The sequence below is a fragment of the Bacteroides sp. 11BF genome (assembly GCF_019633765.1).
Classification (GTDB): domain Bacteria; phylum Bacteroidota; class Bacteroidia; order Bacteroidales; family Bacteroidaceae; genus Bacteroides; species Bacteroides hominis.
Window position 1 is genome coordinate 1 of record NZ_JAFKPJ010000011.1, and the last position, 57,671, is coordinate 57,671.

A 57,671-nucleotide genomic window follows, 5' to 3' on the forward strand; every position below is an offset into this window, starting at 1 on the left:
AAAACTGATACCCGTAAGTATCATTCCAACAATTATCTATGCGACTTCATGTCGCACCCACGGCGTATCCAAATGATGGATTGCGACACACCGTTTCTGCGCGTTCACACCCGTTCCGAGCATGGAAGTGGAACCGAACAGCACGCGCACCGTTCCGGCGTTCATGGCGTCTATCACCCCCTTGCGTGCCTTGTCGGTCTTGCACTCCTGAATGAAGCGCACCTCGCTTGCCGGGATGCCGTAGTCCTCCGTCAGCTTCCGCTTTATCTCGCTGTACACGTTCCATCCGTCGCCCGGCTGGTATGTTCCCAGATCCGAGAACACGAACTGCGTGCCTTTCTGCGCGTCGTATTTGTGGTAATACTCCGCAATCGTCTTGGCGCAGTGGGAAGCCTTGTTGTCGGGGTGGTCCTCATAATGCGGGTCTATCATGCGCATGTCGAGAGCCATCTTCCGCGCGTAATCGGTGGCGATAAGCATCTTCGCCTTCTCCTCCGTTTCCGACAGGGGCGGTCTGCCCAGCAGCGTGGCGTCACCCGTCTTGGCGAACTGCATCAGCTGTTTGATGAAATACTCTTGGTCGGGCGTGGGAGGTATGTGATGCAGTATCTCGTTCTTACGCGGACGATCCACACCCACGTCCTCCGCCGTGCGGTAATCGGTAATCTCGTTGTAGAAGGCGGCAAGCTCCGGCACTTTGATGAAATATCGGAAACGCTCCTTCTGAACCACATTGTTCGTCACGTTGAACTCGAAGTCGGTTGTCTTTTTGGCGAAAATTGCCGCCCATGCGTCGAAGCATCGGATATCCTGCCTTTCCAATTCCTTCGGACGCAGATACTTGAAGAGCAGGTACAATTCCGTCAGACTGTTGGAAATGGTTGTGCCGGACAGGAACGTAGCCCCCAAGTCCTTGTCCGTGCGCTCCTGTATAGTTCGTATGGCAAAAAGCATATTCAGGGCTTTCTGGCTTCCTTCCGAGTTTCCCAACCCCGCCACACGGTCATGCCGGGTGTTGAAAGTCAAGTTCTTGAATTGGTGGCTCTCGTCAATGAAGATGTGGTCGATGCCCATCTGCTTGAAGTCCACTACGTCATCCGTGCGGGATTTGATGGCGTGTTCCACTTTCTCCAACTTCGCCACAAGGTTGTGCTTGCGTTTCTCCAATCCTTTCAGCATCGCCCGCGACACGTTCTTGCCCTGCTGCCGCAGCACTTCAAGGTTTTCCTCCACCGTGTCAAGCTCCGCTTGCAGGATGCGCTGTTGCAACTCCGGCGACTGTGGTATCTTGCCGAACTGGTCGTGCGACATGATGACGCAATCGTAGTCGTTGTTCTTGATGTTGTTGAAAAAACGCACGCGGTTGGCAGTCGAGAAATCCTTTTCCGAAGCGTAGAGAATCCTCGCATTAGGATATGCCGCCTGATAAGTGGCTACTATCTCCGCCACGTTCGCCTTCAAGCCGATAATCATCGGCTTGTGCGCCAAGTTCAGACGCTTCATTTCATGCGCTGCAATACACATTATCAGTGTTTTACCTGTTCCAACTTCGTGGTCACAGATCCCGCCTCCGTTCTGTTTTATCATCCAGACGCAATCCTTCTGCGACGGATAAACGCTTTGAATACCCCGGCTTGCCAATCCTTTCAGATTGAGGTCGGGAAACGTCTGGTGCGAACCGTCATACTTCGGTCGCACGAAACAGTTGAACTTGCGGTTGTACATTGTCGTCAGCCGTTCCTTGAACTGCGGCGACTGCTCTTCCAGCCATTCCGAGAACCCGTTACGGATTTCGTCAATCTTGGCGTTGGCGAGCTGTATGCCCTCGCTGTCGCGCACCTTGATGTCATTGCCATGCTCATCCTTGCCGATGGACTTCATCATGTCGGGGCAGGTGTTGTGCAGGGCGTGTTTCAACAGGTGCATACCGTCATAGTTCCGGTAATAGCCCTTCACTAAAAACTCGTCCGTGATTTTCATGGTGCGGTAGCCGCACGCCACCGAATACTCGTCCATGCTTGCGGAGTAGGCGATTTTCACGTCCGTGTCGAAAAGATGGCTCATGTAGGCGGCGTACACGCCCGTCGGAATCCAGCGTTCCCCGAAATTGAAGTCGAGGTCCTCGAAGGCGATGCGCGGCGGCTCGGCTTCTTTCAGAGCCAACAACGCCTGCTTCACTTCCGGCATACGCCCGTTTTCTGGGTTGTCACCCATCCATGCCTTGATGCGCTCCGCCTTCTCTATCACGTTCCCGGCGATGAACCTGTCCTTTATCTCGTAACCGGTTACGAGCGGGTTGTAGAAGATGCGTCCTTTGAGGGCGTCAAGCAATCCCTCTTCCGTGCTGTCGGTTATCTCCCGCATATAGTCGAGATTGACCGTGCCGAACTTGTTGAGCGATGCGGAGAGTGCCTCTTCGGGAGAGCTTACGTTGGCATGGCTCTCCACCGAGAAGGAAACGGGACGCTCGAAGATGTCCGCCTTGACGAACCTGCCGTCTTCCGCACGTTCCAACGAAAGGATGTCGCGCCCGGCGGCATCCATCATCAACAGTTTCACGTTCTGCTTGGCATTGAGGTTGCCGTAGCGCATGACAAACTCATCGTAGCAGGTGTTCAACGCTATGCGTTGTGCAGACCCTTCATCGTGATACTCCGCCTCGTAGCGGTAAAGCCGCTCGTATGAATCACGGAGTGACACATACAACATCGCTTTCTCCTTCTGGTAGCCAGTCAGGTCAAGCGGTTGGAATGTCGCGCCGTAAGGCGTGAGGTCTTTCAAATAACCGAGATTGCGTGAAGCATCCAGTACCATAGAGCCGTCACGATAGTGCGGCTCCAGCATGCCGTTGAACGGACGGGGAGAAAGGTCGAGAGGTTCCTCCTCCGGTTTTTCCGCTTCCATTTCGGGGAAAAGGGAGGTTGCAGCCGTTTCCGTTGCGTGAGCGGCAGGAGTGGCGGCAACTTCCGGCTGCGTTTCGGGTTGCCGTGTTTCCTGCTCCGGTGCGGCTTTCACGTCCGGGACATGCTGCCGTTTCTCCTGATGCTGTGCCGCCAGCCTGCGAAGCTCCTTGCGTCGCTCCGGCGTGAGGTCCATCATCATTTCATAGAAGCCGTTGATGGGCGGGTTGGTATCCCAATCCAAAGTGGCGTAAATATCATCCGGATCGGCTTTGGCTGCGACACTCACCGGCTTTGTTTCTTGGCTGTCCCTGTTCTCCGTCGGTGGTGCGGCAGACGGCTGTGGCGGTGCGGTCGTAACCTTCGGCGTAACCTGCGCCTGCGGTTTGGGAGGCATACGTCTTGCCGGGCTTTCCTTTTTCGCCGTCTTTTTCTTCTTGGAGGGTGCTTCCTGCTTGCGTACCTCCTCGGTCATGCCCCAGAGGTCGAGCAGGGAGAGCTGCACGCCCTCCGAATAATCGGGACGGTGCGGCTCTATCTCCGGCTTTTCTTCCTCCGGCTGCGGTGTTACCGCTTCGGGCTTGGCTGCCATTTCATTACGTGGCTGTATCTCAGGAGTGACAACTGGTATGGAAATGGTTTCCGTAACCGTGCTTTTCCCCTGTGCCGGATGCAGGCTGTACATTTCATACAGTTCTTTGTCAAACTGATGCAACTCGATTTTCAGATGTTCCCGCAAGTCCTCCGCCATTTGCCCGATGCCGCCCCGGTGCAGGAGTTGATAGGCAGGTTTCCCGTAAGGGTCTGTGCCTCTGATTAAATCCGTATTGGAAAGAGAGCTGATGCTCCATACATACCCGTTCACCGAAGTGCCGATGGGCGTCTGTTCGGTCTGCATGAAAAGTTTCTCGTTGTAGTACAGTTCCCCGTTCTTTCCGCTGTTCTTTTGCAGGATAATCAGGTCGCTGCCCACCTCCGTACCCGCGTTGTCCGTGAAGAGATTGTTCGGCAGGCGTGCGACACCCACCAGATTGGCATTACGCATCATATACTCGCGTATGGGTGCGTTGGACGGTGCGTCCAGCACCCCCTGCGAGGTGATGAACGCCACGATGCCGCCCTCACGCACAGCGTCAAGGCTTTTCAGGAAGAAGTAGTTGTGTATTGCCTTCGGTGCGGAACGCCTTGCCGGGTCTTGGCTTCCTGTAAACTCCGGGTCGAACACAGCCACGTCGCCGAACGGGATGTTCGAGATGGCAAGGTCGAAATAATCCGTGAAGGGCTTCTCTATCTTCTCGAATCCCTGCACCCTTACCTTTTGGTCGGGATGCAGGTGTCCCAATATCTTGCCCGTCATCAGGTCTTTCTCGAAAGCCATGATGTCCGCGTCCGGCTTGTTTTCCAGCACGGCATCCACGAATGCGCCCACGCCCGCCGACGGCTCCAACACACGGTCGGGACGTATGCCGTGTTCATGCAGAGCCTCCGCAATCGTGCCGGTTATCTCCGGCGGTGTGTAGAATGCGGTCAGCACGGACTGCTTCATGGCATCCGCGTACCGCTTGTACTCCGTATCGTCCTTGCTGTTTTCACGCACCAGCCTGTGCAGTTCCACCGTAGGGGCAAACAGTTCGAGGTCCGATTTCGCCCAATGCACGGCATCCGTCAGTTCCTTTGCCGGGTTCAGTATGCACTTCAACCCGCCGAAACCGCAATACTTCCGAAGTATGGCTTGTTCCTCGGCGGTTGCCGTCCTCCGTTCCCTGTCAAGGATGAATGCCGTCCGTATCGCCTCGATGTTGTCCCGCAGCCGTTGTTTGCGGTTAAACGCCATATTCCCCGATATAAAGGACGACGGCTCCCGTCAGCTCCGTGTAGAGCAGGTCGTATTCGGGCGACAGGGCGAAGTTGTCGTCCGAAAGATCATAGGCGGAGAATACGTTGCCGACAGGCGGCAGCAGCTTTCGGATGAAGGCTTCGCGTTTCTTTTCCGGCACTTCGTCGGCAAACTCGTTTTCCACGACTTCGCGGAGGATGGCGTACTTGGAATAGCGAAGACCACGCAGGAGCGTGTCCATCGCCAACTCCTGCGCCCCCTCGGACGGATAGCCTTCGAGCCGCGCACGCTCATACGTTTCGGCGGCACGGTCGGCACGTTCCCGGATGAAGGCATCGTCGGAAGCCTGTTCAAACCTGTTCGTGCGGAGATAGTCCAGCAGGTACAGACCGTAATAGGAAAAGTCGGTCTGACCTTCGTTTTTCTTCTTGTTGTTCATTACTTTGGAATTTAGTGGGTTGATAATGATGGGGATAATCGTCTGAAAAGGAGAATGAAAAGGCACTCGGTATCCCTCCGAGTGCCACCACTAAATCCAAAGTATGAGTGTAATCCGGTATCGAAGAACAATTCATTACTCTGAACAAGTGGCAAAGTTAATACTATTTCTTCCGTCCTGAAAATTTCCTGCTCGTTTTCCTTTCGGGGAACACGAAAGTCGTGTTATAGTCCCCGTCAAAGGCGACTATGGCGTCGAAGCTCTTGCCCTGCTTGCTCTTGAAGCCTTTGAGCGGCTTCGTATGCCCATCGGTGAGCAGCTCTTTGATCTCGTCATCGGAAAGGGTGCGGTTCGCCTTCAGGCGGAACACGGGTAGCCCGCAGTCCGCGTTGTCGCAGCGGACGACCTTGCCGTAGAACTGCATACTGCCCGTTCCGCACTTGGGACACTTGCAGCCGGAATCCCTGCGGGCGAACAGCTTGTCGCACGAGAGCAGTTCGGAGGTAATCTCCTTTGTGTACGCCTCTATCTCCTTGCAGAAGGTGTCGGCGGGCAGCTCCCCGCGCTCGATGCGTGCCAGATTCTTCTCCCATTCGCCCGTCATGGCGACGTCGGCGATGCGCATCGTCTTCACGACAGAGTAAAGGGCAAGCCCTTTTTCTGTCGGCACAAGCGATTTCTTGCAGCGTTCCATGTAGCCGCGCTTGAAGAGCGTTTCGATGATGGCGGCACGGGTGGCGGGCGTGCCGATGCCGCAGTCCTTCAAAGCCTGACGGAGTGCGTCGTCCTCTATGTCCTTGCCCGCCGTTTCCATAGCCGAGAGCAAGGTTGCTTCGGTATGCAACGGCTTGGGTTTGGTCTTTCCCTCCGTGATGGAACAGCCTTTCAACGTCAGCGTGTCGCCTTCCCGCCAGCCGGGGATGGCGGTTTCTTCCTTGTCCTCCTCACCATATACGGCACGCCATCCGGCTTGCCTGATGACGCTGCCTTTCACCGTGAACTCCACTCCGGCACACTCCGCCGTGACGGTAGCGGTGTCCTTGACGCATTTCTCGGAGAACGCCTCGATCATGCGCCCGGCAACCATCTGATAGACGGTGTTGTCTTCTTTGGAGAGGAACAGCGGTTTCTCTCCCGTGACGAGCAGGGCGTGGTGGTCCGTCACCTTGCTACCGTCCACGCTTCTGCGTGTCGGGACGGCTTTCGGCTGCACCTTGCCTTTCCATTCGGGCAAAGCCCCGATGAAGGCGAGCAGCTTGGGGATTTCGGCGAACACGTCTTCGGGGATGTAGCGGCTTCCGGTTCTCGGATAGGTGATGAGCTTCTTCTCGTAGAGCTTCTGCGCGATTTCAAGCGTCTGTTCCGCCGTGAAGCCGTGCTTGGTGTTGGCTTCCTTCTGGAGCGTGGTCAGGTCGTACAGGAGCGGTGTTTCCTCCGTCTTCTCCTTGCGTTCGGCTTTCGTGACGGTGGCTGTGCCTGCCGACTTCACCTTATTATACAGTTCCGTCGCGGGCTCTTTCTCTTTCCATTTTTCGGAAGAGGAAAACTTCACAGTTCCTTCGTCGCAGCCGTCCGTTGCGATATGGAGCTGCCAGAAGGCTTCGGGCGTGAAGCGGCGGTTCTCCCAGTAGCGTGCGCACACCATCGCCAATGTAGGTGTCTGCACCCGCCCGACGGAGTAAGTGCCGTGTCCGGCGGCGATGGAGAGTGCCTGCGTGCCGTTGATGCCCACGAGCCAGTCCGATTCGCTCCGCGCTTTGGCGGCAAGATAGAGGTCGTCGTATTTGCCGCCCGCTTCAAGGTTGCGCAGTCCCTCGCGGATAGCCTTGTCGGTAAGCGAGCTTATCCAGAGGCGGACGAACGGGGTGGCGCATCCGGTGTAATGGTAGAGGTAGCGGAAAATAAGCTCACCCTCGCGTCCGGCATCGGTCGCCACGATGATCTGTTCACTTTCCTTGAATAGCCGGGTGACGGTCTTGATCTGCGTCACCACGCCGCTGTCGGGCTTGTAGCCCTTCTCCGTCTTTACCTGACGGGGGACGAGCGTGAAGGTGTCGGGGATGACGGGCAGGTTGTCACGGACGAAGCCGCGTATGCCGTAGCCGTCGGGCATGGCAAGCTGTACGAGATGTCCGAACGCCCAAGTCACGGCGTAGCCGCCTCCCTCGAAATATCCTTCCTCTCTCTTTGTCGCGCCCACGATACGGGCGATCTCACGTGCCACAGACGGCTTTTCTGCAATGATTGTCTTCATATTCTTCTGTCGTTTTGAATTTTACAAATGTTACTTCGGATTTAGTGGCGGACACCGGATTACATCTTCATGCCCTTATTGTTTCTTTTTTGCGGCTTCTCCTGCTGCTGTTGCTGCGCGGTGTCCTTCGGGGCGGTCTGTCCCTTCCGCAACGGCTCCTTCAGGTTCTTGGTAGCCTCGTTGGTCTTGCCCTCGCTGTTCACCGCCACCTGCGTGCGGCTCTCGTTGGAAGGCGCGACCTTCTGCGCGTTGTCGGGGTTGGTGTCGTAGCGGTACGGGCGTCCCTTCTCCGGGTTGAACTTGATGTACATCGTGGCGTGGAAGCCCTGCTTGTCGGTCACGTTCTCCAGTTTCACGGCTTTGCCCGCCACGTAGTCGGCTTTCTGCTGCTCGGTGAAGTCCACGCCGCTCCATTTGCTGATGGGGCGGATGCTGCCGTCGGCGTTCGTCCACGTGTTGCGGCGTTGCTCCTTGTTCGTGTTGGCTGTGTTTTCCGTACCTTGCGCCTGTTTCTCCTTATTTTCCTGTGTCTGGACGGCACGGGGCGACCTGCCGGTTCCCGGCACGAACTCCACGCCGCGCTGCTCCACGTTCACTTGCAGGGTGGTGACGAACTTCCTGCCGTCCTTGCGTTCGATGAGTTTGTCACGCACGGGCAGACCGGCACGCAGCATGTCCTGCTCCTGCTTGGTGATTTCCGTCTTGCCGATGCGTTCCGGTATGCGCACCTTGCTGGCCGAGACATCCGTGATTTCGTTCGTCTTGCGGTCGATGCTGACGAACGAGGGGATGATCTCGCCCGTTTCCCTGTCCACGAGGTCCACGACCCTGCCGAGGTTGCCCGTTTCGCGCAGGTTCTTCCGGTCATCGTCGGAGAACTTGTGTTCCTTGTAGTCGTCGAGCTTCTGCTCCTTGCGGATGAAGTGCGGCACAAGGCTGACGTTGCCCTCGCCGTCCTTCTTGAAGGAGAGGCGGGCGTCCAGTTCGAAAGCCTCTCCGCCGAAATTGGGCGACACCCTCACCAAGTCGGACTTGCCGTAGTTGAGCATCCTGTTAAGGTCGCCCGACTTTTCAAGGTCGTCGCGCTTCACGCCCCATTTCTCCTCCAACTTCTGCCAGTTGATCTTGCTCTCGTCGATGGGCTGGTAGCCCCGGTTGCCCTGCGTCTGCTGAGGACTTTCCTGATTCTGTTCGTTTTTCTGTTCCATTTCTTCCTGTTTTTTAGGTTCGTCATCTTGTTTCTGTTCCGGTTGTTCCTGTTTTTCGGCGGACTGCTCCTCCTGTACTTTCTTTTCGTAGCCGGAGGTGTCCACCTTGTGGGGCGCAAGCATCTCCTTGTTGCCGTCGGGATCTTTCAGCAAGTCCTTGATAACCTCCAGCAGTTTGTCGGCTTGGTCCGCCGCGACACGGTAGAAACCGAAGCGGCTGGGTTCCCTGCACTGCCGGAAGAAGTTCCTGAAGAAGTTGTCCAGCACGTCGCCGTGCCGGTCGAATTGCAGGAAACTCTGCGCGTTCTCCGCTTTCGCGGGGATACGCTTGGGGGAGCCGTCGGCGTTCAGCCCGGCTACCACGCTGATTTCGCCCGTCTTCTCGTCACGGACAACCAGCACGTCCTTTTCGTCTTTTTTCTTTGCCATCTGAAAAATGTTTTAATGGTTATTTTTGAAAGAAATTATGGATACGAGCCTTGTAGAAGGCTATGTCTTCCTTGCGGAAATCCTTTACATGTTCGGAGAGGAACGTCAGCACGTCCGCCTCGCTGTAATAGGTCTTTTTGCCGAGCGTCTTGTAGGGCAGCGCGCCGATGCTGCGGTAGCGTTGCAGGGTGCGCTTGCTGATCTGGAGCAGTATGCACAGGTCTTGGTTGTCGAAAAGCCTGATCCCGTCCATCGGGTTCGGGGCTTTGCCGGACGGCTGCATGGAGAGCAGCATCTCGTCCTGACGGTCGAGCCGTTCCATCACCTTCTGCATCCAGTTCTCGAAATTGTTGCGGGTAAGCAGTTCCATGTCTTACGTCCTCCTTCCTTTGGGTCTGCCGCCCGTGCGCAGCGTGTGGTTGCGTTTCAACTGTTCCGGTGTCGCGGCTTCGCCCGTAACGGTGCTGTCTTCGAGCAGGCGGTCGATTTCCGACTGCCGGTAGCGGCACTTGCCGCGCAGCACGACATAGGCGATGCGCTGTTCGCTGCGCATGCGCTGGAGGGTGCGGCAACTCACGTTCAGCAGGTGCGCCGCCTCGCGGGTGGTGAGCAACCTGTCGGGAGCTTCTTCCTTCCTACCGCCGGAAACGGCACGCACGTGTGCCGCTATCTCGGCTATCTGTTCCGTCAATGCGGTGAAGGCGGAACTTTCCATCGTTATCACTTTCATATTCAGTTCTTTCTTTTGGTTTATTTGCATGAACATAGGCTGCGCCTCGGCATACCGTTCAAGCGGGCTTGACGTTCTGCGCTCGGCTTGCGCTATGTTTCTGCGACAAAATTCGGCAATAAACCAAATGGGCTTTAACAGCTCACTACGTGGCTCACGTAAGATTTTTACGGATAATGGCTCCGTAACCCGGACAGACGGCGCAACAAGCTGCCTTTTAGCGGGAAACGGTACGTGTTCAAGGCGGCTTCGTTACCTTTGCGGCAAACTCTGAAATGTTTTGCTTATGGAAATAGTATCTATCGAGAAAAAGACCTTCGAGATGATGGTGGCGTCCTTCAACGCCCTCGCGGAGAAGGTAGCCGCCCTGAGGCGCAGGAGCGACGGCGGGCGGATGGAAAGGTGGCTCACGGGCGAGGAGGTCTGCGGGCAGTTGAGGATCAGCCCGCGCACGTTGCAGACTTTGCGTGACAGGCGGCTTATCGGCTACTCGCAGATAAACCGCAGGTTCTATTACAAGCCGGAGGAGGTCAAAAGGCTCATTCCGCTTGTCGGCACGCTCTATCCCGGCGGAAAATGATTTGATTTTTATTATTCACAACCCACTGAATCCGAAGTTATGATGAACGAGAACAATGAAGTGTTTACGATGGAGGACGAGCCGCTTGCCACCGTCGTGCAGAACATGCGCAAAGGCTCGAAATGGCTCTCCGCCTTTCTGGAAAGTTACCGCCCGCCGTTGGACGGGGAGCGTTACCTGACGGACAGGGAGGTGGCGGAACTGCTCCGTGTCAGCCGCCGCACCTTGCAGGAGTACCGCAACAACAGGGTGCTGCCCTTTATACTTTTGGGAGGGAAGGTGCTTTACCCCGAATCGGGGTTGCGTGAACTATTGGAGGCGAACTACCGCAAGCCGATGGAATAAGGCGGCTGCATGAAAAAAGGAAACGGGCAACTCCATACGGGCTGTCCGTTTCCTTTTTCTTTTTTCTTTTTATGCGTGTTTAGCAATACCCGGCTTTTCCGTTCTGTATGAACATCACGTATGCCTGCCGCTTTTCCTTCGAGAGTGCCTTGCCCACCAGCCACGTGCGGAACACGTGTGCATGGTAGGTGTTCAGCCGGAAGGCGATGGGGATGATGATTTCCAGCGAATACACGTCGGCTGAAAGCCCGTTTTCAAGCCGCATGTAGCGACACACCTCGTAGTCGTTCAGCACGTCCGGCTTGCGGACGGCTCTGATGGCGGCGTTCACTGCCGGGACGCCCGTGTGGAACAGTCCGGCGATTTCTGTGGAGGTCATCCATATCTCGTTACCGGTTACGCTGACCGCCTTGTCCTCTATGATGATTATGTCACGTTTCATGGCTTTTCTTTTTAGATGGTGCAACCTGCAAATTCCTCGATGCCGTTCAACCTTGCGGCAAGGTTCTCCATGTCTTGGTTGAGCTTTTCTTTGGTGATTTTCGCGTATATCTGCGTCGTTTTTATGCTCTTGTGTCCCAGCATGGAACTGACCGTTTCGATGGGTACGCCGTTGGAGAGGAACACCGTCGTGGCTGCCGTGTGTCGGCTCTGATGCCACGTGATGTGCTTGGTGATGCCGCAACGCTTGGCGACGGAACGGATTCCGGCAAGGCACGTGTTGTAGTGGGGAACGGGGAAAATCCTGCCGTTCCCGCACAGACCCCGGTATTTGTCGATGATGCGCTTTGCGATGTCGAGCAGGCGGATATTGGACACCACGCCCGTCTTCTGGCGGTTGATGTTTATCCACTCGTGTTCGTCGAAGTAGGTATGGATGTTCTCTTCCGTCAGGTTGCGCATGTCGGCGAACGACAGGCCCGTGAAGGCGCAGAACAGGTAGAGGTCGCGGTAAAGCTCCTGCTTGGCGTTTTTCAGCCTGCCCTCCATCAGCAGCCGGATTTCCTCTTTCGTCAGGAAACTGCGTGTCGTTTCCTCCTTCTTGATTTCATACTCCCGGAATGGGTCGCGTGTGAGCCACTCGTTGTTGATGGCGATGAACACCATCGTCCGCAAGGGGCAGACATACAGCCACACGGTGTTGGTGCAGCAGTGCTTGTCCGTGCGCAGGAACATCTCGAAGTCGGAGATGAAGGCGGGCGTAAGCTCTTTCAGCGCGATGTCCTTCACGCGGTAGCGGATGGTGAGGAACTCTTGCAGGTGCTTGTAAACGGTCCTGTACTTCAGGAGCGTGCCTTTGGCTTTCATGCCAGCATCCACCTGTTTCTCGTAGTCTTCGTTGTGCTGCCGGAACACCTGCATCAGCGTGTGATAGCGATGTTCCAGTCCGAGAAAGGCGTTCTTGACCTTCTCCGCCGTGACGAAGTTGTCACGCTCCATGATTTCCTGATAGTGTTTGTTGATGCGCACACGCATCTTGTCGAGCATGCGGTTCGTTTCGAGTGCCGCCGAGCTTCTGCCCGTGACACGTCCCCCTTTGGTGTCCCACAGCTTGGGATCGACGGTCAGTTTGCAGCTGAACTGCGTTTGGCTGCCGTCCACCGTAATGCGTCCCATGACGGGTACTGTCCCGTCCTTTTTCACTACCTGACGTTTGAGGTAGTAGATTACTGAAAATGTACTCTTCATCGTCCTTATTTTTTTAGGTTCAAAATTAGTTGGTGAAGAGTCCGTCGCCGGTACGCAAAACGGGGAGGAACGGCGCAATCTTTTTCCGTAACCGGATTTGTTGCGTGAGTTGTCAGTAACTCACTAATCCTTAACGCCTTGTTTCGTTATCCGTGTCCGTTTGTCGCCATTCCGTGCATGGTTACGGACAAGTAACGTAGCGGCGTCCTGATTTGGCTTCAGCGGTGATTGCGATGGCTTCACGAATAATCGGAAGCACGACTGAAACCCTTGTAACTCAATTCTATCACTATATCTTTCCGCATTTCTCTTTTTTGTAGTAACTTTGTAAATCAAAGAATCCGATATGAATCAGGAATTATTAAAGCGCACGCTAAAGAACCGCCGCATAGAGCTGACGGATCAGGAGAAAAAGGATTACTATCCTAAAGAGCCTCTTTTTATGCTTCTGTTTACTTCTGTCGCTTTACTGTTTTGCCTTCTGATGGCAAAGATTAAGGGTGAAACGATAGAACCGGAATCTATATGGTTTGTCGTATTGTTTCCGGTTGTTTTCGCTGCGGTTGGTTACATTACCTATCGGAATAAGAAGAACACGCTCAAACTGCATTACATCAGTACGGCACTCACCCCCCAAGAGCAGCAAAAAGTCCTGATACGGCTGGCTAAGGAAAATCAGTGGGAAATAATACTGTGCAACAAACAGCAATTCGTAGCCGATGACATTTGTATGCGCTGGCGTGTGCGTATAACCGTCATTTTCGGGAATCCGTATATGGCTTACAATAGCCGATGCAATCCCACTCGCCGTTGGCACGCTTCCGGTGGCAGGAATTGTGATAACCGGGAAGCAATCCGTCAAGCTATCGAAAAAGAATGGACAACCAAAAACAAGAACTAAAAGGTACGGTATAAACAACAATATGATAGAGTACATGAACATTCCGGCTTTGGTCTGTGTCTCCCTGTTGGGTGCGGGAGCCCTTGCCATGATAGTAGGCTCGCTATTGAAAATGCAATGGGCTACGGAGGGAAAAAAGACTTCGCTATTCACTTATCTTTTATGCCTGATTGCAATGGCAGGTTCCGGCTGGACATGGTATGATAGCATACACAAAGCCCGTGCGTTGGCGGAAGGCAACCGATACACTTTAGCCACTTATGAAAAAGTGTCGGGTGTCATTAAAGGGGGACATAAGGTACGCCAGTTCGGTTTTTATGTGGATGGGGTGAAATATAATACTACGACGACATACCCCAAATTCTTGGGTGTCAGCAATCCTTTGCGCATCATAGTGAGGTATGCCGTCAGCAACCCTGAATACAATAAGGCTTTTGGGGACGAGTTTGTCCCCACATGGGTACTGTCCCCACCGGAAAAAGGTTGGAAACAATACCCGCCTGCTATTCATTGGGAAGGTGCTGTGCTGGATTCTGTTTATATGCAATCATTACAAGGTAATAATTAATCCGATGACGGTAAGTGCCGTATATACGCAGTTGATATAAAATGCAGCCATCAACAGCCGGGGGATATATTCCGACTTCCTGAATAGAGAGGCAGGCTGGATGATTAGCAAAGTAAGAAAAAGAACAATGCTAAAGCCGACCTGACTCATCAGCAACCATTGCGGATATTCCGTAATGACAGCCGCAGACCATGCTTGGAGCAAAGGAGTTATATTTTGCAGAAATACGTGAGCCGCAAAATATCCCAAAGAAGAAACGGCTTCTTTCCTCTGCCGTAGAAGCGCATTGATAGTATAAACGCCTATTCCGGCTTGTCCCAGCAGTATGGATAACTGGAAAAAGTCGAAAATCCAATAGATGGGATTGCTGGTAGTGCCATCGTTGGCAAAATAATCATAGAAACAGAGTGAGAACACGCAACTTGTTGCTACCAATCCTGCACAGATAAATGAAATGATTCTTTTATTCATCCAGAAAATCATCATTACTTAAATAATACTCAATAGCCTTTATACAATCTTTGTATAATGTTTTGGGATTCAATTTATATTGAAAGCTCAATATATACTTAAATGTTTCAACATCGACCAACGAACTCATACCCAAATCGTATGCTTGTTTGGGGACTTCACCATCTTCTGTTTCCACATATTCATCCTCTTCTTCCGATTCAATGACTAAATATTTGTCATTCTCCAAGTTCTCTGTTTCAATAACACTTTTTGAGCAATAGATATAAGCGTCACATGGTAATGCTTTATAAGCATTGATTAAATCTCCGATAGTTCCAAATTCTTTCATATATACTAATATTAATACATTATTTTTTTTCTTTCAGATACTTTTCCAATGCAATATACACTTCTTTCCGGTAACTGACAAAAATAGTTTTATCTGTTTGGGACGAATTTTTCTTTTTCCCGTCATAGTGCGGAATATTGGATAAAAACAGGCTATACGAGAAAATTATGTTCTCCTCTATTTTACGGGAAGGTTTGAATGACTTGGCAGGTATATAAGAATAAATACCCTCTTTACAACGGTAGGGCTTATACATTTGCACAACTCCCCACGAGTTTATCTCATCCACCCGGATGCTTCTTTTCCCGAACAGGCTTCGTGCTTCTATTCTATCCTCACAAAGCAAAATCTTACTGGGTAGTGCCCAACAGATTAACAGGATAGACAAAGATATGGGCAACAGGAAAATAAAGAGGACTTTATTCTCACTTAAATTGGCTACACATAAAAAGTAGATCATAAATGCACTAAATATACTGCATATTACAACTCCTGCCCAAACAAACTTATTTGTAGGGTAAATCCAGAATGTCTTTTTCCCGGAATCCTTATCTCTCATTTTATCATTATTCTTTTATATTCTCCTTATGCCCTCTAAGGCACTATATCGTAAATGGTCTGATCGTTATTCTTGAAAATGGTTTGTTCAATCAATTTTCCGACATGAACGATGCTGTCAATATCCACATTGACTTTCAGGCTTAGAACCGGAGCATATTTCACATGATCGTAATCTATGGGCGTGTTGTTATAGGTCGTTTCGATAATTGGGTAATTATGCTCTTTGGCAAACTGCTTCAATGAATCCAGATAGGGAAGTTGGTCTTTGCTCATGGCTTCAAAATCAATGTAGAACTTTCCGTTATCCTGCATGAAATAGATACAATCCACACCATTGGCACAGATACCCGTAAAATCATATTCCGTTCGTCCTGCCTGTACGTTTTTCAGCACGCCCGGCAACTTATCCATTGTAATCTGTGCGGCTACCGGAATATAAGGATTTATACTCTCACTCTGCGTAGCTCGCTTGTTTCCATATCCACATCCCAGTAAACCCAGAATAGAGGCAAGTATTCCCATCGTTATTATTTTAAAGTGTTTCATATTCAAATTACTTTTATGATTTCATCCATTTCATTGAAATAGACTGCAAATATACGTTATGTGTTTCAATCCTATACTCTGATTTTTATCATATATATTCTGATAATGTCTGGTGGCTAATCGACCATCAGGTCGATTCATCCGCTTGTTTTCTGTATTATTTTATTTCTAAACAATATGTATGACACCAATAAACAAAGTAAAAATGGTATTGTAGTATCATACAAGCACATTGCACCAGAAAATAAAATCATCAAAATAGGAATAAGAAAAAATGATAGGGAACTATACAGTATGCTGTTTCTAACTCTTGCAAAGCAGTTCAAGAACAAAGTGATTGCTCCGGTAGATAATGCCAAAATTCCCAAAATTGACCAAGCCAATGCCATGCCTCTATAAGAAGCATCCATATCTGGTACAGGTTTTATATTTTGAGTCTTTAGCCAAAGAATACCCGTAGTACACAATAGGCTAATACATAATATTCCAAACCATATTTTCAATAATAGTTTGATTATATAGTATTTCTGTTTCATTTTTCGTTTATTTATTATCAAGTTAATGTCCGGTGGCAGCATTTTAATTCGAGCTATCTTTCATCATTATTCGTAGTTGTTTTTGCGTAGGTAATGTTTTCCATCCTTTATCTGGTGCTTTTAGAGTAAACCAAGATGGTACGCTGTCTAATATAAGATGTCGGTCGGGGGCTTTGGCTAAGAATGTTACAAAGTAACGGGTTCCGATTGGAGTGTTTTTACTCTCGGCAAATGATATAAAAAAACTTCCTTCATATAAAGTCTTATTATATATAAATTCATATTTTGCACTTTGCCCTCTATAAGCAGAACCGTATTTAATAAGAGTTACGATAGAATATATGCCATCCTTTTTTACATTGTTGTTTCTAATTGTTGAGACAGCATACAATAGAATGAATACTACAATAGGGATTATAAATTTTAAAATCTTGGTTTGCTTAATCATATTTATTGCTATTCTAAATACTTTCATTTTTTTACTCTGTTGATAATGGGATGCAGCTTGCCGCCGTTAGGTGGCACAGGTGCTTGTTATCAACTATATTACATCTCCAATTTCTAAAAAAATTATAGCCACCTATATCTTCTGCTTTGAAGAATATACCCTTACCTGCTTCACGAGGTATTATATTATCTCCTTTTAAAGTTTCAGCTCCAATAATTTCTTTTATACATTCTTTTCCTGTCAGTCCGCTAACACCAAATCGTAAAGTACTTTGCGGTAATGCTGGAATTTCTATATCTGTATCAATTCCAGTTAACTCTACATTTTCTTTAGGCAGCCATTTTAGCCTATTAAGATTTTTTACAATCAACTCTTTAGGATTCTTTTCAAAGTTGAGTTCTACTAACTTCAGACCCACAAAATGTTTCTGCAAATTATCCGCTATTTCTTTTTTGCAAATAGTATATGTGCTATATACAAAATCAGGTATTACGTTCCCTTTGGCTATCCAATCATCCCACATCACTTTAATACCTTTTGAAAGGTTTTGCCCCATTTGTGCGTGAAGGTGGGCATATTGGGGATTTATATTTATCGCTATTCTATATACTTTCATTTTTTTACAATGTTGATAATGGTGTTGTGAATAACTGTCTTTTTAAGCTGTTTATTCATTTGTTAGCTATCTTCCCATTTCATTAAAATTAGTTCCAAATCGCTTTTTAAGAGGTTGCAATCATATTCGATTTTCTTTTTCTGCAATTTATCAGAAACATATTGTATATAATACAAGAAATCGCTTATGATTATTTTCTTCTGCTCCAATAGCGGTAATTCACCGAATTTACGGCTAAAATGACATTCGACCTTTATATGATACACTCCGTTTTGATTTACCAAACGCCCCCATTTATACTTAGGACGAATATAATATTTACCATTAAATCCTTCTGGCACTTCATTTTGAGAATGAAAGTATTCATACCTGACAGATTCATTTTCGTCATCGTGATGACTGAAAAACATTGAAATGCCAAGATAAGAAAAGCTATCGCCATATTCTTCCGGTCGAAGTTCATGCACGACCAAATCTTTTAGTCTATCAAGACTTTCATAGAACGGTTGAACTGATTTTTGATAGTTCCCTGACTTCTGCCACCGAATAGGCGATTTGGGCAATAAATTTCGTTGCGACTGAAATTTATAACCAGTATAATAGGTTTTATCACTACCATTTTCCAAAACATAGGAATCTTTTAATTTACTCCATCCTTGCTCATCCTTAATTTCAAAATATTGGTTCATCAATGAAGTATAGAAACTACCATTTATCCAGCGTTGAACTTTCGCTTCCAAAGGTTCTCTATCTCCCCAGCCAATAATTTTTAAAGCCTCACATACTCTCACAAGTTCATTCCATTCTTTAATGTTTTCGTAGTGGTATAACTTATCAAACTGACTAAAAAGCCAATTTCTAGCTTTTCCCTGTTCCTGTTTACTTAAATGAACAGACAGTTCATCAAGATTCTCTATGTTATAAATTTCAATCATTTCCTTAATAGCTAATGCCTGGCAGCGTGCCGCTTTAGGCGGTTTGCTGTTTGTTAGCATCATATTATTTATTCTTTATTTAATAGCTGACATTTTGAAACTCTTAAGAATAGCATTGATGTTGTCATCAGTCAATTCTACACTTTTTAGAATTTCTATGATTCTCAATGTGTCTTTGTTGTCTATTGCGTTATCAAATTCATCCATTTTGTTAGCAATAACAAGACGTTCATTGACGGTCATACCACCATATCTGTTTTGCGGTACGAGAGCTTTTTCTAATTGAGTAATTAGAATATCTGCTTGTACTTTACAATCTGAACTTAAAGTATCAGCATTCTTGAATATTAACTCCTTAAACAAATTTAAGAAGTCATACCAACCATCAGTCAAGCCATTGACATGTAATTTTGCATTTATAAGTTGTTCTGCCAACTGATTATTTTCAGACTTTATATTACTACATAGGGTATCATACCTTTGCCAATATTCAGACCAGTTATTTATTCTTTTGCTCATAATTCATTCATTGATGCTAACCGGCAGATAAACCACCTTAAATGTTTCATCTGTTTGTTAGCAACCTCTTTTCGTTTTATAGATTATTTCAGAATATCCATTTGGAAATGATTTGGTAATAGTTTCTAAAGTCCCATCGTCTTGATATTGGAATATGTGAACTAAATCACTACCACTTTTACCATCAATATCATATTGTTTAATTTCAATATGTGTCAAGGCATTTTCATTATAGATGTAATTCTCTTCACGGCTACCACGACTACCACATGACTGTAACCGTTTCAACTTTCCGCCCTCGAAAAAGTAATGGCGTACATTTATCAAACGTTTACCATTATTATATAGAATACTTTTCACAAGATTGTCTGTATAATATAGGAAAGTGTGATAAAACTGATTTTCAATTGAACAACCAACCTTAACTTCGACTATTTGATTTTGATTATTAAACCCGTAGATACAAAGATTTTTGGTGCTTTTTACTGTATCAGGACGCTTTACAGGTTTTCCTTGTCTGAAACCATTACGCTGATAGGAATATGGGGTAAGCTCATAAAACTCGCCCTTATACAACTCAGTCCTGACAACATCGCTTTCTATTTGTTGTCTTATGATTTCAAAGTCATTTTTCAATGCTTCAAATTCAGTTCTTAAAGTTTCTTCAATCATTTCCATTTATTTTGGGTTGCTAATGTCTATCGGCTAACTAACTTTTCGGAAGTTAAGCCGTTTGTTAGCATTTATTTTTACTTTATCATGATGTTTTTATTGTTGATTTTGATATATTGTTCCCCAATTAAATACTCCCTAATTCATACTGTATATATTTAAGATTATTAGGCTCTAACTTTTGATTATTTAAAAACTCTTGTCGATACTCTTTTAATGTAGAACGATTAGGGGCACTATATTGATCTTCTCCAGTATTTGTATTTTCCCACATACATACAGGGCAAATATCAAATATTTCCATTTTTCTATATACTTTATAGTTACAACATGGACAACAATATCCTAATAATGACACCGGCTTATCAATTAACTCAATATGAATATTATATAAAGCAAAGAAAATCTCTTCAATGTATTCATTAGTAACTAAATCATTATATGAAAATCGATCAAGTATATACTTATTATTACTATATTTTTGAATCTCTTTAAAATCCAAACTATTGCTTTTGTCATATACTTTTACTTTGGAATTATAATCAGATATTATATCTGCCTTTTCTTCATTTGATAAATGGAGAAGATGGTGGTATTTTATTAACCTAATAGCTTCTTTTCTTTTTAATTGGATCATTTTCTCAGTTTATTTTCAATGCTAATGTCCGGCAGATAAACCACCTTAAATGTTTCATCTGTTTGTTAGCAACCTCTTTTTGTTTTATAGATTATTTCAGAATATCCATTTGGAAATGATTTGGTGATGGAGTCTAAAGCCCCATCGTCCTGATATTGGAATATGTGAACCAAGCCTCCAGCGTTTTCCCCCTCTTCATTATACTGTTTGATTTCAATATGTGTCAAGACATTTCCATCATAGATGTAATTCTCTTCACGGCTACCATAATTACCACAAAGTAGCAACCGATTCAGCTTTCCATCCTTGAAAAAGTAATGACATACATTCATCAGATGTTTGCCATTATCATAGAGAATACTTTTCACAAGATTGTCAGTATAAAATAGGAAGGTGTGATAGAATTGATTTTCAATCGAACAACCAGCCTTTACTTCAATTATTTTTGCTTGATCATTAAATCCATATACACAAAGATTTTTGCTACTTTTTATTGTATCAGGACGTTTTACAGGCTTCCCTTGTTTGAAACCATTACGCTGATAAGAGAATGGGGTAAGTTCATAAAACTCACTTTTATAATATTCATTTCTTACGACCTCTTTTTCAATTTGTTGCCTTATAAGTTCAAAGTCGTTTTTATATGCTTCAAATTCAGCTTTTAACCTTTCGTTCATCATATATTTTTGTTATTTAGGTTGCTAATGGCTGTCGGCTAACTAACCGTTTAGGAAGTTAAGCCGTTTGTTATGAACATTTATTGCAAATAGGATTCTTCTATATCCTCTTTACTCATACCTTCCTCTATACTGACCCAAATATCTTGTAGATTACCGTTCATTTTGTTCTCATTAATCTTTAACTCGGCATCATCAGTCTGCCCGGTAAGCAGATAATTTCCATCTAACCATGAAAACAGATCAGACATTGTGTCCCATATCACTGTTCTTACTAAAAAAAGAATATGCTCTTTCTCTTTTTCAGATAAAGTTTGAAAAGTCTTTATTGCTTTAGAGTAATCATCTGAGCCATCAACGGGCTTGTTGTAAGCGTCTTTATATAAGTTTATGGCATTATCATACAACCTGCTCTTTAAAGCATAAACTAATTCTACTGTATTCATTTATTTTATTTTTAATTTCGTTTAATTGTTCATAATGGGATGCAGCTTGCCGCCGTTAGGCGGAATAGGTGCTTGTTAGTAGCGTCATTCCATTTTATACATTTTTTTCTCCCAACCTTTTAATTCTTGAAGAACAGGTTTAGGATTTTGCAATATCTGATTTAGAAATTCTATAAAGTTAGGTGCTAATACTTCCGTTGCAGGTGTTTCGTAATCAAAGAGGACGATTTCACCTTCTTTATTCTCATTATCTGTCAATTTAAGAGCTATCACACCATAATCAGAATATTGACCTATCGCAAAATACCCTTTATCAAGAATTTCCTCTTGCAGTTCCTTATTATTTTCAATTAGGATTTTATTCCATGAATGAATGGGCTTTGGATATAGACGAACATCTAAATCCCAAAACATTTCATAAAAGTGTTTATATTTCAAGTAGGTCTTGTATGAAAGCGGAAGGATAACATTTAATTTACTTTCTAATTTGGAAATATCCTCGTCTGAAATTTGATTATCTATCACTTTCCATACATGGTCTTTGTCCGTAATAATGTTCACCATATAATTAGTATGTTCCGGTTGAGTGACATATATCTTAACCGATTTCCCTTGAAGTATGCTATTATCTAACAAAGCCTGCATTTCAGGTTCTATGGGTTTCTCGTAAAAAGGAACATACATAAGATATTCTCTATGTTCTTTCACAAAGCCCAAACATTCATCTACATATTTCTTCACTACTTCTTCCATACTATTTTGTTTTTTTATTCGCTACTAATGTTTGGCGGATAATCGACCGTTAGGGAGATTTATCCGTTTGTTATCGTTCAGTTATCTTGTTTCTACTAATCGTCCTATTTCTCCAGTTTTTATGTTAAATGAAAAGCGAAAATCACAATTTGATATATTGATGAAAAAATATAAACTTCCATTTTCAATTCTCACATCAACGAAATGCATCTTTATACCACCATAATATTTACTCCCATATATAGCAATAAACAAATCAGACACATTCCAAATTATTTGATTTGTTGCGCTTAAAACATAAGCTGAATTGTATTCTCCAGTATATGGATTTTCAACAACACCTATTACATTATCATGTTCTAATAAAATAGCACACAAACCACCTTTTTCTTGTTTCCGATTATATATACTCCCGTTATATTCCCATGTAATTTCAATAGGAAGAAAATCGTCAATGGAGTTACAAGATGTTGTACTCAGAGAAATAGGGCGAATATATTTAAATGACTCTATTTTATTCATTCCATTTATTTGTTTGAACGATAATGTTTGGCAGCTAACTGACCATTATTAGGGAAGTTAAGCTACTTGTTATCGACTTATTTAGTATCAAAAGGATATTTGTTCCATAGTTTGTATCGTTCGTTACCTATCCAGCCACATACACAATCTAATAAATCAGCAACATAATCCATTTTTGCTTCATCTTCTTTATTGTTAGCGTAATTTTTATAAAGTGAATGGAGCGTATCATATGCTTCTTGTTGTTCTCCACCTTCTTCTTTATATTGCATTACAATCATAACCCCCTTTTGGAATAAGTTTATATCCAAATGTGAATTATTTACGGATTGTATCTCACTAATATTTTTTATTTTATTGTATAATTCTTCTTTTTCCATTTGATATTATCTGTCGATAATGTATGAAAATAAGCACCGTTTAGGTGGTTCATTTGGTTGTTAGTAGCTCTATTTACTTTTTATATTTTTCATCAGCAGCTTATCGAAAGAAACAAAATATTGCCAAGATGAAAAGAAAAATCGTGGTTACGAGTTGATTATTCCCATTTTTTAAGTTTATAATAACCACTAAAAAATATAAGATTACTCTATTTTAAATGTTTCTTTGAATCTACAAATACCATTCTTTAAATCAACCATTACCATAGGTTCATTTTTTATTGGAGAACCATCAACCATATATAAATGCATAACAGACTTATATAAGGCAAGGCAAAATTCATCAAAATTCAATTTAATCTTTTGTCGAAAATGTAAAATCTCTAATACTGTTTTTTTCTTTATAAAAGAAATAGCAAATGATGAATCCGCACCAATAAAAAGAAATCTTTTCTTATCGCATTGCAATCTATTTATCCCATTTAACAAATCTAATGCAGAAATAAAAACCATCATGGATTGATTCGGAACTGTGTTTTTGGAAGTTATTAATACTTCTTCATTTAGACATAATTCAAAATCCCCTAATTCAAAAGGACTAACTCTGTCGTCTAACGAATTTAAATAAAAGTTGATTTTTATCATATCTTTCTATTTTATTGTTGAGGTTACTAATGGGTTGCAACTAATTGTTTTCAGCACTTAGTTTGTTTGTTAGTCATTCTCATTATTACTTCTTGTGCCTTCTTCTTCCATACTTGATTATTGATTTTCTCTAATCGTATTAAAGCATCATTTTTTTTATTCATTACATATTCAATACAAGCAATATATATTTGATGCAATTCTTGTTGAATAGCCTTTTCTTCGTAGAAAAGCATTATTCTATATAGCTTTTCAAATGATTTTATTTTATTAAAGAAAGGAATAATATCCTTTCCAATTAAGAAATTTATTCTTTCTTGTAATTCCTTTACTTCTACACCTTCATAAAATTCAATGTTGCCATTTTCTTGAAAGAAATCAGAAATTCTACCTCTCAAACAACAATCTGTATTTTTTACACTTTTACCCTTTGGAACTTTACCCCAACACAAACCAAAAACATCTGAAGAATAGATTCCTATCTCCAAGGTATAATATTGCCAATTTTTATCACAATATTTGCCGGGATCAATTCTGAACATATAAACAAAAGGATCACATTGGCATAACCAAGTTAAGCCATTCTTTTTAAAACCTTTTATTTTTATTCCTTTCGATAGTTCTTTGATATACATATTGTTTTATAATGACTAATGTCTGGTGGCTAACCAATCTTTATGGGAGGTTGAGCCGCTTGTTAGTTTCCAATTATCCTTCTAATACAGATTTATATTCTATTTGATTATTCTTTTTCATTATATAACAACACAAAACATGGTCTGAAAAATATTCAACATCACTACCAAGATAAACCATGACGTCAGGTTCATCTTCTAAATTTCCTATGCAGAATCCTATCTCAAAAGGATAAAAACTTTCCAAAAACTTTTCTTTTGATATAGGCAAAGTAATCTTAGAATCTTCAGCCCAAGTTTCAGCAGTCTGCAAATATCCTTCATCTATAATATTTTGAAGAACCAGGTTTCTGTCTTGATTAAAGCGAATCAACCTATATTTTATTTCTTCTATAAAAGGGGAAATGTCATGATTTTCCGTATAAAAATAAATAACGGTTTGAAGCAAGACTTCTTCATCCCACATTTCTACGGTAATATTTTCATAATTAATCGACCGATTGAAATACTCTATCGTTATATCTTCAATTTTCATAATTAAATTCATTTAATGGAAACTAACGTTATGCTAACAGCGGTCATTTAATGTTCCGCTGTTATTTTCTCTAAGTATTTTATTAAATCTCTTCTTCTAAAATATCGTCCAACGGACTTTTAATTTTGCTTTTGTAAGTGTCTGCAATATGGACGTACATCTCTGTTGTTCTAATATTTTCATGCCCCAACAGTTCTTTTATGATTTTCAAGTCCGTTCCTTGTTCTATCAAATGTGTAGCGAACGAATGGCGGAACAAGTGGGGATATACTCTTTTTGTTATTCCTGCTTCATGGGCTATCTCTTTCAGTTTTTTGGAAACGATACTTTCAGAGAATTGTACTCCGGCTTCACGTTCAAAAAGCCACTTTTCCGGCTGATACGCTATCCTATATTCTTCCAGTTTATTGATAAACGGTTTGGATAGCAGCGTATATCTGTCTTTCTTCCCTTTTCCCTGTCGTACATGTATCAGTGAACGGGAAATGTTTATATCATCCGGTTTTAGATTCAGCAATTCGCTGATACGAAGTCCTGCCGAGTACAGCAGCGAATACATGCAATAAAACTGCAAATCTTCTTTAGCTACTGTTAGAAAGTCTTTCACTTCTTCCTTGCTCAATACATCCAGCAGTGTCTTCTCACGTTTTGCACGGTTTACCTTGTAGCAGTGACGTTCGTTGCCCAACACCTTTTCATAATAGAACTTGATCGCGTTGATACGTTGGTTCTGCTGGCAGGAAGAGATATTTCTCTTGTCTATCAGATAAAGCAGGTAGGCATTTATTTCGTCAGGCGAAATCCTTTTCAGGTTGCTTCCGGCAAAATGCAGTTGAAAATCTCCGATATAGGTAGTATATACCCGTATTGTATGATCGCTGTAACGCATCTGTTTCAGCTTTTCCAAAAAGCCCACAGGCAGTTCCGGGCGGATGGTCTTTTCTTTTTCCGGTTTATTTGTAGTGTCTGTTACTTTGGAATAGTCAATAAATGCAAGATTCACATAACGGTCGAAGAATTCTGCCAAAACAAAGTCTTCTGCCGGCAGGTATGCCTTGTTGCTTTCAAACAGCACCCCCTTCTCCTTTGACAACAATAGCCTTGCAGCATCGTTATTTCCGAAAGCTACCTCAATATACCTTCTCCTTCTCCGTATGGAGCGGGAGAGAATCATACGTTCTTTTTTCCGGTATGTTTTTATATTCTTTATTTTGTCAGGCATAATGTCTGTGTTATATGGCTTCTTATCTACTAAATGACGATATTGGGCAAATTTATGCTATTTCCTTCTATTCTCTATTCTGATTTTTATCACATACATTCTGATAATTCATCAATATAGGTATTATGCCTCTAAAAATACGGTTTTGTCTAATCACCCACAAAGGAATCTGTTAGTTTTTTCCTATATCCTATAAAATAGAACAATACGGCTCCTCGTTTCGGAAGAATTCCCAATTAACAATGTTAATGCTATTCTTAAAGTATTCTATTCTTGAATAGAAAGAATAAATCTTTTGCACTTAAAAGACTTCTTCTTTATCATCAAAAGCCTTGCTTTAACACTGTGTTAAAACAAGGCTTTGACCGACAAGCAGCAAAGCGTCATAATCATCTAATTTGCAAACAGATATATAAAACATTCAATTCATATCCCCTGAATTCCGTTCATACATTCTAAAAGAAGATAATTACTTTTCTGACAAGTAAAGTTTCATTCTAAATCAATACTAACGTAAGCTATTTATTAGGGCACAGCGATAAATTACAAATAAAAAAAGCCGCAAAGTCTTTTTATAGACTCTGCGGCTTGGGTTGTGTGTGCTTTTTTAGATCTTCATGTGTATTAGTTGGCTAATCCCGGATTGGCAGCAATAGCATCTTTCGGAATAGGAATCGTATAGCGTGGATCATCCTGTTCCAGTATATAGGTTTCGCCTTGGAGAACTTTCACAATCCGTGGACGCGTAGTACGACGAAGGTCAAACCAACGATGTCCCTCAAAAGCAAGTTCACGGGCACGTTCATTCAATATTTCACCAATCAAAGCATCTTTATCCATTGTATTCACAGCATTCTTTTTCTCAACATAAGCTACGGGAGTGTAACGTTTCTGCATCAGTTCCAAAAGACGCGTACGTGCCTGCGGCAATTTGTCCAGACGCGCAGCAGCCTCGGCTGCATTGAGATAAAGTTCACCTACACGGAAAGTACAGGAGTAATCTCTTTTCCCTCCTTTAGAACTCTTTCGATTTCCATTTTCATCGGGAGCAGCAAAATAGGCAGCCAATCTCCTGTCACCTTCCTGATAAATAGTAAGAAAAGAGGCAGGAGCCCATGCGGCGTTATTGACTACTGAACTCATAACTTGCTCCAATGCCGTTATGGTTTCAACTGATTCAAAATGATTAGGCAGAACAAAGGAGGCTTCGTTCATATCAACAAGAACAGATTTTTTTGCTAATACTGCTTCGGCAGATTCCAGACATTTCTGCCACTCACCCATATATAGGCTGACACGGGACTGCAATGCATCTACTGCCAAAACGCTGAACCGATAAGAAAAAACTGTTTCCCATTCTTCTTTGTTTATCAGTTCACGAGCTCGTTCGATATCTGACAAAATAGAAATATAAACTTCTTCTACAGTATTGCGTCCTAATGTCTTTTCAATATCCGTATCCAACTTCAAAGGTACTGACTTTGAACTTAAGGCTCCGGGCTTAGTATATGGCTGACCATGTAAGTTTACCAAAACAAAATGCATATAAGCACGAAGTAGATAGGCCTCCCCTACCAACTGGTTCACTACTTCAGGAGTGCCCTCTGTAATTTCTTTTTCATTCTCGATCAACTGGTTAGCTATAAAAAGTACATTATAGAAATTGGACCAGGTAAACTGACTCGTTCCCGGAAACGGAGAAACATCATTCCAACGTTCGATGTCTCCGAATGAATTCCGGTCGTATTCATTATCATTCACCATCATCTCGTCCGAACGAAAACAAGCTTGTCCGCGGTCCTTCGGTACATTCAGATAAGCACGCGCCAATAAAGCGCGATACTCTTCAGCAGTTTGGGGGATCACGCTTCCCACCGGTTTTATGTCCAGATAACTATCACAGGCAGATAGCATCAACAGACAACTCAACAAAGTCAAAACATATATTTTTTTCATCTTCTTTTTTCTGCTTAATGATTAAAAATTTAAATTCAAGCTAAACGTAACTGATTTAGGAATGGGCGGTGCATACGGATTGTACATTGATTCCGGATCGAGGAAATTCTTGTAGCTTGAACCAAATACAAGTAGATTACGTCCTTCAATAGCTACCGAAGCTGACCCCATTCCCAAAGCTTTGGTCATTTTCTCCGGTAAACGATAACCTAAACGCAGATTCTGCAAACGGAAATAATTCAGCTTCTTCACCCAAATATCCAGATGCCGATATATATCACTCTTTTGATCATACCAATAATACTCATCAGCACGTTTTTCACTGGTAATCAATGCCGGTAAATGTCCGTCGGTGTTTTCCGGAGTCCAACGATCCAAAATGTCACGATTCACATTCTGTCCCCGATCAAAATTGATAGAGTTATAGGAAGGGGTCGTACGTACATATCCTCCTAAATTAAAGGATAAATTCGCTGTCAATTCCCAGTTTTTATAACTGAATGTATTGATCAGACCGCCGGTATAAGGAGTATCTCCCGAACCCATATATGAATAAAATCCACGTTCTTCTGCCGGAGTTACATCCGAACTAACCGTAAAACCTAATCCATAAGGATCCTGTAAGCGATACAGTTCTTTCAAAGTAACCTTCTTCCCTTCTTTATCATAGAACAGAGGGTAACCATCCGCATCCAATCCGGCAGTCTTTATCGCAAAAATAGCACTGACCGGATATCCTTCACGCCCCGGAGTAGTCTGAGCCTCCGGAATAGCTTCCTGCAATACCTTGTTGTTATTGTAGGCAAAGTTGAAGTTCGTATACCATGAGAAATTTTTGGTAGCAACGTTTCGTGTGGAAAGAGATACTTCCACACCTTTATTGGTCATACTCGCCCAATTGACACTGGTCGAAACAAAACCGGTTTCAAGTGGCAACATTTGTCTTCCGATCAGATCTGTACCTTTGCGATAGTAATAATCCACACTCAGGTTAATTGCCTGATTGAGTACCGAAAAATCAAACCCAACATTCACGGATTGAGTTTTCTCCCAACGAAGTTTCTTGTTCGGAGCCGAGTTTATATCGATCATATGTTCGGATCCACCCGGTAAAATATTGTCTACCACATATTTGCCCAACAAGAAAGGAGAAGTGTTTTTATCTATATTTCCCTGAATACCATATGAAGCACGGAATGCAAGATTATCCATCCACTTTCTGGCTCCCTGCATGAAAGGTTCATTCGATAACCGCCATAATCCACTTATTGAATACAGAGGGAGATAACGGTACTTCTTATCGACACCAAATAAATCCGAACCGTCAAAACGGATACTTCCTCCGAATGTATAACGGTTCATCAACGAATAGGAAGCTGTGGAGAAGAAAGAAACATAAGCATTCTCTTTATACGTTTTCTTATGGAGTGGAAATTGTTTGGCGCGATCTTCGTCCGGAAAGATAACCGGCTTCGTGGTCAACGTCTGTCTGTCGAAGCCATATCCCGCGGAAAAGAGTGTCTCATACCAGGTTTTACGCAATTCAGTACCCACCATTATTTCCAGTTCGTGAATATCATTGAAGCTATCCCGATATTCTCCCATTGCCTTCCAGGTAATCTGAGAATTCGTGTTTTCATATGCCTTGTGCACGCCTCCGTCCGGTATGAAGTATTTGTTGCTCTGAGAAGCAGAATCCCAATATTTACTGTTCTTACGGGTTAAACGCATTGAGAAACTTTCCTGGTCGGCAATCTGTTCTTTTGAGGCCTTCTCTAATTGCAACCCAAGCTGGGTAGTAAACTTCAGCTTATCATTGAATCTCAGTTCAGCATCGAAAATAGATGAAATCGCATTAATCGTCTCTTCGTTCGATGTATTTTTACGTTCCTCAAAAATATTAAAACCTAAATCTGTATCAGAAGTATTTTGTACATCGAAATCGTACACGTAATTTCCATTTGCGTCGAAAGGCTGATAATATGGATTGGCCTTGCGTGAATAATAAACCGGATTCACTAATCCGTACGTATCTGTCAGGTAAGTTTTGTTATTACGACGGTTGGCAAACAAAGAAGCACCGAACTTTAACATGCGGTTGACTTTATACGAAGTCTTCGCTACAATATTCAAACGATCCAACCCAACACCTTTTACGTTACCGTTTTCTTTATAATATCCGATAGAGGTATAATAGGTTACACGTTCGTTACCTCCCGAAAGGCTCAAACTATACTCCTGATTAAAAGCATCACGAAAGAGAATATCATTCCAATCGGTTTCAGTATCCCGTAACCGGTTGATATCGGCTTGCGCTTCAGAAGTCAATGCTCCCCAGCCCCCGTTTTTGTATGCATCGGTCAGACCGTAGCCGGAAATGATTTTAGAGACTCCACCCTTATTATTCCCATAGGCAAAATTAGAACGGAGCAGTTCAAGTTCCAGATCTACTTTCTCCTGAGAGTTCAACAGATTCAAACGCTTGGAACTCAGTGTAGGCATATAAGTAAACTTTGAAGAAAAGTTAATCACCGGCTTCCCTACTTTTCCTTTTTTAGTAGTTATCACAATCACACCATTTGCAGCGCGAGCCCCGTAAATGGCAGTAGCAGCCGCATCCTTCAGTACGGTAATATTTTCAATATCCGCAGGATTCAATCCGGCAATAGACGACTGTTGTATATTAGAAATATCATTCAAGATCTCCGACTGAGGTACATCCGTACCTTCCAATGGAATACCATCCAGAACCCACAACGGATCCTGAGTTCCATTTAATGACGAAGTTCCACGAATACGTATTTTTGCCGGTGCACCGGGTGCACCGGAAGTAGAGGTTACGGAAAGTCCGGCAATTTGTCCGGCCAATGCCTGGTCGATACTTTTTACAGCACCAATAGTTTCATCCGAAATGTTCAGCTTCCCAACGGCAGCTGTCAGTTTACGACGTTCTACAGTTTGATAACCGGTCACTACTACTGCATCAAGCATTTGTGCCGATGGAGAAAGAGTTATTTCATATTGATTCTTCCCGGGAACAAGCTTAATTTCCTGCACATCATATCCTACATAGCTACAGAATAGACGAGTTACTCCCTCGGGTACTGAAATATTGAATTTACCATTTATGTCGGTAATCACTCCTGTCATTGTCGGAGAGTTGCCGTCTTTTGACAGATCCTCTGCCTTTATATAGACAGAAGCACCTATCAACGGCATATTATCTTCCGATGAGATCACCACTCCTTGAACTTGCCTGTCGGCGGCAAATGCAGAAGTCAATGCTCCGACAAAAGACAATAAAAGAATAAAAACGTGTCTTTTCATTTGTTACATCCTATAAAATTAATACTCATTTTGAAAACTGTCTTTTATTTATATAAATACACAAAGCCCCTCGCTCAGCAAATAAAATCGTTGAGTGTTTGTCAGAGGGAACTTTGTGTTTTTAGTGTATTTACTTAGAAATGCCTAACGCAGTATTGATACGCAAAATTAAATCTTTATAATGATATTTGGTGGCTACATCCGATGTACCCAGACGGCTCTGGAGCAAATCTTTAATGCGGAGCAGCTCTCCCCGTTTCACTGAAATGGCATCTGAAATACGATTTATCTGAGAACCATAAAAATTCAGTTCACGGCGTGCCCCCATACGGTCGGCGTATGCCGAACGATGTGCATGATCGTCACAACTGCAAAGCGGTGCCTGATGATCGAACAAGAAATGGTTATCGGTCAACTTTTTGTTCACCTTCACTCCTTCGCTTTCGGCAGCAGCAGTAATCAATGCATCTACAAAGCCTTTTTGCAAATTGCGGGTCATCACATCGGGTAAGCCGCCACGCTCGGTTACGGCAAAAATCCCCTTATGCAGACCATCCATCATTTCCACGGCTGTGAAAGCCTTTCTGCCGTTTACAGACTCATTCTCAAGCATACGCATCAGGCGATTATTTGATAGCAAGTCCCAAAAGATATAGGACTGTGCATTTTTCAACACTTGAGTCGGTGCATTCTCCACTACTCCTAAAGGTGTATTTCTGAGCAGATAAGTATATTGTGCAACCTCCGGATCGAACAACCACTCAGGATAACACAATACTTCATCGAGCAAAAACTTCAAAGCAGCCTGCTGCTTCTCTTTTTCCACAAACGTATAAGTCTTCTCGCCATCACCTACGGTTGTATTCTCAATATAAATACCCCCGATATTTGCCATCACATGATAGAGATAATTATTCCATTGATTGATAACTGCGTAATACAAACGTGATGCCTCTTCGTATGTCTGCCCTTTCTCCCCGGTAGTGGTCCACTGGATTATTTGAGGAACAATACGCTTCAAATTGGCAATACCATACTGCGAAGAACGAATGGGGTCATCACCAAGATCCTCGTTCTGCGCACGAGGGTCAACGGCATCCCGGGGATCCTGTGCCTCGCTATACTTGTAAAGCCGATCGGTATGTTTTGCCAGAAAATCCTGCAACAATCCTTTTTCTTCTTCCGGAGTCTGTTTGCCATACCAACGGTAACCATATTCTATGGCAAAAATATCATAAGGTCCGATATGAGGTGACAAAGCTTTCACACCGTCACCGGGCTGTGCCACATAATTAAAGCGGGCATAGTCCATTATGGATGATGAAGTAGAATTCATCCGGTCGGTAAATGCTTTCGAACGGAGAGAGTCGGTAGGAAAAGCCCAAGAACCCATCATATTATGACGTAACCCGAGTGAATGCCCCACTTCATGGCAAGCGACAAAACGCATAGCATCCCCCATCAGGCTATCCGGCAGTGTTACGCCGCGAGCCTCGGGACGAACCACACCGGTTTGTACCGTAATCCACTCCTGAAGCATTGAAAGCACATTATGCCACCACATTATATCAGCCTCAAGTATTTCCCCCGAACGCGGATCAAGAATAGAGGGCCCCATCGCATTTGCCTTGGTAGATGCGGCATATGTCAATACAGAGTAGTTTACATCATCCATATCCACCTCCATATCATCGGTAATATCTTTGGCTATAATGGCATTCTTAAATCCGGCATGCTCAAAAGCTACCTGCCAGTCTTCAATTCCTTGTTTGATATACTTCCTCCACCGATAAGGCGTAGAGTTTTCTATATAAAATACAATGGGCTTCTGGGGCTCTACCAGTTCACCCCGCAGATATGCTTCCCTGTCCTCAGGCTTTGGTTCAAGACGCCAGCGGGTAATGAATTGTTTTTTATTCACCCGTTGTTGCCCATCACTGAAATTAGTCAGAGGATTAGTAAAATACCCCACACGAGGATTGTCCAGACGTCCGGTCATCGGCACTTCGGGAAGCAACAGGATAGATGAACTTACCTCCACTGTCACGTAGATAGTAGTAGTCCCTTCTGTGACACGTGTAGTGAGTTCTGAAGTTGCCACTACATTATTATCGAAAGACTTAATGGATAAAATTCTCGATAAGTTCTTTATAGCCGATGTTCCCAGATTAATATTGGTAAATACGTTATTAATACTTGTCTCCGTACCATCATATATGTCGTTTACCTTAATCAACATGCTGGTAGAGTCATTATTATATGCCTCTATCTTGAAACCGGCTATTAACGGAGATATATAGTTGTCCTTCACCGATTGGCTGATAGCATCTTCGGATGGAAAAAGAGGCAAAGGCCGACTTTGACGGATTAATAATTTATTAGCCGGCTTGTCCAGCTCCAAACGGATCATTTGGTTCTCATAGTTAGTTCCGCGGTTCACTCCGGCCTCATTCAGTTCCGAAGGTACTCGTTGCAGTTTATTTACTACCAGCATATCACGTCCCAACAAAGTGGCGGGAATCTCAAAGTAGTAATCATTCTTCTTCCGGAACACATTGAACATACCGCGATGAGCGACACTATCGCTTCCCGTCAGTTTCTCATACTCATTCTCAACTTTGACGCTGTCTTGGGGATTGCTCTTCTTTTTCTTTTTCGAGAACCATCCCATTTCAGAAATAGCGGGAGGTTCAACACGCATAGCAGCGACAGGCTCGCACAAAAATGAACCGGTGGCCACAGTGGTCAGTAGGATTGTTTTTAGTCTCATGTTAAATCTAATTAGCACTTAACCTTATTCTACGCTATGGAATAAGGGGGCGCAAAGGTAACAAAATAGCCCATAATACCTAATAAGAATGATACATTTTGACTTTTTTTCTCTAAATCATGAGTAAATATCACATTTTTATGCAAGTTTTCGATTAAAAAGAAAGTTCAGTTCTCCCCTCTTTCTGTGCTGAAGTGTCCGTTTTCTCGTACAAAAATCGTATATTTGCCGCGAAACTAATTAAATAAATTAATCCCATGAAAAACTATTTAGGACTGATTTTCCTTCTTTTTGCCTTTACGGCAATTGCACAAAACAATCGTTCAGCCCTGTTGCCTATGCCCAACCATATAGAGCAACTGCAAAGTAAACCTTTTAGCCTGACAGGCAAAAATATCTCTATTCATCCAGAGCAACCGGAACTTAAGTTTGCGGCTACCACCCTGCAAGCCATCCTGAAAGATCGGATGCAAATAAATATCCCCCTTTCCGGCTCACGGCAATCAGCCATCCGGTTAACTATTGATCCGCAACTAAACGGGAAAGAACATTATAAACTCAAAATAGATCAGAAAGGAATTACCATTAGCGGAGCCAGTGCAGCAGCTGTCTTCTATGGGGTAATGACGGTTGATCAAATACTTTTAGGAGATGTATGTACCACCAATCGGAAAGAAATGGCCGCAGTCAGCATTGATGACGCTCCACGCTTTGGATATCGGGCTTTAATGCTCGATCCCGCCCGGCATTTTTTGCCGGTAGAAGATGTAAAATTCTACATTGACCAAATGGTACGATACAAATACAATGTGCTTCAACTCCACCTGACAGATGATCAAGGATGGAGAATGGAGATCAAAAAGCACCCGAAACTTACAGCCGGGCAACCTTTTTATACTCAGGAAGAACTAACCGACCTGATTCATTATGCAGCAGAACGCCATATTGAAATAATCCCGGAACTGGACATTCCCGGGCATACGGTCGCTGTATTAGCCGCTTATCCGGAATTGGGATGTACACATACCGATACCATTGAAAAGAATGTGGGTAAAACAGTAGATTTAATGCTTTGCGCCAATAATGAAAAGGTATACACGGTATACAAAGACATTATTGACGAAGTAAGTGCTCTCTTCCCTTCACGCTATATCCATTTGGGAGGCGACGAGGCAGTAATAGAAAAAAACTGGACCAAATGCGAACGCTGCCAAAAGATGATGAAAGAACTGAAATATGAAAAAGCATCTCAGTTAATGATTCCTTTCTTCGACCGAATGCTCAGTTTTGTACGGGCAGATGGAAAAGAGCCGATCCTTTGGTGCGAACTGGATAATATTCGTATGCCTGCCAATGACTATCTGTTTCCTTACCCCAAAGATGTGACACTCGTAAGCTGGAGATACGGATTGACACCTACTTGCCAGGAGCTGACCCGACAGCACGGCAACCCTCTGATCATGGCACCGGGAGAATTTGCATATCTCGATTATCCCCAGTTTAAAGGTGATCTTCCGGAATTCAACAATTGGGGAATGCCTGTCACAACGCTCGAAACCTGTTATCAATTTGATCCGGGATACGGAAGACCTGCATCCGAACAAGCACATATTCTAGGCGTAATGGGAACGCTTTGGGGAGAAGCAATAAAAGATATCAACCGGGTAACGTACATGACCTATCCTCGCGGACTGGCATTGGCAGAAGCCGGATGGACCCAAATGGAGCATCGCAGCTGGGACTCTTTCAAAGAACGGTTATATCCGAACCTGACCAATTTAATGAAAAACGGTGTTTCAGTGCGCGTGCCGTTTGAAATAGTAAAAAGAAAATAATTATTATCCAATATAAACTGTGAATGAGCGAACTTATTGTCTATAAAGCCTCTGCCGGTTCAGGGAAAACATTCACCCTGGCCGTTGAGTATATCAAGTTGCTAATACAAAACCCGCGTGCCTACCGCCAGATATTGGCAGTGACTTTCACCAATAAAGCTACTGCCGAAATGAAGGAACGTATTCTCAGTCAGCTATATGGAATACATATAGCTGACCCGGACTCGGATGCGTACCTAAAACGCATCATCGCTGAGACAGGCTGTTCGGAAGATGAAATACGAAAAACAGCTGGCATAGCTTTGAGCTACATGCTCCATGATTACAGCCGGTTTCGTGTCGAAACCATCGATTCCTTTTTCCAATCCGTCATGCGTAATCTGGCCCGTGAACTTGAGCTGAGTCCCAACCTGAATATCGAGCTGAATAATATTGAAGTATTAAGTGATGCCGTAGACAGTATGATTGAAAAATTGGGCCCTAATTCACCGGTATTGGCATGGCTACTTGATTACATAAACGAACGCATTACTGATGACAAACGCTGGAATGTTTCGGATGAGATTAAAAATTTCGGACGTAATATTTTTGATGAAGGGTATATTGAAAAAGGTGACGGTCTCCGTCAACGTCTTCGCGACCCGAATGTAATCCGCGAGTATCGCAAGACATTAAAAGAGATGGAAACAGCCGTTCTTGAACAAATGAAAGATTTCGCTCAGCAGTTTGAAAATGTACTTTCCAGCCAATCGCTAAAGCCAACTGATTTAAAAAACGGTGCTAAAGGGATAGGAAGCTACTTTAATAAGCTCAGGAATGGTATATTGGGGGACGAAATAGCGAATGCAACCGTAGTAAAATGTCTGGAGGACGAAACAAACTGGGCTGCCAAAACTTCCAGATACTATACTGACATTATCGTATTAGCCTCTTCCATCTTAATGCCGCTTCTGCAAGATGCTGAGCAACATCGCTCACGCAATAACCGAATTGTAAACAGTTGCCGGCTCTCAATGCAGCATTTAAACAAAGTACAACTATTGGCTAATATTGATGAAGAGGTACGTCAACTGAATCGTGAAAACAATCGCTTTCTCCTTTCAGACACCAATGCTCTGCTCCATCAACTGGTAAAGGACGGAGATTCTTCTTTTGTGTTTGAGAAAATCGGAACAAACATCCGTAATGTGATGATTGACGAATTTCAGGATACCAGCCGGATGCAATGGGATAACTTTAAACTGTTACTTCTTGAAGGCCTCTCACAAGGAGCGGACAGCTTGATCGTTGGTGACGTCAAGCAATCTATATATCGCTGGCGAAACGGTGATTGGGGCATCCTGAACGGATTGAACAAACGCCTTGGATACTTTTCCATCCGTACAGAAACACTGAAGACCAACCGACGAAGTGAAACCAACATCATACGGTTCAACAACAGTATCTTTACGGCTGCTGTAGATTATCTGAACGAAATACACAATAAGCAATTGGGAAGCATTTGTGAGCCTTTAATTAATGCATATGCTGATGTGGAGCAAGAATCACCCCGGAACGAACAAAAAGGATACGTTAAAGTCGAGTTTCTCGAATCAGATGAAAAACACGATTATACCGAACAAACCCTTATCAGCCTCGGAACGGAAGTAGAACATCTGATACAATCGGGTATAAAGCTGAACGATATCGCCATTTTGGTAAGAAAGAATAAAAGTATCCCCCGCATTGCTGATTACTTTGACAAACAACTGCATTATAAGGTTGTGTCTGACGAAGCCTTCCGGCTTGACGCTTCACTTGCCATCTGCATGATGCTGGATGCCCTGCGCTATCTTTCCGATCCGGAAAATCGGATTGTAAAAGCTCAACTTGCAACTAACTATCAGTTACAAGTACTTCATACCGAAAACAATCTTAATTCACTGCTCTTCCATAAGGCTGAAGAACTATTGCCTTCTGTTTTTCTGGAAAGGATGACAGAACTCCGTCTGATGCCTCTCTACGAACTACTGGAAGAACTTTTCAACCTCTTTGAGTTGCACCGCATCGAGCAGCAGGATGCTTATTTATTTGCTTTCTTTGATGCAGTGACCGATTATCTCCAAAGCCATTCTTCAGATACGGACAGCTTTATCCGATACTGGGACGAAACTTTATCTGGTAAAACAATACCAAGTGGTGAAGTAGAAGGCATACGTATCTTCTCCATCCATAAGTCCAAAGGGTTGGAATTTCATACAGTACTTCTCCCCTTCTGCGACTGGAAAATGGAAAATGAAACAAATAATCAACTCGTTTGGTGCGTACCCCAAGAGTCTCCTTTCAACGAGTTAGATATTGTACCGGTAAACTATTCTTCCGCGATGGCAGAATCGGTATACCGGAATGACTACTTGCACGAGCGCTTGCAACTTTGGGTAGACAACCTGAACCTGCTCTATGTAGCATTTACCCGTGCGGGCAAGAACCTGATTATCTGGAGTCGGAAAGGACAAAGAAACACAATGTCTGAGTTATTGGCCGGAGCATTACCGCAAGCAGCCTGTAAGTTGGAGCAGGAATGGGACGAGGAGCAAGTATATGAGTTCGGTGACCTCTGCCCGTCCGAAGATGAAAAAATGGTCGATTCAGGCAACAAGCTTACACGCAAACCCGAGAAACTTCCGGTTAGCATGGAATCCATGCATCCGGATATTGAGTTCCGGCAATCAAACCGTTCAGCCGATTTCATAAAAGGACTTTCCGAAGAAGAATCGGATGATCGCTTCATAAATCATGGACAATTATTGCATACACTGTTTTCTGCCATTGAAACGAAAGAAGATATAGAATCTGCCATCCAAAAACTGGTATTCGAAGGTGTTATCGGCAGCAAAGAGACAGAAGAGGAAATACGTACTTTGACCATGAAAGCCTTTTCTCTGCCTGAAGTACAGAAATGGTATTCCGGCGAGTGGAAATTGTTTAACGAATGCGCCATCATCTACAAAGATAAAGGAGTATTGCAAACCAGGCGCCCTGACCGCGTGATGATGAAAGACGGGCAAGTCGTTGTAGTGGATTTTAAGTTTGGTAAAGAAAATAAGAAGTACAACAAACAGGTGAAAGGATACATGCAACTCCTCTCCCGAATGGGATATAAAAACATCACAGGCTATCTGTGGTATGTGGAAGAAGAAATAATTGAAAAAGTATGAAAACATTTCTCCAGTTGGTCGCACAGGACCTTTATAGCAAGATAGGGAACGATCTGTCACGTACAGCTATCGTTTTCCCAAATAAACGTGCCAGCCTGTTCTTTAACGAGCATTTAGCCAACCAATCCGATCAACCACTTTGGTCACCTGCTTATGTGAGCATCAGCGAACTGTTCCAACAGCTTTCAGTCTTGAAGTTAGGAGATCCGATTCGTCTGGTATGTGAACTCTACAAGGTATTCCGTGAAGAAACGAAAAGCGAAGAATCACTTGACGATTTCTACTTCTGGGGTGAGCTACTGATAAGCGACTTCGATGACGTGGACAAAAATATGGTTGATGCCGACAAGCTATTTACCAATCTTCAGGACCTGAAAAACGTCATGGACGATTACAACTTTCTCGACGAAGAGCAAGAACAAGCGATCCAACAGTTTTTCCTGAATTTCTCTATTGAAAAGCGAACACTGTTAAAGGAGAAATTTATCTCACTTTGGGATAAATTGGGTAATATATATCGTCAGTACCGAAGGAATCTGGAAGAATCAGGACTTGCATATGAAGGTATGCTCTACCGGAACGTCATTGAACACCTTGAGCCTGAATCATTGAAGTACGATCGTTACGTATTTGTCGGCTTCAATGTACTGAACAAAGTAGAGACCCACTTCTTCCGGCAATTGCAGAGTACGGGAAAGGCCCTGTTCTATTGGGACTACGATGTATTTTATACTCAACTTCCTTCACAACACAAACAACGCCACGAAGCCGGAGAATTTATAAATCGTAATCTCAAACTGTTCCCCAACGAGCTTCCGGCCGAATTGTTTGATGAATTGAGAAAACCCAAGAAGGTCCGTTTTATCTCTTCACCCACCGAAAATGCTCAGGCCCGTTATCTGCCCGAATGGATCAGGGAGAACCTGAGTAGTGAAGAAAAAGAAAATGCTGTCGTTCTATGTAATGAAGCCTTACTCCTTCCTGTCTTGCATTCCATCCCGGAAGAAGTAAGGAACGTTAATATCACCATGGGATTTCCACTGGCACAAACACCGGTATATAGCTTTATCAATGCCATACTCGAACTGCAAACCAGCGGATACCGTACAGAATCAGGAAGATACACTTATGAGGCCGTACAAACTATATTAAAACATCCGTATACCCGTCGTCTTTCGGACAATGCCGAACCATTGCAACGGGAACTCACTAAAACCAACCGCTTTTATCCTTTTCCTTCCGAATTAAAGAAAGACAGGTTTCTGGATTTATTATTCACTCCCCGTAATGGCATTCGGGAGCTCTGTATTTACATAACGGAATTACTGAAAGAGGTATCTATTCTATACCGTCATGAGCAGGAGAATGATGATATTTTCAACCAACTGTACCGTGAATCTCTTTTTAAGAGTTTCACTCTGGTAAACAGGTTACTCAACTTGATTGACAACGGTGAACTGCAAGTGCGTATAGAAACTCTGAAACGCCTGCTGAACAAAATATTAAATGCCGCCAATATCCCCTTCCATGGTGAACCGGCCATAGGAATGCAGATAATGGGAGTTTTGGAAACACGCAATCTTGATTTTCGTAATCTGCTCCTCCTCTCGCTTAATGAAGGACAGTTACCTAAATCGGGAGGCGAATCATCGTTTATTCCATATAACCTACGTAAGGCTTTCGGCATGACTACCATTGAACACAAGAATGCAGTTTATGCCTATTATTTCTATCGCCTGATTCAGCGGGCAGAAAATATCACCCTGATGTATAACACTTCATCGGATGGACTAAACCGGGGAGAATGGTCACGCTTTATGCTACAGTTCCTGATCGAATGGCCACATGAAATCAGCCGTGAATATCTGGAAGCAGGCCAATCGCCACAAAACAGCCGGGACATCCGTATCACAAAAACACCGGAAATCATTGATCGTTTATACCAGACCTACGATTTCTCACATAACGCCGATGCCTTGATGCTTTCTCCATCTGCACTGAATACATATCTCGACTGTCGACTGAAGTTTTATTTCCGTTACGTGGCACGTCTCAAGGCCCCCGATGAGGTCAGTGCAGAGATTGATTCCGCTCTGTTCGGAACTATCTTCCACCGTTCGGCTCAATTAGCCTATCTGGACCTGACAGCCCACAAGCAAGAAATACACAAAGAAGATATTGAACGTTTGTTGCGCGATAATGTCCGTCTGCAAAATTATGTCGATACAGCCTTCAAAGAAGAATTTTTTCACGTTCCTCTTGACGAAAAGCCCGAGTATAACGGAGTACAGTTAATAAACTCAAAGGTTATCACTTCCTATCTCCGCCAGTTGTTACGTAACGATCTGCAATATGCTCCTTTCCGAATGATAGGTATGGAACAGAAAGTAACGGAAGATATCCAGATAGAAGGTCCCAAAGGAATGTTATCATTAAAGATCGGAGGTACGATTGACCGTATGGATAGTAAAGAAGGTACACTTCGGATTGTGGACTACAAAACCGGAGGAAGCCCCAAAGTGCCGGCGAATGTGGAGCAACTATTCACACCTGCCGAAGGGCGTCCCAACTATATTTTCCAAACCTTTCTTTATGCCGCCATCATGGCACGCCAACAAACATTAAAGGTGGCTCCTTCTCTATTATATATCCATCGGGCAGCTTCCGAAAGCTACTCTCCTGTAATTGAAATGGGAGAAGCACGCAAACCCAAACTACCTGTCGATGATTTTTCTGTTTATGAAAAAGAGTTCCGCGAACGACTATTGGCACTACTTGAGGAAATATACAACGACCAAGAGGAGTTCACCCAAACCGAGGATCTAAAGAAATGCGAATATTGCGATTTTAAAGCTATGTGTAAACGATAAAAAGCTCCCACTGGTATAATCACACGAATGAATCAGACAAAATAAAATGGTGCAGACTTATTTTTAGAAATATAGTCTGCACCATTTTTATCTACTTGAATAGTCTGATTCTCAAACGATCCACCCAAACTGCTGAAGCCTTATTTTTTCAGTGGAATAGAAAAATAGAAAGTTGAGCCTTCACCCTTAACAGAAGTAAACCACAACTTACCTCCATTCTTCACTACGAAATCCTGGCACAACAGCAAACCAAGTCCCGAACCTTCTTCATTATTAGTCCCGAAAGTACTGAAGTGTGTATCGGTGTGCAATAGTTTCTTCTGACTTTCTTCATCAATACCACATCCGCTATCCTTCACACTAACGATTGACATTCCATCCATATCTTCTAGTTTTATAAGGATCTCAGAACCTTCATTACTGAATTTGATAGCATTGCTTATTAAATTGCGTATAACTGTTTTTATCATATCAATATCAGCATATACAGCTTGATGTTCCGGTGCTTCAATACGCAAATGAATATTCTTCAAACCGGCCACCATTGAGAAAATCTCTCCAACCCCCTCCACAACTTCAACCATGTCAATATCCTGATATACAACTTTAAGTTTACCTATCTGACTTTTTGTCCACTTCAACAAGTTGTCCAACAGAGAAAATACATCTTCAGTAGTCTGATTAGCCATGGTCAGCAGTTCGTACATGTCTTCACCTATTTTTTCTTTGGGCAAACTCAAGATCAGCATATTCAGTACCATCTTAATAGATCCCATAGGCGAACGAAGATCATGAGCTATAACCGAATAGAGCTTATCACGCCCGATAATAGTCTTTTTAAGCTCCTCCGTTTTAGCTTCAATAATACGTTTGGCTGCTACTAAAGAAATTTGGTGTGTGACACGGATTATCAACTCTTCCTTATTAAAAGGTTTAGATATAAAGTCATTACCACCTACCTGAAAACCTTTCACTATATCGGCAGTGCTATTCAGTGCTGTCAAAAAGATAATTGGAATATGAGCTGCTTCGGGATCAGCCTTTAATTTCTGAGAGACTTCAAAACCGCTCATGTCCGGCATCATCACATCCAACAATATCAAATCCGGATTCTCTTTTTTCACTTGATCCAGTGCCTGGGTTCCATTACAGGCTGTCACTATGTTAAACTTCTCATTGGTCAACAATACTTTCAGCAAAAGGACATTTGACATTACATCGTCTACAATGAGAATTTTATATTCCGAGGGATTAATTTCCATATTCATCTTTATGTAGCTTTAATCTTGAGTTCTTATTTTATTATAACGTGTACTTCTTTTTAAAATAATCAATCATACGATCCAGACCTTCATCCAACAAAATTGTAGGCTGCCATCCCAGCTTTTCCTGTGCCAAACTGATATCAGGCTTACGCTGTTGAGGATCGTCATGAGGCAAAGGTTTGAAAGTTATCTTTGACTTCGACCCGGTTTTCCGGATAATCATCTCTGCCAACTGAAGCATGGAAAATTCATTGGGATTACCAAGATTTATAGGTCCCGTAAAATCATCATCCGTATTCATCATCCGAATCATACCTTCGACCAAGTCATCTATATACTGAAAGCTACGGGTTTGCTCACCGGTCCCATAGATAGTTATATCATCGTTCTTCAGCGCCTGAATGACGAAATTAGAAACCACTCTCCCATCATGGGGCAGCATCCGTGGACCGTATGTATTGAAAATACGAACAATTTTAATACGTACGTTATTCTGGCGGTGATAATCCATAAAAAGGGTCTCAGAGCAGCGTTTCCCTTCATCATAACAAGAACGGATACCTATCGGATTGACATTTCCCCAATAAGATTCCGGTTGCGGATGTACCTCCGGATCACCATATACTTCACTGGTCGAAGCCTGCAGAATTTTAGCATTAAGCCTTCTGGCTAATCCTAACATATTGATAGCTCCCATCACCGATGTTTTAATGGTCTGAATAGCGTCGTACTGATAATGTATGGGAGAAGCCGGACAGGCAAGATTGTATATTTCGTCTACTTCAGCACTATATGGAAATGTTATATCATGACGTACCACTTCAAAATGGTGATTATCCATTAAATGGATAATATTTTCTTTTGATCCGGTAAAAAAATTATCCAGACAAATAACGTCGTGTCCCTCGTTGATTAGCCGAGTACAGAGATGTGAGCCAATAAACCCGGCACCTCCGCTAACTAAGATTCTTTTCATGTAATTATTTTATAATGACAGAGGGCAAACGTGCGCCCTCTATCATTTAGATCTGCACAAATGTAAACGATTTGATTAAAATATGCAAGTTTTCCGAACACATATTTTTAATAAAAAGCCACCAATTCTAAAAATTCATTTATACTCCGAACGTGCTGCGCCAGCTTTCAAATTCCGCTTTTTTTTCTTCCGGAATGCTGATTTCCATTTCATCTGCTCGACCCGTCTGTACCAATGTGTGTTCAACAAACTTCTCAATCATGGCATTACTCAGCATAACACACTTCAGTACAATCTCATACGCATGATAAATACGATCAAAAGCATTGAGCTGCGAATACAAAAAACAAAGATGACGCGCCGAATTATCGTGTGCACTCCAGCAATCTCCTTCCTTATACAAAAAAATACGGCTTTTATTGTCTATTTCTCTAAATAATACTTTTTCTAAATCCATAATAATCATTTTTAGGGGTTTAACATAAAAACGGAACTTCCGACTCGGTGTATACAAAGCTACATCAGGATCAGAAGATATTCGTGACCGATAGAATGTTTCTGTTTCAGAAATGCTTTCTCTCTATCTACATTAAACGGTATCAACTCACTTATTATGCAAATAGAGGCTGCAAATGAAAAAATAGTTGCGAATACCGAAACAAGCCAGGGTGCAAATATGTTAAACAAAGAAACAAAGGCTATGATAATAAACGAATTAAATACAGGCTTAATAGAAGCCGCAAAAGAAAAAGTTCCGGCCGGAGCCAATCTGGCAAATACATTGATGGATATCTTATATATAGGTAAAGAAGCTATCTATCGCCGCCTGCGTGGAGAAGTACCATTTACACTGGCAGAAGCTGCTGTCATTTCAAGAAAATTAGGAATATCGCTCGACAAAATGATTGGTGTGAGTTTCAGCAATAACGCAGTATTCGATCTTAATGTAGTACACCATAGTAACACATTCGAGACTTACCATGACATCCTCACAAGATATGTCAATGCATTCGACAGTATCCGTGAAGACCCTACAACAGAAATGGCAACGTCATCGAATATTTTGCCTCAGGCACTATATCTCAAGCATGATATTCTTTCGAAATTCCGTTTGTTTAAGTGGATGTATCAGAACGAAAATATCAGATGTAAACACTTTGACGAACTGGAGATTCCACACAAAATATATGATGCCCAAAAAGACTTCGTCAACATGACACAGCAGATGAGAACTACAGATTACATCTGGGATAATACCGTTTTTGAACATGTTGTGAGAGACATACAGTTCTTCTCGGAAATCCATCTGATATCTGAAGAAGATAAAGAAATGATAAAAGATGATTTACTACTTCTGACGGAAGAATTGGAGGAACTCGCCGGGAAAGGTAAATACGAAACCGGCAATGATGTACGCATCTATATTTCGAATATTAAGTTCGACGCCACTTACAGTTATGTGGCAACCAGCAACAGTCACATCAGCATGATACGTATATATTCTATCAATGCCATTACTACCCAGGATGACGGCATGTTCCGCAGTTTGAAAGAATGGGTGCAGTCACTCAAGAAATTCTCAACACAAATATCCGAAAGCGGAGAGATGCAACGTATACGCTTCTTTAAAGAACAGCGTGAAATAATAAACACCTTGTAACTTTCTTAAAACGAAAAACGAAACAACTGGGGAGAATAGTGACAATTATCGAAAACAGGTGGCATTGCCATCTGTTTTTTTTCATTCCCAACCTGTCTTTCCGACAATTATTTCCCAATCAGAAATACCTTCTTTTTTCCACACATGATATGCCACACAAAAGTTCGGGTTACTTACTCTATATTTGTATATGCCACAAGCTATTACAATTATTACAATATTATTAATCAATAACCCAAATGGCAGTTATGAAAAATTATATCGTTAACGAGCTTATTGCAGCAATGAAAGAGCGGATTCCCCGGGGAATAAATCTGGCTAACTATCTGACAGATGCGCTATGCATGGGAAAAGAAGCTGTATACCGAAGATTACGGGGAGAAGTAGCCTTCACTTTCGACGAGGTTGCACTGGTTTCATGTAAACTGGGGATATCAATCGACCAGATTATTGGGAACCACCAGTCAAACCGGGTGACTTTCGACCTGAACTTACTGCATTCACCCGATCCCCTGGAGAGTTATTATGAAATTATAGAGCGTTATCTTCGCATCTTCAATTATGTAAAGGACGACAGTAGTACGAAGATATATACGGCTTCCAATGTGATCCCTTTTACTCTTTATTCTTCGTATGAATACCTATCGAAGTTCCGTTTATGCAGATGGATTTATCAGAACGGGAAAATACGTACTCCTAACAACTTGTCGGGTATGCAAATACCCGTCAAAGCGGTAAATGCCCACAAGTTATTGAGTGAAGCAGTTAAGGCGTGCAGAAAGACTTGTTTCATATGGGATAGTAACGTATTCTACTCGTTCGTGAAAGAAATGAAATACTTTGCCGGATTAAATCTGATCTCGGAAACAGACCTGATGCATTTAAAAAACGAACTGGTACTGTTGCTGCATGAATTGGAACAAATATCCGCAAAAGGAGAATTCGGTAACGGAAACAAAGTGGCCATTTACTTATCGAATATCGACTTTGAGGCAACCTATAGCTATATAGAAAAGAAAGATTTCCAGATCAGTCTCCTCCGGGTATATTCCATTAATTCGATGGATTCTCAGAGCCCACGAATTTGCGGGATACAAAAAGATTGGATACAATCGTTAAAAAGACACTCTACACTGATCTCAGAGAGCGGAGAGGCACAAAGAATCAGCTTTCTTGAACAGCAAAAAAGTTTTATCGACACATTATAAGCTTACCCGACGAAGATATGCATAAAAAAGATGGCTACGCCCTTTAGTATATAGGGTGTAGCCATCCCGACGTTTGGGTGTAGCCATCCGCCCCAGATGGCTACACCCTCCCACCTAAACTCCATCGACCTCTTGTTTCCGAATCAACCAACCGTTGATCTGCACGTCCACACTAATATAGTTTCCATTGCTATCCATGCCCTTAAAGAACAAAATGATACCATGCTTATCAGCACGATCCAGATATTCCTGCAGAGGTAAATCAGAATATTGCTGAAGCCTCAACGCGTTGAGATACTTATTCAGAGAGATGTCAAGAATCACATTGCCCGATGGCTTATGTGTAATAACCAATCTGTTTTCTTTGTCAGTCATCAGTCGCAATGTGTTCAGTTCGGCTATAGCTCCGGTTTCAGAATCGTTTTCGGTATGGTAAGTAGTATATTCTACTTTCTCGTCCGTTTCATCTCCCAAAAGCCCGTTTTCATGATCGTACCTTCCATTGGGTGAAACGATCCGAAAATCATAATCATCCACATCAATGTTGCTATCATCAAGCATTTGCATGATAATGCGAAATTTTTTCGTATTTTTCAGCAACGAGACAGTAGTGACATCATTATTATATTGCGGAGACACTTCTGCCTGCTTGCCATGCCATAGCAGATGGAGTTCCCTGTCGACCACTCCCCCACCACTCCGGGTTTTCAAGTTATTGACGCTGACCTCCAGATCCGCCAGTGTAGATACTCCGGGAGTGAGTGCAACCTTATCATACGACTCGCCGTACAATCCGGACCAAGCAACAAAAATATACTTCTTGCCTGCCATGGATTGAGGTAAAGTCATCAGATAATCCGGTGCAAAAGCACCGGATTTTTCTTCAAGTTCTGTCACAAATACGCCTTTTTCATCGAATACATACAAGTTCATCTTGGTTGCCTGCTTATGAAACAGGTCTATGTATTCCAGGTTGTAGTCGTATACAAAGCGGACATAAGAGTTGCAATCTTCATCCATCCCGTCTCTGACGCAGGAAGCACATAGCAGAAGGCAGCAACATGCAACCTGTATGTATCCGATAAATCTGTTCATAGCTACTTCAGTTTAGTTTAAATAAGAAAGAATTTATAAAAGTTCCTCTACATTCTGATTACGGATATACCACCGCATAATGTTGACATCTGCCGAGATCCAAGAGGTATCTTCATCATCCGGATCTGTTCCCGGAGGATTGATCACCGGCTGTCCCGGACCAATAATCTTATTGATGCTAAGTTGGTAAACGTTATTACGCACTACACCATAACGTCCATATCCCATCAGTACGGGTACCATATTATTGGAGAAATGGCGAATCAGGACAGTATAATAGCACACTCCTTCATAGTAGAAATTAAGGCCACCCACCGAAAATGAAGCCGTAGGCGAGTTAAACGCGTTCGGATTCCATGCCAGTACATCGTTGATAGCCTGTTCCAATCCGGCGTCACGCAATTCCTGAGGAATCAGGTTTCTGTCATTCACCATGTCTCTCATGGCTTCTACTCTGATAGCATTACCTTTGAAATAGTAGAAGCTGATGCCACCACTGTTACGAGTTGCCACCGATCCAAAGCCATTCGGTGTATAAGTACCACTGATCACTACGCGGGTAGTAACGTCATGGCGCTGTTCAACAGCTTCCATTGTATTTTCCAGAGTATAATCATAATCATCAAAATCCTTCGTCAACTCCGGAGTTCCGGACAGGTATTCAAATTGCCCGGCAGGATTTCCACCATTCCATGCACTGAATCCGGTAAAGTTCGGGTCCTCGGCATATCGTTCTTCCCTATATCCGCTATTGAGCTGTTCCATTTCGCCCGGCACACCACCCGAATTAGCGATAAAAGTCATTTTACGCATCCAATAAGTATACTGGTTGGTTACATCCAGCCCCCATTTCAAATTATCAATCCGGTCTCCGTGCGGCACTACTTCAGGCACCCCACTAACAACCACTTTTGCTACTGCACGCTCTACTTCTACCCTCACCGGATTTTCCTCAGCCATCCGCTGATTATCCTTCAGTTCTACTTCAGGAACAAAAATAAGATCCTGATGATTGGTCATATAAAAGTTATTGTCTGCGGCAATACCATAAGGCTGTATCAACGACTCTTTTGTCATGTTGGCAGCACGTGATAAATAACTTCTGGGATTTCCTTGTTCGGTTATTTCCAGTAATTCGCCGGGAGGATTGATCAGAATAAGCAATTCATAGTCCTGCTTCACCACTTCACGCCCCACCGTCACAAAACGGCTCACTGTAGGAGTAGCCGAAGGCACGTCTTCTCCTCTGACTACATCTCCTCCGGTAAATTCATTCACTCCATCAGTAGATACATTCAGATCCCAAGAGTATCGCACCGTATTATTCTTGGTTTCATACAGCACCATGCGTACATGATTTACCACCTGTTCTTCTGTACGTCCCGAGGTTGTCGGGTCGACTGCCACCCGGGTACCGGCCAACGAACCGGTAGATAAGCGCATGGAGAGAAACGCTTTCTCCGTAGGTTCCGGCACTTCTTTACCGGGACTGCCGCCAGGGTCAAAATTCTCTTCATCGCTACAAGATGCCATCATCATCATTCCGGCTCCGATTGCGAGGCCGAACATTAGTTTTTTCCATTCTACTTTCATAGTTCTACAATTGTTTAATTAATAAATACATTTATTGGTCACTCCTGGGTTTTTAGCCAAGTCGCTAACTGCCCCATATTGTATACTGCCGTTTGTATACCGGCATTTATTGCTTTCTCCAGATATTCTCCTCCTTTCCCATATTCCTGTTTCATCAGGTAGGCCACTCCTAAATTATTCCACGCTTCGGGCATATCCAGCTTTTGCAGACGAATAATAGCAGCATCTACAGCACCCTTCTCCAATTCGAGTGCCGCCGTATTAAGCTGTGCTATCGGATCATCGGGATAAATACGAGCAGCTATGTCGAACACTTCTTTAAACTCCTTGCTATCCTTGGGATAGGTATCGGCTACAAGAAACATCTCATTCAGACTGAGATACCGGGGTTTTGTTTTAATCAGTTCTTTTGCTTCATCTACATTGAAAGCACGTGCCACATAGGCAATAGTGTATTCGTTACGACGCAAAGGCGGATAATAGTCTTGCAATAGCATTCGGTAGGTAACGCCCCCATTCAAAGCTTGCAACCGATTCTTTCGCCGGGTAATATCAGTCTCCCCATCGATAAGAGCGAGTATAACCTCTTTATCATTCAGGCGAGAAGCTGCGACTTCATTACGCAGACCTGTCCAGTCTTCTCCCTTCCAATCAACGGTTAACAAAGACCTGTCAACTCCCCCACGATTCCGCAAATAACCGACCAACGCCAATGCCCGATTTTCCGACAACTTCATGTTACGATTGTAATTGCCCTCAGGTGATGCATAGCCTGTAACCTTAAATTCCGTTACAGTCAGGTTGGAGTCATTATGTATCTCATGGACAATCCGATCTACTTCACCAAGTACATTGGCATTATTCTTATAATTGCGTAACAAAACGTGTTTATCTACTTCGAAATTCAGACGGGCCGTATACGTCTCGCTACGTTGCTTCAACGGTTCCACCGGTGGAGTTACATAGCTCAATTCATACCGGGGCGTAAACACTTCGTCAAATACCGATGTCATGACAATATGCTCATCCCGCCCGACAGCACAATCGGCACAACCGGTCACTTTTTCATGGAAAACAAATCTTGACTGCCGCATCCATTCATCATATGGTAACCTGAGATGGATATTCACCATCTGGGGCATTCCGTTTTTCCGTTTTTCGACAAGCATAGGAAGCGTATCAAAATCAGCAGAGCCAAAAGCCAAAGCTCGTTTCAGGGCCCAATATCGCTTGGGTCCGGCAATCACTACAGGAGCAAACTGTTTCTGTTCCCCGCCTCCGGCAGATTGCAGAATCGGTGTAAGTACAACCATTTGCTGACTACCCAACTTCACGGTTTCCAAATCAAGGGATACATCCAGATTCAACTCCCCTCCCTTCCGGACTACATGATGCTGTCCAAAAACGATATGACCTTGATAAGTATTTTGCGCTTGAATGCCCATGCTATAAAGGACAAAACCCAATATCAGAAAATAAAACCTTTTCATATCTTTCATTTTAAAAAAATTCAACTTAGCGAATAAAATAGACTAAAGAGACAGCTGCTTTAGTAGGACCTACATAATTTTTATGTCCACTCTTTATTTTAGGGCTACAGTTCACACAACGATATTTATCGTATACCCAATGAGCATATCCCACTCCGACCGAGGCTTCCAGGCTCCAATGCTTACTCAGCACCCACTGATGTCCCACACTGACGCCTCCTCCATAGAAATACCCTTCATAACGATGATCTTTGAGTGAAGGAAACATCTTAAAAGGCAAATGGATACCGGCCACGCTAAATTCACCCCCATGCAGGTGTAATCCCCAAAAGGTTCCATTGAAACGTTCGCAGGTCCAGTAACGAAATTCCGGCTGTACCAGCCAATGCTTGAAACGCTTGTTCCCCCCCAACGTAAACGGATTGTAACCGCCATACAGGTCGAGTGTGGTTTTCTTGCCCAGCCCTATCTCCAATGCCAGATTCGGTGTAGTGGTAGCATCATACAGAAGGTTGTTTTTCAGAGCGACATGCTGTGCACTTATGGCTACTGAAATCGATATTGCGGCTCCAAACAGAATTAGCTTTTTCATACTCGTTTCTTCTATTATATATACTGACTAAAAAACTTGCTCAAAATGAACATGACAAATATCGCGGAATTGTATCATTCCGGGAATTGTATTCATTTCTCTTATAGAAGAAAAAAGAATAATAAAAATTCTAATAATGAGGCTTTAATGAAATGAAGTTGCTAAATGTAAAAAAGGGAGGGGAAAGTTCTGCGTAGTTTCGCTTTCCGCAAATAAAACAGCAGTATGTTGCGATCCGGGCAAAAAGAAGGGGCAAAAAAACAGGCATAGATTCTACACAGAATATGCCCGCCAACGATGGGATATATACTTGTAAAATCTATGCCTGAAAGACTAATTTAACGGGCAGGCTTCTTATCGACATTTCCTGGCTGGTCCTCTTCAGGAATACTAAAGTCGCGGTTGGCAAACAGATCAGCCAGACCCGATATTTGCTTTAAGCGCAACAACTCATCCCGATCCATACCAATATTCTTCATTATCCATTGGTCGGACATGCCTGCTTTATCCAGTTCGGCAACAATGTGACACATCAATTCTATATTGTGTGTACCCCGGGCACGATTATGGCGGATAGTGGAACTCATACGATTGGAAAGATCTTTGTCGATCACCACTACAGGCAACATCCCATTTTCTCTCTGAAAGATGCGTTTGGAGGTCTTCAGCACAGAATAACGATGGAAACCATCGACAAGGATATAAATATCCTTCTCCTTATCATAATAACAAACGCAAGGCATAGTGAACCCATCCTCCCAGATAGAAAGTTCAAGGAGCTTCATTTCCGGAGGAGCCACTATATTGGGATTGTAATCATTGGCCTGTACTTTTTCAACCGGAACCGCAATTACATTATATACCGGACTTTTCTTTATACTCATTGCAATATGTTTTTATATTGTTCGATTACTTGATTTCGTTTACTCATCTCCTCTTTAGTCGGAGAGAATCCCATATACTTGCAAGCATGATCATTTTTCAAGATACAGATACACATACGCTTGTAAGTGGGAATTTCCCTGAATTCCGGAATATCGACATCATCCTGATATTCCATACGAACCGGTTTCTTGTTCGTTTTATAGTTGGAGCTATCCATAACGATAATAGGCACTTTTGCCGCATTCAGTCTACGAATTGTTTCGTCACTCAGACATCCTCCTTTTGTACGCCAAAACTGAACGCTGACCTGCAACTTACGAAGATATCCGTTTCGGGTTCGATCGGGTAAAGTGGAAAGCAGGAAATACATAAATTCCCGCCAGGTATATCCTTCCGGAAGTTTGATGGACTGCCATCCCATCGCATGAGTTCCTCCATACATACTCGTAAAATTGACCCCATTGACACGGCCTATCATTTTCCCCCATGTATTCGGATCAATAGCACGATAAAGTGCCAGGCTCTCTTGCGCCTCACCTATGAACGGACTGGCTACACGCTGACGCTCCAGATTAACTCCTGCCCAGTAATAATAATCATATAGTTTATTGTAATCCCACTTAAATTTCCCGTTAGCTGTCCATACATCCGTTGTCTTCCAGTCATATATAGGGTACGCATTAAAGATGTCGTTTCCCACCTTTGAGGTCCATCGATAGCGATGATACATCTGATATTTACGATTGAGATAGATACAACGCCAACGATTGAAACTTTCTTGTGTACGGATACCAATCAGGCAACAAGTACGCACGGCATCCTTTTTAGTATGCAGCCAAGAGGCAAAACGCATCTGGAACTCATAGTCCCACATCTGTATATTATAAAAAGGAAAATCTTCCTTCGTCATGGCATTCTCAGGCATCGGACGTACCCACAATTCCTTTTTGCTGTCCTCCCACGGACGCCAGAAAGACTGATACATGGATGTACAGGTTGCTACCCGGAACGGTACACAGACACGGTATACTTCCAGAATATCCTTATTGTCCTCCAACATACGGGCAATATAATCGATTGTCATTTTATATTGTATCTCATAATCCATATGGAAAACCCCGAGTTTTATTTTCAGGTTATTCTTACGGATATAATCAATACATAAACTCAATAACACCCCGCTGTCTTTACCTCCCGAAAAGGAAAGATAGACATTATCAAACTCATTGAAAATGATACGCAAACGTTCCTGCGCTAACTCATATACATTTTTAGGGGTAGTTGCTGTTTTAATCATCATTCATCTTTTTGCATTTTTACATAACGTTTCCATGCCTTCTCTACGATAAACCCATGTTTTTCAAACACTGCCTGATGCTCGACCATGACAACGGCACACAACCGTACTTCCGAGCCGATTGCCTCCAAGGTGGTGGTAATTAATAAAGAGAGTGTTTCACGGTTATCATCACAGACATAATAGTTATTGATAACACAACCGCTTCTCCTCCGCTCCACCGGCATGAAGCCAACAACAGACTTTTTATCTACAGCAATGAACCACACATAGTGTTCAGTCGTTTTAAAAGGATAATTATTATTTGCACTCAAAACATCCGGATTCATCACTAACGGAGCTATAAGTTGGTATAAGCGTTTTTCTGTTCCTTGCACTTGTATTGTTTGTATCATGGTATCAAAGCCCTTTTGGTATATAATCTATGCAAATGGCAAAAATAGATAAAAAATGAAAGCAAAATGCAGATATAACTATAAAAAACCAAAAAGAAAAAAGATGGCACGATTATAAAACATTGTGTCTTTTTAATATAAAACTTCCCGCTTTCCTTTTTTGTTCTTATATAATTATTAAAATAAGAAATAGCTTGACTATGAAATTATTACATATAAAACGACACACCACTTGCCTCAATTATGTATCTGATTACAACATATGCTTTATTCACCAAAGACTCTTTTCAGGAGGCGATTTTAAAGTAGATAATCATCATCACTCGTGCATTTTATTTCTTTTAAAAGGAGAACTCCTGACATCTTGCAGTGAGTTCCACAATCAACAAGTTGCTGAAGGAAACATGATTCTCTTTCCCCAAAACGACCCGAATAAAAGCAAGAGCATGACAGAGACAGAATTTGTATTGCTATTCTTTGACAACCAGATAAATCTTTATAATAAGACGTCTATCGAATCGCTTACCATTCACTCTGAATACGAAAATACTTATTTCTACTCCCTACCTATCTATCCCCCATTGCGACATGTGTTGGATAGTATTTGCTACTATCTAAAACAGAAGGTTCAGTGTAGCCATATACACGAATTAAAACAAAAAGAGGTATTCATGGCATTCGGAACATTCTACAACCAGACAGAAATGGCACATTTCCTGATGCCTATCATAGGACGAGATCTAAACTTCAAGAGTTTCGTACTCGCAAATTACAGACAAGTACGAAACATCAAACAGTTTGCACAACTATATCATTGCTCCGAACGTTCTTTCAACCGTAAATTTAAAAGTTGTTTTCATGATACTCCCTATAATTGGATTCTCACCCAAAAAACACGCCACATCAAAGGGCAATTAGCCAATCGCGATATACCCATCAGTGAGATAGCCCGAACTTTTCACTTTGCCTCACCCTCACATTTCACCACCTATTGCAAAAAAAAGCTTGGAATCACTCCAAGTGAATTCAGAGAAAAAATTGCAGAATAAGAAGTCCTGACCCGAAAAATGGAAAAAATAGAATTTGTATTGCGACGGGAACAAAATAACAGAAATGGCATTTATCTGAACTACGTCAACGGCTACTGGTATACTTATGAATGGTCGGCTTTCTTGTTATGTATGCTCTTCCCGGAAATCGAAGTAAGAAAACTCTTTGGAGTGCAGCCTGAAGAGAGTTACGCCATAGCACGAGTAAAAAAAACAATTATAAAAAAGCTTGAAAAAAAATATCCGACATCCGTGATGGATGACTCCATCAAAATTTTGCTTCCTCCTTTCAACGAAGATGAAAATATCTTCCTGAATTGGAAAGCATTACTCCCTCCGTAAAATCGATTATCACAGCGTCTCACTAAGAAAGGCACTGCAGAACCGTACATTGGATATTCAAATCTTAGGTGGAAAATTCTTATTTTATAGTTAGTCCCCCCTTATAAATCATTTATCGATATTTAATACGGTTGTATGTTTAATTTCACTCAAAACAAATGAGCTCTGCATTTTAATTATACCGTGTACCTTAGTCAGTTTCTCAAAAACAAATTGATTATAAGCATCCAAATCTTTCAAAACTACTTTAATGAAGAAGTCGTAAATACCACCGGTAGAATAACATTCCATGATTTCATCTATATTCTTTATCTCTTCTTGAAAACGTTTAATATGTTCGTCATCATGAACTGCCAGAGAGACATTACAAAAGACAATTAACGGCAGTCCTATCTTCTTATTATCTACCAAAGCAACATACCCTTTTATATAGCCATCATTTTCCAGCCGTTTGATGCGTTCGTATATCGGAGTTTTGGAAATATGAAGCTTCTCGGAAAGCTCCTTAGTGTTTACCTTAGCGTCTTTCTGTAATACCTGAAGTATTTCAATGTCGGTTTTGTCTAATTGCCCCATAGTCTTTTTTCCTATTTTAAATGGTTTAAGTTCTCCTTTTCAGGAAAATAGAATAGAAAAACAAGCAAATATAGGAATAATATCGTATTTTAAACCAACATATAGGAAAATAATCTATTATAGATAACTTTGCAAGCACAAAAGCAATATAAATATATGGAAACAAAGAATCTTTCAAGTGCCACACATAAATGTGTTTTAGTGATTGATAACGCCCAACCTACAGGCATAGTAGCTAACATTGCCAGTGTCTTGTCCATGACACTTGGGTGTAAAGTCAATAACATTGTGAGTCATGATGTATACGATAAACAAGGCGAAAAACATTTAGGCATAACCCAACTCCCAATTCCTATACTTGGAGCTTCGCAAGAAAAGATAAAAGAAATCCGTAAGCTCTTCAATTCTTTAAAAATAGAAGAGCTGGTATTAGTCGATTTTTCTACTATTGCTCAACAATCCAAAACTTATGATGAATACGAACGGGAAATGTATAGTGCCAATGAAGCAGACCTGCACTACATTGGCATTGGAATTTGTGCCGAGAAGAAAATTATAAATAAAGTAACCGGCTGTTTAAGCCTGATCAGATAAAATGTATAAAAGTAAGAATATACTATACCCTATTATCGCTCTATTGACGGTTGTTATATGGGGTACCATTTTTGTTTCTACCAAAGTATTAATCAATGAAGGATTATCACCGGTAGAGATTTTATTATACCATTTTATTTTAGCTTATTCATGTATATGGATAATATTACACGGAAAACTTTGGGCTAATTGCCCGAAGGATGAATTACTTCTTTTCCTTGCAGGATTATGCGGAGGTTCTCTGTATTTTATTGCAGAGAACACAGTTTTGGGAATAACACCGACTTCCAATATATGCCCGGAACATTGCAACACAACAGAAAGAATCAGAATCATTTGAAAAAAACGCAATAGTCCAAACTATTTGGCATATTCTACTATGCCATAAAAAACAATCGTTATATTTGCTTACCAAACAGGCATCCAATTTGGATATACATTCGTTGGTCGATGTTGAAACATTCGAAGGAATATTGAATTTTCAATACAAATTAAATCTTAAAACATTATATAAAGATTACATAAAAGCTATTGAATATTATCTAAACCATGACGAATTCCTGAATAAATAAAAGTTGAACTTATGAGAAAGAGATTGTATTCACTTGTCGTACCATTGATATTGGTAGCATGTAGTCAAAAAGTTGAATTGGGTAGTACCGGAATGTATCCGAACTATCAAGTTGGTGAAGTGGTTAGTCTTATTCCGGTAGACTCCCTGACTTATGGAGA

Annotated in this window: 54 protein-coding genes and 2 pseudogenes (1 of these 56 running past the window's edge); 15 read left to right on the forward strand and 41 right to left on the reverse strand. The window is 42.7% G+C overall.

What is annotated here, in order from left to right:
* Nucleotides 1–57: 57 nt before the first annotated feature.
* From JZY04_RS12530 to JZY04_RS12555, 6 genes and pseudogenes are all read right to left on the reverse strand, one after another.
* Nucleotides 58–4,734: pseudogene (locus JZY04_RS12530) on the reverse strand (N-6 DNA methylase); the annotation flags it as partial.
* Nucleotides 4,724–5,176, reverse strand: a complete 453-nt coding sequence (locus tag JZY04_RS12535) for a DUF1896 domain-containing protein (RefSeq protein WP_008645575.1) — start codon at nucleotides 5,174–5,176, stop codon at nucleotides 4,724–4,726. The pseudogene JZY04_RS12530 and the gene JZY04_RS12535, both read right to left, overlap by 11 nt.
* Nucleotides 5,177–5,339: 163 nt before the next feature.
* The gene (locus JZY04_RS12540; RefSeq protein ID WP_008645574.1) at nucleotides 5,340–7,430 is read right to left on the reverse strand and encodes a type IA DNA topoisomerase; all 2,091 of its coding nucleotides are present in this window, start codon (nucleotides 7,428–7,430) and stop codon (nucleotides 5,340–5,342) included.
* 59 nt (nucleotides 7,431–7,489) lie between these two features.
* Nucleotides 7,490–9,067 carry a DUF4099 domain-containing protein gene (locus tag JZY04_RS12545; protein ID WP_008645573.1) on the reverse strand — a complete coding sequence of 526 codons (1,578 nt, stop codon included), beginning with the start codon at nucleotides 9,065–9,067 and terminating at the stop codon, nucleotides 7,490–7,492.
* Between the two features lie 19 nt (nucleotides 9,068–9,086).
* Nucleotides 9,087–9,437: a helix-turn-helix domain-containing protein gene (locus tag JZY04_RS12550; RefSeq protein ID WP_008655857.1), complete on the reverse strand. Its 351-nt coding sequence runs from the start codon at nucleotides 9,435–9,437 to the stop codon at nucleotides 9,087–9,089.
* Between the two features lie 3 nt (nucleotides 9,438–9,440).
* Nucleotides 9,441–9,833, reverse strand: a complete 393-nt coding sequence (locus JZY04_RS12555) for a helix-turn-helix domain-containing protein (protein ID WP_008655856.1) — start codon at nucleotides 9,831–9,833, stop codon at nucleotides 9,441–9,443.
* Nucleotides 9,834–10,083: 250 nt separating this feature from the next.
* Here JZY04_RS12555 and JZY04_RS12560 point away from each other — a divergent pair, with 250 nt between their 5' ends.
* Nucleotides 10,084–10,377, forward strand: a complete 294-nt coding sequence (locus JZY04_RS12560; RefSeq protein ID WP_032535412.1) for a helix-turn-helix domain-containing protein — start codon at nucleotides 10,084–10,086, stop codon at nucleotides 10,375–10,377.
* Between the two features lie 39 nt (nucleotides 10,378–10,416).
* The gene (locus JZY04_RS12565; protein ID WP_008645571.1) at nucleotides 10,417–10,722 is read left to right on the forward strand and encodes a helix-turn-helix domain-containing protein; all 306 of its coding nucleotides are present in this window, start codon (nucleotides 10,417–10,419) and stop codon (nucleotides 10,720–10,722) included.
* A 79-nt stretch (nucleotides 10,723–10,801) separates the two neighbouring features.
* Here the strand turns inward: JZY04_RS12565 and JZY04_RS12570 are convergent, their stop codons facing one another.
* Both JZY04_RS12570 and JZY04_RS12575 read right to left on the reverse strand, forming a co-directional pair.
* Nucleotides 10,802–11,164 (reverse strand): hypothetical protein, encoded by a 363-nt coding sequence (locus JZY04_RS12570; RefSeq protein WP_008645570.1) that lies wholly within the window; start codon nucleotides 11,162–11,164, stop codon nucleotides 10,802–10,804.
* Nucleotides 11,165–11,175: 11 nt separating this feature from the next.
* Nucleotides 11,176–12,411 (reverse strand): site-specific integrase, encoded by a 1,236-nt coding sequence (locus JZY04_RS12575; protein ID WP_008645569.1) that lies wholly within the window; start codon nucleotides 12,409–12,411, stop codon nucleotides 11,176–11,178.
* Nucleotides 12,412–12,757: 346 nt separating this feature from the next.
* Here JZY04_RS12575 and JZY04_RS12580 point away from each other — a divergent pair, with 346 nt between their 5' ends.
* Together JZY04_RS12580 and JZY04_RS12585 are read left to right on the forward strand one after the other, a co-directional pair.
* Nucleotides 12,758–13,312, forward strand: coding sequence for a hypothetical protein (locus JZY04_RS12580; RefSeq protein WP_122143349.1), 555 nt, complete (start codon nucleotides 12,758–12,760; stop codon nucleotides 13,310–13,312).
* 22 nt (nucleotides 13,313–13,334) lie between these two features.
* Nucleotides 13,335–13,880: a hypothetical protein gene (locus JZY04_RS12585; RefSeq protein ID WP_122143350.1), complete on the forward strand. Its 546-nt coding sequence runs from the start codon at nucleotides 13,335–13,337 to the stop codon at nucleotides 13,878–13,880.
* Here the strand turns inward: JZY04_RS12585 and JZY04_RS12590 are convergent.
* From JZY04_RS12590 to JZY04_RS12605, 4 genes are all read right to left on the reverse strand, one after another.
* Entirely contained in the window at nucleotides 13,863–14,351 is a 489-nt protein-coding gene (locus JZY04_RS12590) for a hypothetical protein (protein WP_122143381.1), read from the reverse strand. The two genes, JZY04_RS12585 and JZY04_RS12590, sit on opposite strands and share 18 nt — an antisense overlap.
* On the reverse strand, nucleotides 14,344–14,682 hold the full coding sequence (locus JZY04_RS12595) for a hypothetical protein (RefSeq protein WP_122143351.1): 339 nt from the start codon (nucleotides 14,680–14,682) through the stop codon (nucleotides 14,344–14,346). Before JZY04_RS12595 ends, JZY04_RS12590 begins: the two co-directional genes overlap by 8 nt.
* A gap of 19 nt (nucleotides 14,683–14,701) precedes the next feature.
* Nucleotides 14,702–15,142: a hypothetical protein gene (locus JZY04_RS12600; protein ID WP_250703450.1), complete on the reverse strand. Its 441-nt coding sequence runs from the start codon at nucleotides 15,140–15,142 to the stop codon at nucleotides 14,702–14,704.
* Between the two features lie 134 nt (nucleotides 15,143–15,276).
* Nucleotides 15,277–15,789 (reverse strand): hypothetical protein, encoded by a 513-nt coding sequence (locus JZY04_RS12605; RefSeq protein ID WP_122143353.1) that lies wholly within the window; start codon nucleotides 15,787–15,789, stop codon nucleotides 15,277–15,279.
* Between the two features lie 177 nt (nucleotides 15,790–15,966).
* Here JZY04_RS12605 and JZY04_RS12610 point away from each other — a divergent pair, with 177 nt between their 5' ends.
* A complete protein-coding gene (locus JZY04_RS12610; protein WP_032539351.1) occupies nucleotides 15,967–16,188 on the forward strand; it encodes a hypothetical protein in 222 nt (73 codons plus the stop codon).
* A gap of 180 nt (nucleotides 16,189–16,368) precedes the next feature.
* Here the strand turns inward: JZY04_RS12610 and JZY04_RS12615 are convergent, their stop codons facing one another.
* The 18 genes from JZY04_RS12615 to JZY04_RS12700 form a co-directional block, all read right to left on the reverse strand.
* Nucleotides 16,369–16,800, reverse strand: coding sequence for a hypothetical protein (locus tag JZY04_RS12615; protein ID WP_122143354.1), 432 nt, complete (start codon nucleotides 16,798–16,800; stop codon nucleotides 16,369–16,371).
* Between the two features lie 4 nt (nucleotides 16,801–16,804).
* Nucleotides 16,805–17,389, reverse strand: a complete 585-nt coding sequence (locus JZY04_RS12620) for a hypothetical protein (RefSeq protein ID WP_122143355.1) — start codon at nucleotides 17,387–17,389, stop codon at nucleotides 16,805–16,807.
* A gap of 62 nt (nucleotides 17,390–17,451) precedes the next feature.
* A complete protein-coding gene (locus JZY04_RS12625) occupies nucleotides 17,452–18,387 on the reverse strand; it encodes a hypothetical protein (RefSeq protein WP_122143356.1) in 936 nt (311 codons plus the stop codon).
* A gap of 12 nt (nucleotides 18,388–18,399) precedes the next feature.
* Nucleotides 18,400–18,843 (reverse strand): hypothetical protein, encoded by a 444-nt coding sequence (locus JZY04_RS12630; protein ID WP_122143357.1) that lies wholly within the window; start codon nucleotides 18,841–18,843, stop codon nucleotides 18,400–18,402.
* 57 nt (nucleotides 18,844–18,900) lie between these two features.
* A complete protein-coding gene (locus tag JZY04_RS12635) occupies nucleotides 18,901–19,521 on the reverse strand; it encodes a hypothetical protein (RefSeq protein WP_122143358.1) in 621 nt (206 codons plus the stop codon).
* 121 nt (nucleotides 19,522–19,642) lie between these two features.
* Nucleotides 19,643–20,152, reverse strand: coding sequence for a CPCC family cysteine-rich protein (locus JZY04_RS12640; protein ID WP_250706913.1), 510 nt, complete (start codon nucleotides 20,150–20,152; stop codon nucleotides 19,643–19,645).
* A gap of 65 nt (nucleotides 20,153–20,217) precedes the next feature.
* The gene (locus JZY04_RS12645; protein WP_122143359.1) at nucleotides 20,218–20,832 is read right to left on the reverse strand and encodes a hypothetical protein; all 615 of its coding nucleotides are present in this window, start codon (nucleotides 20,830–20,832) and stop codon (nucleotides 20,218–20,220) included.
* Nucleotides 20,833–20,909: 77 nt separating this feature from the next.
* A complete protein-coding gene (locus JZY04_RS12650) occupies nucleotides 20,910–21,275 on the reverse strand; it encodes a hypothetical protein (RefSeq protein WP_122143360.1) in 366 nt (121 codons plus the stop codon).
* Between the two features lie 84 nt (nucleotides 21,276–21,359).
* The gene (locus tag JZY04_RS12655; protein WP_122143361.1) at nucleotides 21,360–22,028 is read right to left on the reverse strand and encodes an SMI1/KNR4 family protein; all 669 of its coding nucleotides are present in this window, start codon (nucleotides 22,026–22,028) and stop codon (nucleotides 21,360–21,362) included.
* A gap of 81 nt (nucleotides 22,029–22,109) precedes the next feature.
* Complete coding sequence (locus JZY04_RS12660; RefSeq protein WP_122143362.1) at nucleotides 22,110–22,550, reverse strand: hypothetical protein; 441 nt, start codon at nucleotides 22,548–22,550, stop codon at nucleotides 22,110–22,112.
* A gap of 77 nt (nucleotides 22,551–22,627) precedes the next feature.
* The gene (locus tag JZY04_RS12665) at nucleotides 22,628–22,930 is read right to left on the reverse strand and encodes a hypothetical protein (RefSeq protein ID WP_122143363.1); all 303 of its coding nucleotides are present in this window, start codon (nucleotides 22,928–22,930) and stop codon (nucleotides 22,628–22,630) included.
* Nucleotides 22,931–23,134: 204 nt separating this feature from the next.
* Nucleotides 23,135–23,575 (reverse strand): hypothetical protein, encoded by a 441-nt coding sequence (locus JZY04_RS12670; RefSeq protein ID WP_122143364.1) that lies wholly within the window; start codon nucleotides 23,573–23,575, stop codon nucleotides 23,135–23,137.
* Nucleotides 23,576–23,625: 50 nt separating this feature from the next.
* Complete coding sequence (locus JZY04_RS12675; RefSeq protein ID WP_122143365.1) at nucleotides 23,626–24,210, reverse strand: DUF4304 domain-containing protein; 585 nt, start codon at nucleotides 24,208–24,210, stop codon at nucleotides 23,626–23,628.
* Nucleotides 24,211–24,283: 73 nt separating this feature from the next.
* Nucleotides 24,284–24,745 (reverse strand): hypothetical protein, encoded by a 462-nt coding sequence (locus JZY04_RS12680; RefSeq protein ID WP_122143366.1) that lies wholly within the window; start codon nucleotides 24,743–24,745, stop codon nucleotides 24,284–24,286.
* 82 nt (nucleotides 24,746–24,827) lie between these two features.
* Complete coding sequence (locus JZY04_RS12685; protein WP_255584440.1) at nucleotides 24,828–25,967, reverse strand: site-specific integrase; 1,140 nt, start codon at nucleotides 25,965–25,967, stop codon at nucleotides 24,828–24,830.
* 624 nt (nucleotides 25,968–26,591) lie between these two features.
* Nucleotides 26,592–27,923: a RagB/SusD family nutrient uptake outer membrane protein gene (locus JZY04_RS12690; protein ID WP_032530208.1), complete on the reverse strand. Its 1,332-nt coding sequence runs from the start codon at nucleotides 27,921–27,923 to the stop codon at nucleotides 26,592–26,594.
* Nucleotides 27,924–27,944: 21 nt separating this feature from the next.
* Entirely contained in the window at nucleotides 27,945–31,250 is a 3,306-nt protein-coding gene (locus JZY04_RS12695) for a SusC/RagA family TonB-linked outer membrane protein (RefSeq protein WP_122143368.1), read from the reverse strand.
* A gap of 130 nt (nucleotides 31,251–31,380) precedes the next feature.
* Nucleotides 31,381–34,020: a zinc-dependent metalloprotease gene (locus JZY04_RS12700; RefSeq protein ID WP_122143369.1), complete on the reverse strand. Its 2,640-nt coding sequence runs from the start codon at nucleotides 34,018–34,020 to the stop codon at nucleotides 31,381–31,383.
* A 257-nt stretch (nucleotides 34,021–34,277) separates the two neighbouring features.
* Between JZY04_RS12700 and JZY04_RS12705 the strand changes: the two genes are divergently transcribed.
* The 3 genes from JZY04_RS12705 to JZY04_RS12715 are packed head-to-tail and all read left to right on the forward strand — an operon-like array spanning nucleotide 34,278 to nucleotide 41,922.
* A complete protein-coding gene (locus JZY04_RS12705) occupies nucleotides 34,278–35,855 on the forward strand; it encodes a beta-N-acetylhexosaminidase (protein WP_122143370.1) in 1,578 nt (525 codons plus the stop codon).
* A 23-nt stretch (nucleotides 35,856–35,878) separates the two neighbouring features.
* Nucleotides 35,879–39,052, forward strand: coding sequence for an exodeoxyribonuclease V subunit beta (locus JZY04_RS12710; RefSeq protein ID WP_122143371.1), 3,174 nt, complete (start codon nucleotides 35,879–35,881; stop codon nucleotides 39,050–39,052).
* Nucleotides 39,049–41,922, forward strand: a complete 2,874-nt coding sequence (locus tag JZY04_RS12715; RefSeq protein WP_122143372.1) for a PD-(D/E)XK nuclease family protein — start codon at nucleotides 39,049–39,051, stop codon at nucleotides 41,920–41,922. Before JZY04_RS12710 ends, JZY04_RS12715 begins: the two co-directional genes overlap by 4 nt.
* 140 nt (nucleotides 41,923–42,062) lie before the next feature.
* Here JZY04_RS12715 and JZY04_RS12720 read toward each other — a convergent pair whose 3' ends face one another.
* The 3 genes from JZY04_RS12720 to JZY04_RS12730 form a co-directional block, all read right to left on the reverse strand.
* On the reverse strand, nucleotides 42,063–43,190 hold the full coding sequence (locus JZY04_RS12720; protein WP_005777115.1) for a response regulator: 1,128 nt from the start codon (nucleotides 43,188–43,190) through the stop codon (nucleotides 42,063–42,065).
* Between the two features lie 34 nt (nucleotides 43,191–43,224).
* A complete protein-coding gene (locus JZY04_RS12725; RefSeq protein WP_005777113.1) occupies nucleotides 43,225–44,163 on the reverse strand; it encodes a UDP-glucuronic acid decarboxylase family protein in 939 nt (312 codons plus the stop codon).
* Nucleotides 44,164–44,302: 139 nt separating this feature from the next.
* Nucleotides 44,303–44,620 carry a hypothetical protein gene (locus JZY04_RS12730; RefSeq protein ID WP_032541416.1) on the reverse strand — a complete coding sequence of 106 codons (318 nt, stop codon included), beginning with the start codon at nucleotides 44,618–44,620 and terminating at the stop codon, nucleotides 44,303–44,305.
* Nucleotides 44,621–44,863: 243 nt separating this feature from the next.
* On the opposite strand from JZY04_RS12730, the gene JZY04_RS12735 reads away from it, so the two are divergent.
* Together JZY04_RS12735 and JZY04_RS12740 are read left to right on the forward strand one after the other, a co-directional pair.
* Nucleotides 44,864–45,823: a hypothetical protein gene (locus tag JZY04_RS12735; protein ID WP_032537476.1), complete on the forward strand. Its 960-nt coding sequence runs from the start codon at nucleotides 44,864–44,866 to the stop codon at nucleotides 45,821–45,823.
* A 248-nt stretch (nucleotides 45,824–46,071) separates the two neighbouring features.
* Complete coding sequence (locus JZY04_RS12740; RefSeq protein WP_032530214.1) at nucleotides 46,072–47,031, forward strand: hypothetical protein; 960 nt, start codon at nucleotides 46,072–46,074, stop codon at nucleotides 47,029–47,031.
* Nucleotides 47,032–47,145: 114 nt separating this feature from the next.
* Here JZY04_RS12740 and JZY04_RS12745 read toward each other — a convergent pair whose 3' ends face one another.
* From JZY04_RS12745 to JZY04_RS12775, 7 genes are all read right to left on the reverse strand, one after another.
* Nucleotides 47,146–48,126 carry a FimB/Mfa2 family fimbrial subunit gene (locus JZY04_RS12745; RefSeq protein WP_005777106.1) on the reverse strand — a complete coding sequence of 327 codons (981 nt, stop codon included), beginning with the start codon at nucleotides 48,124–48,126 and terminating at the stop codon, nucleotides 47,146–47,148.
* A 33-nt stretch (nucleotides 48,127–48,159) separates the two neighbouring features.
* Nucleotides 48,160–49,719, reverse strand: a complete 1,560-nt coding sequence (locus JZY04_RS12750; protein ID WP_022012892.1) for an Mfa1 family fimbria major subunit — start codon at nucleotides 49,717–49,719, stop codon at nucleotides 48,160–48,162.
* 38 nt (nucleotides 49,720–49,757) lie between these two features.
* Nucleotides 49,758–51,209 carry a DUF3868 domain-containing protein gene (locus JZY04_RS12755; protein ID WP_181996499.1) on the reverse strand — a complete coding sequence of 484 codons (1,452 nt, stop codon included), beginning with the start codon at nucleotides 51,207–51,209 and terminating at the stop codon, nucleotides 49,758–49,760.
* Nucleotides 51,210–51,234: 25 nt separating this feature from the next.
* A complete protein-coding gene (locus JZY04_RS12760; protein WP_122143373.1) occupies nucleotides 51,235–51,801 on the reverse strand; it encodes a DUF3575 domain-containing protein in 567 nt (188 codons plus the stop codon).
* A gap of 338 nt (nucleotides 51,802–52,139) precedes the next feature.
* Nucleotides 52,140–52,685, reverse strand: a complete 546-nt coding sequence (locus JZY04_RS12765; RefSeq protein WP_005777096.1) for a ParB/RepB/Spo0J family partition protein — start codon at nucleotides 52,683–52,685, stop codon at nucleotides 52,140–52,142.
* A complete protein-coding gene (locus tag JZY04_RS12770) occupies nucleotides 52,682–53,986 on the reverse strand; it encodes a DUF3440 domain-containing protein (RefSeq protein ID WP_005820060.1) in 1,305 nt (434 codons plus the stop codon). The genes JZY04_RS12765 and JZY04_RS12770 overlap by 4 nt, the downstream gene beginning before the upstream one ends.
* Complete coding sequence (locus JZY04_RS12775; RefSeq protein ID WP_005777091.1) at nucleotides 53,983–54,378, reverse strand: hypothetical protein; 396 nt, start codon at nucleotides 54,376–54,378, stop codon at nucleotides 53,983–53,985. The genes JZY04_RS12770 and JZY04_RS12775 overlap by 4 nt, the downstream gene beginning before the upstream one ends.
* Before the next feature lie 200 nt (nucleotides 54,379–54,578).
* On the opposite strand from JZY04_RS12775, the gene JZY04_RS12780 reads away from it, so the two are divergent.
* A complete protein-coding gene (locus tag JZY04_RS12780) occupies nucleotides 54,579–55,427 on the forward strand; it encodes a helix-turn-helix transcriptional regulator (RefSeq protein WP_005805577.1) in 849 nt (282 codons plus the stop codon).
* Nucleotides 55,428–55,445: 18 nt separating this feature from the next.
* Nucleotides 55,446–55,769: a hypothetical protein gene (locus JZY04_RS12785; RefSeq protein WP_005777089.1), complete on the forward strand. Its 324-nt coding sequence runs from the start codon at nucleotides 55,446–55,448 to the stop codon at nucleotides 55,767–55,769.
* A 108-nt stretch (nucleotides 55,770–55,877) separates the two neighbouring features.
* Here JZY04_RS12785 and JZY04_RS12790 read toward each other — a convergent pair whose 3' ends face one another.
* On the reverse strand, nucleotides 55,878–56,345 hold the full coding sequence (locus JZY04_RS12790) for an Lrp/AsnC family transcriptional regulator (RefSeq protein WP_005777087.1): 468 nt from the start codon (nucleotides 56,343–56,345) through the stop codon (nucleotides 55,878–55,880).
* A 156-nt stretch (nucleotides 56,346–56,501) separates the two neighbouring features.
* On the opposite strand from JZY04_RS12790, the gene JZY04_RS12795 reads away from it, so the two are divergent.
* From JZY04_RS12795 to lepB, 3 genes and pseudogenes are all read left to right on the forward strand, one after another.
* Nucleotides 56,502–56,939: a DUF2000 domain-containing protein gene (locus JZY04_RS12795; RefSeq protein WP_005805572.1), complete on the forward strand. Its 438-nt coding sequence runs from the start codon at nucleotides 56,502–56,504 to the stop codon at nucleotides 56,937–56,939.
* 1 nt (nucleotide 56,940) lies between these two features.
* Nucleotides 56,941–57,234 (forward strand): annotated as a pseudogene (locus tag JZY04_RS12800) (EamA family transporter); the annotation flags it as partial.
* 288 nt (nucleotides 57,235–57,522) lie between these two features.
* Nucleotides 57,523–57,671, forward strand: the 5' portion of a protein-coding gene (gene lepB, locus JZY04_RS12805) for a signal peptidase I (protein ID WP_005805568.1). Its footprint extends 385 nt past the window's final position; only the first 149 of its 534 coding nucleotides appear in the window; its start codon is at nucleotides 57,523–57,525; the stop codon falls past the right edge of the window.

What these genes read in the sequence shown, in the direction of transcription:
- JZY04_RS12760 (WP_122143373.1), bottom strand. Translation starts at nt 51,801, where the DNA reads ATGAAAAAGCTAATTCTGTTTGGAGCCGCAATATCGATTTCAGTAGCC.
- JZY04_RS12590 (WP_122143381.1), bottom strand. Translation starts at nt 14,351, where the DNA reads ATGAATAAAAGAATCATTTCATTTATCTGTGCAGGATTGGTAGCAACA.
- JZY04_RS12785 (WP_005777089.1), top strand. Translation starts at nt 55,446, where the DNA reads ATGGAAAAAATAGAATTTGTATTGCGACGGGAACAAAATAACAGAAAT.
- JZY04_RS12680 (WP_122143366.1), bottom strand. Translation starts at nt 24,745, where the DNA reads ATGAAAATTGAAGATATAACGATAGAGTATTTCAATCGGTCGATTAAT.
- JZY04_RS12600 (WP_250703450.1), bottom strand. Translation starts at nt 15,142, where the DNA reads ATGATCTACTTTTTATGTGTAGCCAATTTAAGTGAGAATAAAGTCCTC.
- JZY04_RS12770 (WP_005820060.1), bottom strand. Translation starts at nt 53,986, where the DNA reads ATGATGATTAAAACAGCAACTACCCCTAAAAATGTATATGAGTTAGCG.
- JZY04_RS12585 (WP_122143350.1), top strand. Translation starts at nt 13,335, where the DNA reads ATGATAGAGTACATGAACATTCCGGCTTTGGTCTGTGTCTCCCTGTTG.
- JZY04_RS12780 (WP_005805577.1), top strand. Translation starts at nt 54,579, where the DNA reads ATGAAATTATTACATATAAAACGACACACCACTTGCCTCAATTATGTA.
- JZY04_RS12655 (WP_122143361.1), bottom strand. Translation starts at nt 22,028, where the DNA reads ATGGAAGAAGTAGTGAAGAAATATGTAGATGAATGTTTGGGCTTTGTG.
- JZY04_RS12560 (WP_032535412.1), top strand. Translation starts at nt 10,084, where the DNA reads ATGGAAATAGTATCTATCGAGAAAAAGACCTTCGAGATGATGGTGGCG.
- JZY04_RS12610 (WP_032539351.1), top strand. Translation starts at nt 15,967, where the DNA reads ATGTATGACACCAATAAACAAAGTAAAAATGGTATTGTAGTATCATAC.
- JZY04_RS12670 (WP_122143364.1), bottom strand. Translation starts at nt 23,575, where the DNA reads ATGATAAAAATCAACTTTTATTTAAATTCGTTAGACGACAGAGTTAGT.
- JZY04_RS12570 (WP_008645570.1), bottom strand. Translation starts at nt 11,164, where the DNA reads ATGAAACGTGACATAATCATCATAGAGGACAAGGCGGTCAGCGTAACC.
- JZY04_RS12555 (WP_008655856.1), bottom strand. Translation starts at nt 9,833, where the DNA reads ATGTTCATGCAAATAAACCAAAAGAAAGAACTGAATATGAAAGTGATA.
- JZY04_RS12620 (WP_122143355.1), bottom strand. Translation starts at nt 17,389, where the DNA reads ATGAAAGTATATAGAATAGCGATAAATATAAATCCCCAATATGCCCAC.
- JZY04_RS12540 (WP_008645574.1), bottom strand. Translation starts at nt 7,430, where the DNA reads ATGAAGACAATCATTGCAGAAAAGCCGTCTGTGGCACGTGAGATCGCC.
- JZY04_RS12690 (WP_032530208.1), bottom strand. Translation starts at nt 27,923, where the DNA reads ATGAAAAAAATATATGTTTTGACTTTGTTGAGTTGTCTGTTGATGCTA.
- JZY04_RS12640 (WP_250706913.1), bottom strand. Translation starts at nt 20,152, where the DNA reads ATGATCCAATTAAAAAGAAAAGAAGCTATTAGGTTAATAAAATACCAC.
- JZY04_RS12720 (WP_005777115.1), bottom strand. Translation starts at nt 43,190, where the DNA reads ATGAATATGGAAATTAATCCCTCGGAATATAAAATTCTCATTGTAGAC.
- JZY04_RS12715 (WP_122143372.1), top strand. Translation starts at nt 39,049, where the DNA reads ATGAAAACATTTCTCCAGTTGGTCGCACAGGACCTTTATAGCAAGATA.
- JZY04_RS12580 (WP_122143349.1), top strand. Translation starts at nt 12,758, where the DNA reads ATGAATCAGGAATTATTAAAGCGCACGCTAAAGAACCGCCGCATAGAG.
- JZY04_RS12615 (WP_122143354.1), bottom strand. Translation starts at nt 16,800, where the DNA reads ATGAAAGTATTTAGAATAGCAATAAATATGATTAAGCAAACCAAGATT.
- JZY04_RS12775 (WP_005777091.1), bottom strand. Translation starts at nt 54,378, where the DNA reads ATGATACAAACAATACAAGTGCAAGGAACAGAAAAACGCTTATACCAA.
- JZY04_RS12755 (WP_181996499.1), bottom strand. Translation starts at nt 51,209, where the DNA reads ATGAAAAGGTTTTATTTTCTGATATTGGGTTTTGTCCTTTATAGCATG.
- JZY04_RS12795 (WP_005805572.1), top strand. Translation starts at nt 56,502, where the DNA reads ATGGAAACAAAGAATCTTTCAAGTGCCACACATAAATGTGTTTTAGTG.
- JZY04_RS12635 (WP_122143358.1), bottom strand. Translation starts at nt 19,521, where the DNA reads ATGGAAATGATTGAAGAAACTTTAAGAACTGAATTTGAAGCATTGAAA.
- JZY04_RS12675 (WP_122143365.1), bottom strand. Translation starts at nt 24,210, where the DNA reads ATGTATATCAAAGAACTATCGAAAGGAATAAAAATAAAAGGTTTTAAA.
- JZY04_RS12565 (WP_008645571.1), top strand. Translation starts at nt 10,417, where the DNA reads ATGATGAACGAGAACAATGAAGTGTTTACGATGGAGGACGAGCCGCTT.
- JZY04_RS12790 (WP_005777087.1), bottom strand. Translation starts at nt 56,345, where the DNA reads ATGGGGCAATTAGACAAAACCGACATTGAAATACTTCAGGTATTACAG.
- JZY04_RS12685 (WP_255584440.1), bottom strand. Translation starts at nt 25,967, where the DNA reads ATGCCTGACAAAATAAAGAATATAAAAACATACCGGAAAAAAGAACGT.
- JZY04_RS12740 (WP_032530214.1), top strand. Translation starts at nt 46,072, where the DNA reads ATGAAAAATTATATCGTTAACGAGCTTATTGCAGCAATGAAAGAGCGG.
- JZY04_RS12605 (WP_122143353.1), bottom strand. Translation starts at nt 15,789, where the DNA reads ATGAAACACTTTAAAATAATAACGATGGGAATACTTGCCTCTATTCTG.
- JZY04_RS12650 (WP_122143360.1), bottom strand. Translation starts at nt 21,275, where the DNA reads ATGAATACAGTAGAATTAGTTTATGCTTTAAAGAGCAGGTTGTATGAT.
- JZY04_RS12735 (WP_032537476.1), top strand. Translation starts at nt 44,864, where the DNA reads ATGATAATAAACGAATTAAATACAGGCTTAATAGAAGCCGCAAAAGAA.
- JZY04_RS12725 (WP_005777113.1), bottom strand. Translation starts at nt 44,163, where the DNA reads ATGAAAAGAATCTTAGTTAGCGGAGGTGCCGGGTTTATTGGCTCACAT.
- JZY04_RS12695 (WP_122143368.1), bottom strand. Translation starts at nt 31,250, where the DNA reads ATGAAAAGACACGTTTTTATTCTTTTATTGTCTTTTGTCGGAGCATTG.
- JZY04_RS12545 (WP_008645573.1), bottom strand. Translation starts at nt 9,067, where the DNA reads ATGGCAAAGAAAAAAGACGAAAAGGACGTGCTGGTTGTCCGTGACGAG.
- JZY04_RS12595 (WP_122143351.1), bottom strand. Translation starts at nt 14,682, where the DNA reads ATGAAAGAATTTGGAACTATCGGAGATTTAATCAATGCTTATAAAGCA.
- JZY04_RS12535 (WP_008645575.1), bottom strand. Translation starts at nt 5,176, where the DNA reads ATGAACAACAAGAAGAAAAACGAAGGTCAGACCGACTTTTCCTATTAC.
- JZY04_RS12745 (WP_005777106.1), bottom strand. Translation starts at nt 48,126, where the DNA reads ATGAACAGATTTATCGGATACATACAGGTTGCATGTTGCTGCCTTCTG.
- JZY04_RS12765 (WP_005777096.1), bottom strand. Translation starts at nt 52,685, where the DNA reads ATGAGTATAAAGAAAAGTCCGGTATATAATGTAATTGCGGTTCCGGTT.
- JZY04_RS12660 (WP_122143362.1), bottom strand. Translation starts at nt 22,550, where the DNA reads ATGAATAAAATAGAGTCATTTAAATATATTCGCCCTATTTCTCTGAGT.
- JZY04_RS12645 (WP_122143359.1), bottom strand. Translation starts at nt 20,832, where the DNA reads ATGATGAACGAAAGGTTAAAAGCTGAATTTGAAGCATATAAAAACGAC.
- JZY04_RS12730 (WP_032541416.1), bottom strand. Translation starts at nt 44,620, where the DNA reads ATGGATTTAGAAAAAGTATTATTTAGAGAAATAGACAATAAAAGCCGT.
- JZY04_RS12550 (WP_008655857.1), bottom strand. Translation starts at nt 9,437, where the DNA reads ATGGAACTGCTTACCCGCAACAATTTCGAGAACTGGATGCAGAAGGTG.
- JZY04_RS12575 (WP_008645569.1), bottom strand. Translation starts at nt 12,411, where the DNA reads ATGAAGAGTACATTTTCAGTAATCTACTACCTCAAACGTCAGGTAGTG.
- JZY04_RS12710 (WP_122143371.1), top strand. Translation starts at nt 35,879, where the DNA reads ATGAGCGAACTTATTGTCTATAAAGCCTCTGCCGGTTCAGGGAAAACA.
- JZY04_RS12750 (WP_022012892.1), bottom strand. Translation starts at nt 49,719, where the DNA reads ATGAAAGTAGAATGGAAAAAACTAATGTTCGGCCTCGCAATCGGAGCC.
- JZY04_RS12700 (WP_122143369.1), bottom strand. Translation starts at nt 34,020, where the DNA reads ATGAGACTAAAAACAATCCTACTGACCACTGTGGCCACCGGTTCATTT.
- JZY04_RS12705 (WP_122143370.1), top strand. Translation starts at nt 34,278, where the DNA reads ATGAAAAACTATTTAGGACTGATTTTCCTTCTTTTTGCCTTTACGGCA.
- JZY04_RS12625 (WP_122143356.1), bottom strand. Translation starts at nt 18,387, where the DNA reads ATGATGCTAACAAACAGCAAACCGCCTAAAGCGGCACGCTGCCAGGCA.
- JZY04_RS12630 (WP_122143357.1), bottom strand. Translation starts at nt 18,843, where the DNA reads ATGAGCAAAAGAATAAATAACTGGTCTGAATATTGGCAAAGGTATGAT.
- JZY04_RS12665 (WP_122143363.1), bottom strand. Translation starts at nt 22,930, where the DNA reads ATGGAAAAAGAAGAATTATACAATAAAATAAAAAATATTAGTGAGATA.